This is a genomic window from Streptomyces sp. NPDC043876 (assembly GCF_056435825.1).
In genome coordinates, this window is record NZ_JBWKDV010000013.1 from 1 (window position 1) to 54545 (window position 54545).

The 54545-nt window shown below is 72.4% G+C and carries 60 protein-coding genes (1 of these 60 running past the window's edge); 23 read left to right on the forward strand and 37 right to left on the reverse strand.

Annotated features, from left to right (window positions below):
* On the forward strand, window positions 1–238 hold a 238-nt coding region (locus AC0693_RS32250), incomplete at its 5' end, for a hypothetical protein (RefSeq protein WP_468467227.1).
* A gap of 169 nt (window positions 239–407) precedes the next feature.
* Here the strand turns inward: AC0693_RS32250 and AC0693_RS32255 are convergent.
* The gene (locus AC0693_RS32255; RefSeq protein WP_356408992.1) at window positions 408–1049 is read right to left on the reverse strand and encodes a DNA-3-methyladenine glycosylase; all 642 of its coding nucleotides are present in this window, start codon (window positions 1047–1049) and stop codon (window positions 408–410) included.
* Between the two features lie 105 nt (window positions 1050–1154).
* Here AC0693_RS32255 and AC0693_RS32260 point away from each other — a divergent pair, with 105 nt between their 5' ends.
* The 3 genes from AC0693_RS32260 (at window position 1155) to AC0693_RS32270 (ending at window position 3179) form a co-directional block, all read left to right on the forward strand.
* Complete coding sequence (locus AC0693_RS32260; RefSeq protein ID WP_356408995.1) at window positions 1155–1937, forward strand: sporulation protein; 783 nt, start codon at window positions 1155–1157, stop codon at window positions 1935–1937.
* Window positions 1938–1994: 57 nt separating this feature from the next.
* Complete coding sequence (locus tag AC0693_RS32265) at window positions 1995–2528, forward strand: YbhB/YbcL family Raf kinase inhibitor-like protein (RefSeq protein ID WP_478803757.1); 534 nt, start codon at window positions 1995–1997, stop codon at window positions 2526–2528.
* Between the two features lie 147 nt (window positions 2529–2675).
* The gene (locus tag AC0693_RS32270) at window positions 2676–3179 is read left to right on the forward strand and encodes an HNH endonuclease (RefSeq protein ID WP_356409001.1); all 504 of its coding nucleotides are present in this window, start codon (window positions 2676–2678) and stop codon (window positions 3177–3179) included.
* A 68-nt stretch (window positions 3180–3247) separates the two neighbouring features.
* Here AC0693_RS32270 and AC0693_RS32275 read toward each other — a convergent pair whose 3' ends face one another.
* The 4 genes from AC0693_RS32275 to AC0693_RS32290 form a co-directional block, all read right to left on the reverse strand.
* Window positions 3248–4024, reverse strand: a complete 777-nt coding sequence (locus AC0693_RS32275; RefSeq protein ID WP_469320966.1) for a sulfite exporter TauE/SafE family protein — start codon at window positions 4022–4024, stop codon at window positions 3248–3250.
* Between the two features lie 78 nt (window positions 4025–4102).
* Window positions 4103–5059, reverse strand: a complete 957-nt coding sequence (locus AC0693_RS32280; protein WP_351049571.1) for an SPFH domain-containing protein — start codon at window positions 5057–5059, stop codon at window positions 4103–4105.
* Window positions 5060–5154: 95 nt separating this feature from the next.
* On the reverse strand, window positions 5155–5583 hold the full coding sequence (locus AC0693_RS32285; protein WP_469320965.1) for an NfeD family protein: 429 nt from the start codon (window positions 5581–5583) through the stop codon (window positions 5155–5157).
* A 67-nt stretch (window positions 5584–5650) separates the two neighbouring features.
* Entirely contained in the window at window positions 5651–6445 is a 795-nt protein-coding gene (locus AC0693_RS32290; protein ID WP_356409010.1) for an ABC transporter ATP-binding protein, read from the reverse strand.
* A 164-nt stretch (window positions 6446–6609) separates the two neighbouring features.
* On the opposite strand from AC0693_RS32290, the gene AC0693_RS32295 reads away from it, so the two are divergent.
* The gene (locus AC0693_RS32295) at window positions 6610–7392 is read left to right on the forward strand and encodes a hypothetical protein (RefSeq protein ID WP_478803758.1); all 783 of its coding nucleotides are present in this window, start codon (window positions 6610–6612) and stop codon (window positions 7390–7392) included.
* Between the two features lie 104 nt (window positions 7393–7496).
* Here the strand turns inward: AC0693_RS32295 and AC0693_RS32300 are convergent, their stop codons facing one another.
* The 3 genes from AC0693_RS32300 to AC0693_RS32310 all read right to left on the reverse strand — a co-directional run bounded on the left by AC0693_RS32300 (window position 7497) and on the right by AC0693_RS32310 (window position 9726).
* Window positions 7497–7742, reverse strand: coding sequence for a chaplin (locus tag AC0693_RS32300; RefSeq protein ID WP_478803820.1), 246 nt, complete (start codon window positions 7740–7742; stop codon window positions 7497–7499).
* Between the two features lie 150 nt (window positions 7743–7892).
* On the reverse strand, window positions 7893–8543 hold the full coding sequence (locus AC0693_RS32305; RefSeq protein ID WP_356409016.1) for a response regulator transcription factor: 651 nt from the start codon (window positions 8541–8543) through the stop codon (window positions 7893–7895).
* Entirely contained in the window at window positions 8536–9726 is a 1191-nt protein-coding gene (locus tag AC0693_RS32310; protein ID WP_478803759.1) for a GAF domain-containing sensor histidine kinase, read from the reverse strand. Before AC0693_RS32310 ends, AC0693_RS32305 begins: the two co-directional genes overlap by 8 nt.
* Before the next feature lie 483 nt (window positions 9727–10209).
* On the opposite strand from AC0693_RS32310, the gene AC0693_RS32315 reads away from it, so the two are divergent.
* Window positions 10210–10890 carry a transglycosylase SLT domain-containing protein gene (locus AC0693_RS32315; protein ID WP_356409021.1) on the forward strand — a complete coding sequence of 227 codons (681 nt, stop codon included), beginning with the start codon at window positions 10210–10212 and terminating at the stop codon, window positions 10888–10890.
* A 123-nt stretch (window positions 10891–11013) separates the two neighbouring features.
* On the opposite strand, the gene AC0693_RS32320 is transcribed toward AC0693_RS32315, so the two are convergent.
* On the reverse strand, window positions 11014–13527 hold the full coding sequence (locus AC0693_RS32320; protein WP_469320963.1) for an ABC transporter ATP-binding protein/permease: 2514 nt from the start codon (window positions 13525–13527) through the stop codon (window positions 11014–11016).
* A gap of 354 nt (window positions 13528–13881) precedes the next feature.
* Between AC0693_RS32320 and serB the strand changes: the two genes are divergently transcribed.
* Window positions 13882–15081 (forward strand): phosphoserine phosphatase SerB, encoded by a 1200-nt coding sequence (serB, locus tag AC0693_RS32325; protein WP_356409024.1) that lies wholly within the window; start codon window positions 13882–13884, stop codon window positions 15079–15081.
* 111 nt (window positions 15082–15192) lie between these two features.
* On the opposite strand, the gene AC0693_RS32330 is transcribed toward serB, so the two are convergent.
* From AC0693_RS32330 to AC0693_RS32345, 4 genes are all read right to left on the reverse strand, one after another.
* Window positions 15193–15714 (reverse strand): SixA phosphatase family protein, encoded by a 522-nt coding sequence (locus tag AC0693_RS32330; RefSeq protein ID WP_356409027.1) that lies wholly within the window; start codon window positions 15712–15714, stop codon window positions 15193–15195.
* A 122-nt stretch (window positions 15715–15836) separates the two neighbouring features.
* Window positions 15837–16064: a hypothetical protein gene (locus AC0693_RS32335; protein ID WP_356409030.1), complete on the reverse strand. Its 228-nt coding sequence runs from the start codon at window positions 16062–16064 to the stop codon at window positions 15837–15839.
* Window positions 16065–16239: 175 nt separating this feature from the next.
* Window positions 16240–16356: an SGM_5486 family transporter-associated protein gene (locus tag AC0693_RS32340; protein WP_356409033.1), complete on the reverse strand. Its 117-nt coding sequence runs from the start codon at window positions 16354–16356 to the stop codon at window positions 16240–16242.
* 5 nt (window positions 16357–16361) lie between these two features.
* Complete coding sequence (locus AC0693_RS32345; RefSeq protein WP_469320961.1) at window positions 16362–17690, reverse strand: CynX/NimT family MFS transporter; 1329 nt, start codon at window positions 17688–17690, stop codon at window positions 16362–16364.
* A 101-nt stretch (window positions 17691–17791) separates the two neighbouring features.
* On the opposite strand from AC0693_RS32345, the gene AC0693_RS32350 reads away from it, so the two are divergent.
* Window positions 17792–18463, forward strand: a complete 672-nt coding sequence (locus AC0693_RS32350; RefSeq protein WP_356409038.1) for a FadR/GntR family transcriptional regulator — start codon at window positions 17792–17794, stop codon at window positions 18461–18463.
* A gap of 18 nt (window positions 18464–18481) precedes the next feature.
* On the opposite strand, the gene AC0693_RS32355 is transcribed toward AC0693_RS32350, so the two are convergent.
* From AC0693_RS32355 to fabG, 3 genes are all read right to left on the reverse strand, one after another.
* Window positions 18482–18760, reverse strand: a complete 279-nt coding sequence (locus tag AC0693_RS32355; RefSeq protein WP_469320968.1) for a hypothetical protein — start codon at window positions 18758–18760, stop codon at window positions 18482–18484.
* Between the two features lie 476 nt (window positions 18761–19236).
* Window positions 19237–20007: an enoyl-ACP reductase FabI gene (gene fabI / locus AC0693_RS32360; protein ID WP_356409041.1), complete on the reverse strand. Its 771-nt coding sequence runs from the start codon at window positions 20005–20007 to the stop codon at window positions 19237–19239.
* Window positions 20008–20012: 5 nt separating this feature from the next.
* Window positions 20013–20732: a 3-oxoacyl-[acyl-carrier-protein] reductase gene (fabG, locus tag AC0693_RS32365; RefSeq protein ID WP_356409044.1), complete on the reverse strand. Its 720-nt coding sequence runs from the start codon at window positions 20730–20732 to the stop codon at window positions 20013–20015.
* A gap of 146 nt (window positions 20733–20878) precedes the next feature.
* Here fabG and AC0693_RS32370 point away from each other — a divergent pair, with 146 nt between their 5' ends.
* Genes AC0693_RS32370 through tyrS form a run of 3 tightly spaced genes read left to right on the forward strand, consistent with a single transcriptional unit; the run spans window position 20879 to window position 25150 of the window.
* Window positions 20879–22441 (forward strand): TldD/PmbA family protein, encoded by a 1563-nt coding sequence (locus AC0693_RS32370; protein WP_478803760.1) that lies wholly within the window; start codon window positions 20879–20881, stop codon window positions 22439–22441.
* Window positions 22441–23832 (forward strand): metallopeptidase TldD-related protein, encoded by a 1392-nt coding sequence (locus tag AC0693_RS32375; protein ID WP_469319305.1) that lies wholly within the window; start codon window positions 22441–22443, stop codon window positions 23830–23832. Before AC0693_RS32370 ends, AC0693_RS32375 begins: the two co-directional genes overlap by 1 nt.
* Before the next feature lie 52 nt (window positions 23833–23884).
* Entirely contained in the window at window positions 23885–25150 is a 1266-nt protein-coding gene (gene tyrS / locus AC0693_RS32380; RefSeq protein WP_356409052.1) for a tyrosine--tRNA ligase, read from the forward strand.
* Between the two features lie 128 nt (window positions 25151–25278).
* On the opposite strand, the gene AC0693_RS32385 is transcribed toward tyrS, so the two are convergent.
* A complete protein-coding gene (locus tag AC0693_RS32385) occupies window positions 25279–25557 on the reverse strand; it encodes a GlsB/YeaQ/YmgE family stress response membrane protein (RefSeq protein ID WP_356409054.1) in 279 nt (92 codons plus the stop codon).
* A 175-nt stretch (window positions 25558–25732) separates the two neighbouring features.
* Between AC0693_RS32385 and AC0693_RS32390 the strand changes: the two genes are divergently transcribed.
* Together AC0693_RS32390 and AC0693_RS32395 are read left to right on the forward strand one after the other, a co-directional pair.
* The gene (locus AC0693_RS32390) at window positions 25733–26065 is read left to right on the forward strand and encodes a DUF3099 domain-containing protein (RefSeq protein ID WP_469319304.1); all 333 of its coding nucleotides are present in this window, start codon (window positions 25733–25735) and stop codon (window positions 26063–26065) included.
* Window positions 26066–26212: 147 nt separating this feature from the next.
* Entirely contained in the window at window positions 26213–26473 is a 261-nt protein-coding gene (locus AC0693_RS32395; protein ID WP_469319303.1) for a hypothetical protein, read from the forward strand.
* A 41-nt stretch (window positions 26474–26514) separates the two neighbouring features.
* On the opposite strand, the gene moaA is transcribed toward AC0693_RS32395, so the two are convergent.
* From moaA to AC0693_RS32410, 3 genes are all read right to left on the reverse strand, one after another.
* Window positions 26515–27504 carry a GTP 3',8-cyclase MoaA gene (gene moaA / locus AC0693_RS32400; protein WP_469337764.1) on the reverse strand — a complete coding sequence of 330 codons (990 nt, stop codon included), beginning with the start codon at window positions 27502–27504 and terminating at the stop codon, window positions 26515–26517.
* Window positions 27505–27697: 193 nt separating this feature from the next.
* A complete protein-coding gene (locus AC0693_RS32405) occupies window positions 27698–29320 on the reverse strand; it encodes a solute symporter family protein (RefSeq protein ID WP_469319302.1) in 1623 nt (540 codons plus the stop codon).
* Window positions 29317–29700 (reverse strand): DUF485 domain-containing protein, encoded by a 384-nt coding sequence (locus AC0693_RS32410; protein ID WP_356409065.1) that lies wholly within the window; start codon window positions 29698–29700, stop codon window positions 29317–29319. The genes AC0693_RS32405 and AC0693_RS32410 overlap by 4 nt, the downstream gene beginning before the upstream one ends.
* Before the next feature lie 314 nt (window positions 29701–30014).
* Between AC0693_RS32410 and AC0693_RS32415 the strand changes: the two genes are divergently transcribed.
* Window positions 30015–31550, forward strand: a complete 1536-nt coding sequence (locus AC0693_RS32415) for a S8 family peptidase (RefSeq protein ID WP_478742230.1) — start codon at window positions 30015–30017, stop codon at window positions 31548–31550.
* Window positions 31551–31632: 82 nt separating this feature from the next.
* Here the strand turns inward: AC0693_RS32415 and AC0693_RS32420 are convergent, their stop codons facing one another.
* The 7 genes from AC0693_RS32420 to AC0693_RS32450 form a co-directional block, all read right to left on the reverse strand.
* Window positions 31633–32676, reverse strand: a complete 1044-nt coding sequence (locus tag AC0693_RS32420) for a zinc-dependent alcohol dehydrogenase family protein (protein ID WP_469337677.1) — start codon at window positions 32674–32676, stop codon at window positions 31633–31635.
* A 43-nt stretch (window positions 32677–32719) separates the two neighbouring features.
* Window positions 32720–33376 (reverse strand): lysoplasmalogenase, encoded by a 657-nt coding sequence (locus tag AC0693_RS32425; RefSeq protein WP_469319300.1) that lies wholly within the window; start codon window positions 33374–33376, stop codon window positions 32720–32722.
* Window positions 33373–34293 carry a sterol desaturase family protein gene (locus AC0693_RS32430; RefSeq protein ID WP_478803761.1) on the reverse strand — a complete coding sequence of 307 codons (921 nt, stop codon included), beginning with the start codon at window positions 34291–34293 and terminating at the stop codon, window positions 33373–33375. The genes AC0693_RS32425 and AC0693_RS32430 overlap by 4 nt, the downstream gene beginning before the upstream one ends.
* Before the next feature lie 135 nt (window positions 34294–34428).
* Complete coding sequence (locus AC0693_RS32435) at window positions 34429–35664, reverse strand: amidohydrolase family protein (RefSeq protein ID WP_478803762.1); 1236 nt, start codon at window positions 35662–35664, stop codon at window positions 34429–34431.
* On the reverse strand, window positions 35661–36971 hold the full coding sequence (locus AC0693_RS32440; protein WP_469337685.1) for an amidohydrolase family protein: 1311 nt from the start codon (window positions 36969–36971) through the stop codon (window positions 35661–35663). The genes AC0693_RS32435 and AC0693_RS32440 overlap by 4 nt, the downstream gene beginning before the upstream one ends.
* Window positions 36972–36982: 11 nt before the next feature.
* Window positions 36983–37867 carry an SDR family NAD(P)-dependent oxidoreductase gene (locus AC0693_RS32445; protein WP_469337688.1) on the reverse strand — a complete coding sequence of 295 codons (885 nt, stop codon included), beginning with the start codon at window positions 37865–37867 and terminating at the stop codon, window positions 36983–36985.
* Window position 37868: 1 nt separating this feature from the next.
* A complete protein-coding gene (locus AC0693_RS32450) occupies window positions 37869–38678 on the reverse strand; it encodes an acetoacetate decarboxylase family protein (protein ID WP_469337690.1) in 810 nt (269 codons plus the stop codon).
* Between the two features lie 158 nt (window positions 38679–38836).
* On the opposite strand from AC0693_RS32450, the gene AC0693_RS32455 reads away from it, so the two are divergent.
* The 5 genes from AC0693_RS32455 (at window position 38837) to AC0693_RS32475 (ending at window position 42571) form a co-directional block, all read left to right on the forward strand.
* Complete coding sequence (locus tag AC0693_RS32455) at window positions 38837–39496, forward strand: TetR/AcrR family transcriptional regulator (protein ID WP_478803763.1); 660 nt, start codon at window positions 38837–38839, stop codon at window positions 39494–39496.
* An 83-nt stretch (window positions 39497–39579) separates the two neighbouring features.
* A complete protein-coding gene (locus tag AC0693_RS32460; RefSeq protein WP_469337694.1) occupies window positions 39580–40572 on the forward strand; it encodes a DEDDh family exonuclease in 993 nt (330 codons plus the stop codon).
* Between the two features lie 64 nt (window positions 40573–40636).
* Entirely contained in the window at window positions 40637–40870 is a 234-nt protein-coding gene (locus AC0693_RS32465) for a hypothetical protein (RefSeq protein WP_354382262.1), read from the forward strand.
* A gap of 102 nt (window positions 40871–40972) precedes the next feature.
* Window positions 40973–41806, forward strand: a complete 834-nt coding sequence (locus AC0693_RS32470; RefSeq protein ID WP_478803764.1) for an SURF1 family cytochrome oxidase biogenesis protein — start codon at window positions 40973–40975, stop codon at window positions 41804–41806.
* Window positions 41807–41815: 9 nt separating this feature from the next.
* Window positions 41816–42571: an SDR family oxidoreductase gene (locus tag AC0693_RS32475; RefSeq protein ID WP_469319292.1), complete on the forward strand. Its 756-nt coding sequence runs from the start codon at window positions 41816–41818 to the stop codon at window positions 42569–42571.
* Between the two features lie 14 nt (window positions 42572–42585).
* Here AC0693_RS32475 and amaP read toward each other — a convergent pair whose 3' ends face one another.
* From amaP to AC0693_RS32500, 5 genes are all read right to left on the reverse strand, one after another.
* Entirely contained in the window at window positions 42586–43140 is a 555-nt protein-coding gene (amaP, locus tag AC0693_RS32480; RefSeq protein WP_469337699.1) for an alkaline shock response membrane anchor protein AmaP, read from the reverse strand.
* 7 nt (window positions 43141–43147) lie between these two features.
* Window positions 43148–43762: a DUF6286 domain-containing protein gene (locus AC0693_RS32485; protein ID WP_478803765.1), complete on the reverse strand. Its 615-nt coding sequence runs from the start codon at window positions 43760–43762 to the stop codon at window positions 43148–43150.
* On the reverse strand, window positions 43759–44157 hold the full coding sequence (locus AC0693_RS32490; protein WP_478803766.1) for a hypothetical protein: 399 nt from the start codon (window positions 44155–44157) through the stop codon (window positions 43759–43761). The genes AC0693_RS32485 and AC0693_RS32490 overlap by 4 nt, the downstream gene beginning before the upstream one ends.
* Window positions 44158–44164: 7 nt before the next feature.
* The gene (locus AC0693_RS32495) at window positions 44165–44380 is read right to left on the reverse strand and encodes a hypothetical protein (RefSeq protein ID WP_356409110.1); all 216 of its coding nucleotides are present in this window, start codon (window positions 44378–44380) and stop codon (window positions 44165–44167) included.
* A 119-nt stretch (window positions 44381–44499) separates the two neighbouring features.
* The gene (locus AC0693_RS32500; protein ID WP_356409113.1) at window positions 44500–44949 is read right to left on the reverse strand and encodes an Asp23/Gls24 family envelope stress response protein; all 450 of its coding nucleotides are present in this window, start codon (window positions 44947–44949) and stop codon (window positions 44500–44502) included.
* A gap of 176 nt (window positions 44950–45125) precedes the next feature.
* Here AC0693_RS32500 and AC0693_RS32505 point away from each other — a divergent pair, with 176 nt between their 5' ends.
* On the forward strand, window positions 45126–46079 hold the full coding sequence (locus AC0693_RS32505) for a zinc-binding dehydrogenase (RefSeq protein WP_478803767.1): 954 nt from the start codon (window positions 45126–45128) through the stop codon (window positions 46077–46079).
* 372 nt (window positions 46080–46451) lie between these two features.
* Here AC0693_RS32505 and AC0693_RS32510 read toward each other — a convergent pair whose 3' ends face one another.
* From AC0693_RS32510 to AC0693_RS32520, 3 genes are all read right to left on the reverse strand, one after another.
* Window positions 46452–47231 carry an enoyl-CoA hydratase/isomerase family protein gene (locus AC0693_RS32510; RefSeq protein ID WP_469337708.1) on the reverse strand — a complete coding sequence of 260 codons (780 nt, stop codon included), beginning with the start codon at window positions 47229–47231 and terminating at the stop codon, window positions 46452–46454.
* Window positions 47232–47395: 164 nt separating this feature from the next.
* Window positions 47396–47617, reverse strand: a complete 222-nt coding sequence (locus AC0693_RS32515) for a helix-turn-helix domain-containing protein (protein ID WP_329115282.1) — start codon at window positions 47615–47617, stop codon at window positions 47396–47398.
* Window positions 47618–48010: 393 nt separating this feature from the next.
* The gene (locus AC0693_RS32520; RefSeq protein ID WP_356409122.1) at window positions 48011–49609 is read right to left on the reverse strand and encodes an ABC-F family ATP-binding cassette domain-containing protein; all 1599 of its coding nucleotides are present in this window, start codon (window positions 49607–49609) and stop codon (window positions 48011–48013) included.
* 274 nt (window positions 49610–49883) lie between these two features.
* On the opposite strand from AC0693_RS32520, the gene ypfJ reads away from it, so the two are divergent.
* Both ypfJ and AC0693_RS32530 read left to right on the forward strand, forming a co-directional pair.
* Window positions 49884–50774, forward strand: coding sequence for a KPN_02809 family neutral zinc metallopeptidase (gene ypfJ / locus AC0693_RS32525; RefSeq protein ID WP_478803768.1), 891 nt, complete (start codon window positions 49884–49886; stop codon window positions 50772–50774).
* Window positions 50775–50835: 61 nt separating this feature from the next.
* Window positions 50836–51231 carry a VOC family protein gene (locus AC0693_RS32530; protein ID WP_356409128.1) on the forward strand — a complete coding sequence of 132 codons (396 nt, stop codon included), beginning with the start codon at window positions 50836–50838 and terminating at the stop codon, window positions 51229–51231.
* An 80-nt stretch (window positions 51232–51311) separates the two neighbouring features.
* Here AC0693_RS32530 and AC0693_RS32535 read toward each other — a convergent pair whose 3' ends face one another.
* On the reverse strand, window positions 51312–52757 hold the full coding sequence (locus tag AC0693_RS32535) for a hypothetical protein (protein WP_478803769.1): 1446 nt from the start codon (window positions 52755–52757) through the stop codon (window positions 51312–51314).
* Between the two features lie 106 nt (window positions 52758–52863).
* On the reverse strand, window positions 52864–54012 hold the full coding sequence (locus AC0693_RS32540) for an alpha/beta hydrolase family protein (RefSeq protein WP_478803770.1): 1149 nt from the start codon (window positions 54010–54012) through the stop codon (window positions 52864–52866).
* Window positions 54013–54333: 321 nt separating this feature from the next.
* Here AC0693_RS32540 and AC0693_RS32545 point away from each other — a divergent pair, with 321 nt between their 5' ends.
* Window positions 54334–54545: the 5' portion of an inorganic phosphate transporter gene (locus AC0693_RS32545; RefSeq protein ID WP_356409134.1), read on the forward strand. 1060 nt of this gene lie beyond the right edge of the window; only the first 212 of its 1272 coding nucleotides appear in the window; its start codon is at window positions 54334–54336; its stop codon lies beyond the right edge, outside the window.

Here is a 54545-nt window from a genome sequence, read left to right on the forward strand (position 1 = left end):
TCATCCACCGAAATGGACGGGGTATCAACTTCTGGCGTTGATTTTTGGCACGCTGTTGAGTTCTCAAGGAACGGACGCTTCCTTTGTACTCACCCGCAGTATCACTACTGGGGTTTTCCTCCGGGCTTCGTTCTTCGTTTCCAACTCTACCACGCTCATTCCGTTCCGTTTAACCGGAGTGGAATTCGCATTTGGTGGCCGTTGGGGGCCTTGCCTTTCGGCGTGTTCACTACGTTAGCGGTTTTCCCTTGCGGCTCATAATCGGGCCGCCGGCGCTGAATTCGGACATGCCGAATTCATCCCCGTCAGGGTGATCGCAGTAGTGGGTTGGCCGCCTCCGGAGGGTCTGCAGAAGCAGTGCTCCGTTCTAGCGGCTCGGACTACGTTAGGCGTCTGCCAGGGGCGAGTCAAGTTGAGCGCCGGCGCGGCACGTGGGCCCGGTACGGGCTCACCGTGGGGTCCCGGGTGATCCAGAACCGGTACGGATGGTCCGCGCCCGCGCCGCCGACTCCGGTGCGGGGGCCCGTACTGACCAGGGCGGAATCGGCGGGGATGCCCGTAAGGACGGACAAGGGGGCATCCGGGCCCGCGCAGAGGTCGGCGCCGTCGAGGGAGCGGTCGATGGCGAGGGCGGTCGCGAGGCGGGCCGGACCTTTGGCCAGTTCCTTGTCCGCTTTGGCGGAAAGTCGACGTTTGCGGGCCAGCTCGGCGCCCGCGGTGATCTCGCCCGCCCGGAGCAGCACCCCGCTCGCGTGGTCCGGGGGGCCGCAGACGAGGTTCAGGCTGAACCACATGCCGTAGATGAAGTAGACGTACGCGTGTCCGGGCGGACCGAACATCGACGCGTTGCGCGCCGTGCGGCCGCGGAAGGCGTGGGAGCCCGGGTCGGCCTCCCCCTCGTACGCCTCCACCTCGGTGATGCGCAGTTCCATCGGCCCGTCGGGGCCGCGCCGCACCAGGGTGCGGCCGAGCAGGTCGGGGGCCACGGTCAGGGCCGGGCGGTCGAAGAAACCCCGGGTCAGGGGCGTACGGTCGGGTCGCGCGCTCATTCGGTCGAGCGTAGTGGAACGCCCGGTGTTGCAACCGGGGGTCAGGGTTCCGCGTTTGTAGTAGAGGTACGTCCGTAGTGCACGTCGTCAAGGGGAGTCTGGAACATGGGGTTCAGGAAGCTGTTCGCGAGCCTGGGTGCCGGTGGTGCTTCGGTGGACACCGTCATCACCGAGCCGAACGTGGTGCCCGGCGGGATCGTCCAGGGCGAGGTCCGGATCCAGGGCGGGTCCGTGGAGCAGCAGATCGAGGGCCTGAACGTCGGGCTCCAGGCGCGGGTCGAGGTGGAGAGCGGCGACCAGGAGCTGAAGCAGGACATCGTCTTCACCAAGCAGCGGCTCGGCGGTGCCTTCCAGGTCCAGGCCGGCGCGCTGCACGTGGTGCCGTTCAGCCTGGAGATCCCGTGGGAGACGCCCGTCACCCACTTCGGGGGTCAGCACCTGCACGGGATGAACATCGGGGTGAGCACCGAGCTGGAGATCGCGCGGGCGGTCGACGCGGGTGACCTGGACCCGATCAACGTGCACCCGCTGCCGGCGCAGCAGGCGCTGCTGGACGCCTTCGGGCAGCTGGGGTTCCGGTTCCGCAGCGCGGACATGGAGCGCGGGCACATCCGGGGGACGCGGCAGACGCTGCCCTTTTACCAGGAGATCGAGTTCGTGCCGCCGTCGCAGTACCGGGGGCTGAACCAGGTCGAGCTGACCTTCGTGGCCGACGGGCGCGAGATGGACGTCGTCCTGGAGATGGACAAGAAGCCGGGGCTGTTCTCCGAGGGCAGCGACACCTACCGCTGCTTCCAGGTCGGGCTGCAGTCCTACCAGGGGACCGACTGGGCGGCGTACCTGAACCAGTGGATCGCCTCCGTGGGTTCGCAGCGCAACTGGTTCTAGGCTCCTGCCGTACGAGACGTACGAGACGTACGGGTTCCCGTCAACGGAGGTTGAGCAGTGACCGACCAGAGCAGAGCGCCCCTTCCGCACACCTTCCACCCCGAGGTGCCGTCCTTCACGGTCGAGAGCGCCGATCTCGCGCCGGGGGCGGACCTGGGCGACGCGCAGGTGAAGTCGGGCGGGAACCGTTCGCCGCAGCTGCGGTGGGAGGGGTTCCCCGCGGGGACGAAGAGCTTCGCGGTGACCTGCTTCGACCCCGACGCGCCGACGGGCAGCGGCTTCTGGCACTGGGTGCTCTTCGATCTGCCCGCTTCGGTCACGGAGCTACCGGCCGGGGCGGGCACCGGATCGATGCCCGGCCTCCCGGAGGGTGCGGTGCACGCACGGAACGACTACGGCACCCGTGACTTCGGCGGGGCGGCGCCGCCGGCCGGGGAACGGCACCGGTACGTGTTCACCGTCTACGCGGTGGACACGGAGAAGCTGGGTCCGGACGCGGACGCTTCCCCCGCGGTGGTCGGGTTCAACCTGCGCTTCCACACGCTGGGGCGGGCGCAGTTGATCGGCGAGTTCGAGGCTCCGGCGGGCTGAGTTCTCCGAGCGTTTGCCCGGTCCTGGTCTAAAGACGGCCAGGACCGGGCATTTTTATTGCGTTGTCCCCGGTGGCGGGCGCGGCCAGAGTGGTTGCGGGCCTCGCCGCCAGGGTGGTCGCGGGCCTGCACACGGGAGGTGGGCGAGATGCGGGACACGCTGGTGCTGAATGCGAGCTTCGAGCCGCTGTCGACGGTGACGTTGAACCGGGCGGTGGTCCTGGTGCTCCAGGACAAGGCCGTGGTCGAGCAGTCGCATCCCGAACTCCGTGTGCGCGGGGCCACCATGGACCTGCCGATGCCGCGGGTGATCCGCCTGTGCAGGTACGTCCGGGTGCCCTTCCGAAGACATGCTCCCTGGTCACGGCGGGGGGTGCTGGCGCGTGACCAGCACCGGTGCGCGTACTGCGGCAAGCGCGCGACCACCGTGGACCACGTCGTGCCGCGGGCCCAGGGCGGCGGGGACACGTGGTTGAACACGGTGGCGTCGTGTGCCGTGGACAACCACCGCAAGGCGGCGCGGACTCCGGAGGAGGCGGGGATGCCGTTGCTCCGGAAGCCCTTCGTGCCGTCTCCTGCGGACGCGATGCTGCTGGCCATGGGGGCGGGGGTACGGGAGGAGCTGCCCGAGTGGCTGGAGCGGATCGCGTGACCGGCCGGGTTCCGCCGCTCTTCTGACGTACGGGGGGTACGTCAGGAGGCGTAGTTCTGCTACGTCGCTCAGCGGAGCAGGAGCTGGGCGATGGCCACGAGGCCGACCACGACGATGAGCGCGCGCAGGGCGGTCGGCGGGAGCCGTCGGCCGACCTTGGCGCCGATCTGCCCGCCGAGGGTGGAGCCGACGGCGATGAGCAGGACGGCCGTCCAGTCGAAGTCGGCGACGAAGAGGAAGAACACCGCCGCGATGCCGTTGACCAGGGCCGCGACGATGTTCTTGACGGCGTTGACGCGCTGCATGTCCTCGTGGAGCAGCGAGCCCATCAGCCCGAGGTAGAGCACGCCCTGGGCGGCCCCGAAGTAGCCGCCGTAGGCGCTGGAGAGCAGCATGCCGGTCAGCAGGACCGGGCCGCCGTCGGGGTGCGGGCCCTCGCCCCCGGCGGCTTCCTGGCGTCGGCGCACGGCCCGGGCGATGCGCGGCTGGAGGACGACGAGCACGAGGGCGAGGCCGATCAGGACGGGCACGATCGTGTCGAAGGAGTCGGACGGCAGGGTGAGCAGCAGGACGGCACCCGCGAGGCCGCCGACCAGGGAGACGGCGCCGAGACGCAGGATCCGGCCGCCCTGGCCCTTCAGCTCCTTGCGGTAGCCGATGGCCCCGCTGACCGAACCGGGCACCAGGCCCAGCGTGTTGGAGACGTTGGCGGTGACCGGGGGCAGGCCGGTGGCCAGGAGCACCGGGAAGGTGATCAGGGTGCCGGATCCGACGATGGTGTTGATGGTGCCGGCGCCGACGCCGGCGGCGAAGACCGCGAGTGCTTCCCAGATGGACAAGGCCATCCTCCTTGCATGAGTGGGTCGCCTCCCCGCCGTGAAGGTCGAGGGGCCGCACCGATCATGCACGAAGGCGGCCGGGGACTAGTCGATCGGGGGCTGCTCGCGGCGGTCCGGGGCGGCCGGCTGCTCGTCCTTGCGGTGCAGGCCGTTGGAACCGCCGCCCATGGGGCCGAAGTTGCCGATGGCTCCGCTGAGGCCCTTGAGGGCGTCGCCGATCTCGCTGGGGACGATCCAGAGCTTGTTCGCGTCGCCCTCGGCGATCTTCGGGAGCATCTGGAGGTACTGGTAGGCGAGGAGCTTCTGGTCCGGGTCCCCGGCGTGGATGGACTCGAAGACCGTACGGATCGCCTGGGCCTCGCCCTCGGCGCGCAGCGCGGCGGCCTTGGCGTCACCTTCGGCGCGCAGGATGGAGGACTGCTTCTCGCCCTCGGCGCGCAGGATCTCGGACTGGCGGACACCCTCGGCCTGGAGGATCGCGGCGCGCTTGTCGCGGTCGGCGCGCATCTGCTTCTCCATCGAGTCCTGGATGGAGGTCGGCGGCTCGATCGCCTTCAGCTCGACGCGGTTGACGCGGATGCCCCACTTGCCGGTGGCCTCGTCGAGGACGCCGCGCAGGGCCGCGTTGATCTCCTCGCGGGAGGTGAGGGTCCGTTCCAGGTCCATGCCGCCGATGATGTTGCGCAGGGTGGTGACGGTGAGCTGTTCGATGGCCTGGATGTAGCTGGCCACCTCGTACGTCGCGGCCCGGGCGTCGGTCACCTGGTAGTAGATGACCGTGTCGATGTTGACGACCAGGTTGTCCTGGGTGATCACTGGCTGCGGCGGGAAGGGGACGACCTGCTCGCGGAGGTCGATCCGGTTGCGGATCGAGTCGATGAACGGGACGACGATGTTCAGGCCCGCGTTGAGGGTGCGGGTGTAGCGCCCGAACCTTTCGACGATGGCCGCGCTGGCTTGCGGGATCACCTGGATCGTCTTGACCAGTGCGATGAAGACGAGGATCACCAGAATGATCAGAACGATGATGATCGGTTGCATGCGGTTCCCCGTGCCCTTCCGGCTGTCTGTGCTGCCCCGTTGAGCGGAGTCTCGCAGACCGGGGGCCCGCGAGTCGGGTGCTTGGTCACATGACGTCACATGACGACGGCGGTCGCTCCGTCGATCTCTACGACGTCGACCTGCTGACCCGGTTCGAAACTGCTGTCCGCGTCGAGCGCGCGGGCGGACCAGATCTCCCCGGCGAGCTTGATCCGGCCGCCGCTGCCGTCGACCCGCTCGGTGACGACGGCGCTCCTGCCCCGCAACGCGTCGATGCCGCTGCGGTGTTGGGGCCGCTGGTCGCGGTGTCTGTTGGCGATCGGGCGGATCACGGCGATCAGCGCCACGGAGACGACGGCGAAGACCAGGATCTGCGCGGCCACTCCCCCGCCGAGTGCGGCGGTGACGGCGGCGGCGATCGCGCCGACGGCGAACATGCCGAACTCCGGCATGGCGGTGACGACCAGGGGGATCCCCAGTCCGACCGCGCCGATGAGCCACCACACCCATGCGTCGATGTTCATCACATGGTCATGGTAGGTCGGCCGGGCGCGGTCCGGACAGGGTGCGCGGGGCTCCGCGCACGGGGGTTCAGCGGAGCGGCAGGCCCTGGGCGGTCCAGCGCTCGTGGTCGCTGCGCTCGACGACGAGCGGGAGGCCGAAGCAGAGGGAGAGGTTGCGGGAGGTCAGTTCCAGCTCGATGGGACCGGCGGTGACGACCTTGCCCTGGCGGATCATGAGGACGTGGGTGAAGCCGGGGGCGATCTCCTCGACGTGGTGCGTGACCATGATCATCGAGGGCGCCAGCGGGTCGCGCGCGAGGCGGCCGAGGCGGCGGACGAGGTCCTCGCGGCCGCCGAGGTCGAGGCCGGCGGCCGGCTCGTCGAGCAGCAGCAGCTCGGGGTCGGTCATCAGGGCGCGGGCGATCAGGGTGCGCTTGCGCTCGCCCTCGGAGAGGGTGCCGAACTTCCGGTCGAGGTAGTCCGTCATGCCGAGGCGGTCGAGGAAGGCGCGGGCGCGCTGCTCGTCGATCTCCTCGTACTCCTCCTGCCAGGTCGCGGTCATGCCGTAGGCGGCGGTGAGCACGGTCTCCAGGACGGTCTGGCGCTTCGGGAGCTTGTCGGCCATGGCGATGCCGGCGACGCCGATGCGGGGGCGCAGGTCGAAGACGTTGACCCGGCCCAGCGTGCTGCCGAGGATGGTGGCGCTGCCGCTGCTCGGGAAGAGGTAGCTGGAGGCGACATTGAGCAGGGTGGTCTTCCCGGCGCCGTTGGGGCCGAGGATGACCCAGCGCTCCCCCTCCTTGACCGACCAGGAGACCTGGTCCACCAGAGCGCGGCCCTCGCGGACCACGGATACGTCCTCCAGCTCCAGAACGTCGCTCATGAGCGTGTTGTCTCCCCTTGCAGGTGTGTGCGGTGACGGTTCTCTGGGCGCCTGTGGGCGCAGCCCCAGGGGAAAACCTACGCCACTCGGCGGGGGCCGCGGTCGCCAGGCCGTGCGGGGCGGGCCGCGGGGGCGGGTCACCGACCGGTCACTAAGGTGGGGGAATGCTTGTGGAACCACGTTCGGGGCGGCTGGCCGCCTGGGGGAACGCGTTGCTGGCCGGTCTCGTCTCGCCCGACGACGCCGCCGTGTCGATCGTCGGGGCGGACGCCGTGCACCGGGTGGCGGAGCTGCCGGGCGAGAGCGGGCCGGTCGGGCTGACGCTCGGGCTCGGGCGGCTGCGGGCGCTGGGGGTCACCGGTCTGCGGGTGGCGCTGCCCGCGCCGGGGCATCCGCTGGGCCTGAGCGGTCCGCCGGAGTTCAACGCGCGGGCGCTGGACGCCGAGGAGGCCGTGGTCGCCGTCGGTGCGGCGCTGGGGCTCGTACCGCGGGTGACGGAGGCGGGGCCGACGGGTGACGTGCACGTCGAGGTGGTGTGGCACTGCCTGCCGGTACGGGAGGCCCCGCCCGCCGACGTGCCCTCGCTCGGTGAGGCGGAGCGCGAGCTGGCGGAGGCGCTGCGGGAGGCGACGGCCGTACTGACCCGGCTGGACGTGGCGGCCTCGGGGCCGGTGGCCCAGGCGGCGATGTCCGCGTACCGGGCGCGGGCGGAGGCGGGGCGGGAGGTACTGGCCCCGGGGTATCCGCCGCGGGCGGTGCGGGTGCTGTCACTGGCGCAGCGGGTGGGGCTGCTGGTGTCCCTGGCGTACGAACGGGGCCACGGCGGCGCGGTGGCCGCCTCCGAGATGGCGGCCCGCGCGGAGGCCCTGCGCCCGGTCGAACGGGTGGCCCGGCGGGCCCAGGTGGCGGCGTACAACGCGTACGTGGAGGAACGGGAGCGGGGGTAGGGGCGGGACCGGCGGCGACCCCCGGGCCAGCAGTGCCCGGTGGGCGCGGCGCGGCCCCGCTTCCGGGGAGAGGGGGGAAGCGGGGCCGCGGGGGTGGGGTGGCGTCAGTGGTTGATGCCGGTGTTGCCGAAGGCGGGGTTGAGCAGGCCGATCACGTTGACCGCGTTGCCGACCGCGTTCACGGGGACGTGCACGGGGACCTGGAGCAGGTTCCCGGAGGCCACGCCGGGCGAGCCCACGGCTTCGCCGTCCGCGGACGCACCGCCGTGCGCCGAGGAGACACCGGCGCCGGCGGCGACGAGGCCGCCCGCGATCAGGGTGGCGGCAGCGGCCTTCTTGAAGTTCTTCACGTTCTCGTCCTCCAGTACGTCTGCCGCGGCCAGCCGCCGCGGCACGTCCTGAAGAACGGCCGGAGGGGCGCCCGGGATACGCCATGTGGGCTACATACACCCGACCGTATGAATCTCATCCCGGACAGCAGGCGGTCGGATTCGGTCCCGTCAGTCGGCGATTGCGTGCCTGACCGCCCACAATGCGGCCTGCGTGCGGTCGGAGAGGTCCAGTTTCATCAGGATGTTCGAGACGTGCGTCTTGACCGTCTTCTCCGAGAGGACGAGGGCCCGCGCGATCTCGCGGTTCGAGCGGCCGTCCGCGATGTGGCCGAGGACTTCCCGCTCGCGGTCGGTCAGCGACCCGCCGCGCCCCGGGGCCGGACCCTGCTCGTCCTGGGAGAGCAGCGCCTCGGCGACCTCGGGCTGGAGCAGGACGTGCCCGGCGCGGACGGAGCGGATGGCCGCGGCGAGCGCGTCGGGGTCGATGTCCTTGTAGACGTATCCGGCGGCGCCCGCGCGCAGGGCGGGGACCACGGTGCGCTGCTCGGTGAAGCTGGTGACGATCAGCACCCGGGCGGGGTTCGCCAGCTCGCGCAGCCGGCGCAGGGCGTCGAGACCGTCGGTGCCCGGCATCTTGATGTCCATCAGGATCACGTCGGGCCGCAGCTCCTCTGCGCGCGCGGCGCCCTCGGCGCCGTCGGACGCCTCCCCGACCACCTCGATGTCGTCCTGTACTTCGAGGAACGTGCGCAGCCCGCGCCGCACGACCTGGTGGTCGTCGACGAGCAGGACCCTGATCCGGGCCGGAGTGTCAGCCACCGGGGACCTCCATCTCGATCGTGGTGCCCGCGCCGGGCGCCGAGTGCACGGTGAGGCGGCCGCCGGCCCCGCTCGCCCGGTCCCGCATGGAGACGAGTCCGAGGTGCCGGCCGGCCTTGCGGACGCCCTGGGGGTCGAAGCCGCTGCCGGAGTCGACGACCTTGAGCAGCGCTCCCCCGGCGGGAGTGCGGCTCAGGGTGACCTCGACGCGGTCGGCGCCGGAGTGGCGCAGGGCGTTGTGGAGGGCCTCCTGGGAGACACGCAGGAGGGCTTCCTCCTGGGAGGCGGGCAGGGCGCGCACGCCGTCGCAGCGGAAGGTGACGTGGGCGCCGTGCGCACGGTCCAGGACGTTGATCTGGTGGCGCAGGGTCGCGACGAGGCCGTCCTCGTCGAGGGCGCTGGGGCGCAGCTCCACGACGGCGGCCCGCAGCTCGTCGGCGGCTTCCGCGGCGAGGGCGGCGACCTGGTGCAGTTCGCCCTTGGCCCGGGCGGGGTCGCGGTCCACGAGGGCGGCGGCGGCCTGGGCGGTGAGCCGCAGCGAGAAGAGCTTCTGGCTGACGGCGTCGTGCAGCTCGTGGGCGAGCCGGGAGCGTTCCTCGGCGATGGTCAGCTCGCGGCTGCGCTCGTATAGGCGGGCGTTGGTCAGGGCGATGGCGGCGTGCTGGGCGAGGATGCCGAGGAGGGCCTCGTCCTCTTCCGTGAAGCCGCCGCGGGGGCCGGTCCCGCCGTCACCGGGCTCGGTACCCGGCTCCCGGGCGGGGCCGCGCTTGTTGGCGAGGAAGAGGGCGCCGAGGGTCTCCTCGCCGTCCCGGATCGGCAGGCCGAGGAAGTCGGACATCTCCGGGTGGGCGGCGGGCCAGCCGCCGAAGCGCGGGTCCTGCCGTACGTCGGCCAGCCGCTCGGGGGTGTCCTGGTGCAGCATCGCGGCGAGGATGCCGTGCTGGCGGGGCAGCGGGCCGATGCGGCGCCACTGGTCCTCGTCGATGCCGTCCACCACGAACTGGGCGAAGCCGCCGTGGTCGTCCGGGACGCCGAGGGCGGCGTACTCGGCGCCGAGCAGTTCGCGGGCCGAGACGACGATGGTCTTCAGTACGTCGCGGACCTCCAGGTGCCGGCTCATGGCGAGCAGCGCGGTGCTCACCGCGGCCAGACCGGTACGGGTTCCGTCGGGTCCGTTGCGCATGGGGTCACCGTACTCGCGGCCGTGACCTGCGGAATCGGGCCTGCGACCTAGGTCCGCGGGCCCCGTTCGGGTGGGCCCCGGCAAGGGCGGCGTACGCCGGAGGGAGGGGCACGTCTGCCTTTCGTACGAGGCCGCGGGGCCGGAATGTACGCCTTGAGGACGAGAACGCTCACCCTGTGGATTGCTACCGCAACGCACGGTGAAACCGTTACGTCCCCGATGTGAGCCCGCACATAGGACGCACATCACTTACGAAGCTGCTTAGTGGACGGATAAAGGCCCTGTCAGGGCTACGGGGAGGGGCCGGGGGGTCCGGCGGTGGGCCGCAGCCGGGGCCCTTGATCCACTATCGGGCTTCGTACGTCACACCTTTGCCACAGGATTTTGCCGCCGCTAACAATGGCTCCCGTCGCACAGCGCCGCGGCTCAACACCACCGCGGCGCTTTCCTGCGGCTCCCGCTACCCGAAGAGGTTGACCACGCATGTCCGAGACCAGCACCCCCGGCCACAGTCGTCTGACCAAGGGCCACAAGATGTCGATCGCCGGAGTCGCCACCCTCGGCGCCGCCGCCCTCGCCTTCTCCCTCGTTCCGGCCGGCACGGGCGAAGCTGCCGAGACCGTCGTGGCCGCTCCCGTGGCCTGGACCCAGGCCGTGGACGGTGCGCAGGCGAAGAACCTGCAGCAGCACCTCACCGTGCAGCAGGTCGTCGCGGACAAGCAGGCCAAGGCCGCTCAGGCCGCGGCGAAGGCCAAGGCGAAGGCCAAGGCGGAGGCCGCCGCGAAGAAGGACCGCGCGGACAAGGAAGCCGCCAGCCGCTCGGTCCCGCGCAAGCCCCTGTACGCGAACAACCTTGACGGATGGATCAAGGAGTCGCTCGCGATCATGAAGGCGCACAAGATTCCGGGCTCCTACAACGGGCTCTACAAGAACATCATGCGCGAGTCCAGCGGCAACCCGCGGGCGATCAACAACTGGGACATCAACGCCCGCAACGGCATCCCCTCGATGGGCCTGCTCCAGGTCATCCGCCCGACCTTCCTGGCCTACCACGTGGCCGGCACCCCCCTCGACCAGTACCACCCGGTCGCCAACATCGTCGCCGCGGCCAATTACGCCGCCGACCGTTACGGCTCGATCGACAACGTCAACAGCGCCTACTGAGCCCTGCGGCTCGGCCATTGACGTCACCTCCAGCCCCCATGCGCCACAGGGCGGCCCCCGGAGTTCCGGGTGCCGCCCTGTGGCGTATCCGCGTACCGGCGCCCGTACCGACGGGCGCGCGGGTCACTTGCGCATGACCTCCGGCTCGTGGCGGCGCAGCAGGCGCGCCACCGCGAAGCCGCAGACGATGCCGAGGAGCAGCAGGACCGTGATGTCCAGGCTCCACTGGCCGATCGTGTGGTCCCACAGCGGGTCGGTGTTGGTGGGGTTGTCGCGGTCCCACGGCGGCATGAGCTTGCCGAGGTTCAGCGTGGTGCCCGCGGCTCCGACGGCCCAGCGCGACGGCATCAGCCAGGCGAACTGCTCCAGGCCGATCGAGTCGTAGATCTGGAAGAGGATGCCGGTGAACACGACCTGGACGATCGCGAACATGACGAGCAGCGGCATGGTCTTCTCGGCGGTCTTCACCAGGGCCGAGATCACCAGGCCGAACATCATCGACGTGAAGCCGAGCGCGATGACGGACAGGCACAGCTCGACGGCCGGGGGCATCATCAGGCCCTCGGCGGGCAGGTCGCGCGGGAAGAAGCCGATCCCGCAGATGATCACGCCCTGGATGGCGGTGATGAAGCCGAGGACGATGACCTTGGACATGAGGTACGCCGACCGGGACAGCCCGGTGGCGCGCTCGCGCTCGTAGATCACGCGTTCCTTGATCAGCTCACGGACCGAGTTCGCGGCGCCGGAGAAGCACATGCCGACCGCGAGGATCAGCATGATCGTGCCCGCGTCGCCGTTGAACTGCGAGGGCGGGGTCGGCGGGGCCAGGCCGAAGGTCGCCGGGATGACCGTGGAGACCACGCCCAGGACCGCCGGGAGGATCACCATCAGGCCCATGAAGCCCTTGTCGGACGCGATGACGGAGACGTAGCGGCGCATCAGCGTGAAGAGCTGCGAGCCCCAGCCCTGGGGCTTGGGCGGACGCATCTGCTGCGCGGGCGGCATGGTGACCGACTGCGGGGCGACCGCGTCGATGTCGGCGGCGTAGAGCTGGTAGTGCTGCGAGCCCTTCCAGCGGCCGGCCCAGTCGTACTCCCGGTAGTTCTCGAAGGCGGAGAAGACGTCGGCCCAGGTCTGGTAGCCGAAGAAGTTCAGCGCCTCGTCCGGCGGGCCGAAGTACGCGACCGCGCCGCCCGGGGCCATGACCAGCAGCTTGTCGCAGATGGCCAGCTCGGCCACGGAGTGGGTGACGACGAGGACCGTACGGCCGTCGTCGGCGAGCCCGCGCAGCAGCTGCATGACGTCGCGGTCCATGCCCGGGTCGAGGCCGGAGGTCGGCTCGTCCAGGAAGATCAGCGACGGCTTGGTGAGGAGCTCCAGGGCCACGGACACGCGCTTGCGCTGACCGCCCGAGAGCGAGGTGATCTTCTTGTCCTTGTGGATGTCGAGCTTCAGCTCGCGCAGGACCTCGTCGATGCGGGCCGCGCGCTCGGACTCCGCGGTGTCACCGGGGAAGCGGAGCTTGGCGGCGAACTTGAGGGCCGTCCGGACGGTCAGCTCCTTGTGCAGGATGTCGTCCTGCGGGACCAGACCGATGCGCTGGCGCAGCTCCGCGAACTGCTTGTACAGGTTGCGGTTGTCGTAGAGGACGTCGCCCTGGTTGGCGGGGCGGTAGCCGGTCAGCGCCTTGAGCAGCGTCGACTTGCCGGAACCGGAGGGGCCGATGACGCCGACGAGCGACTTCTCCGGGACGCCGAAGGAGACGTCCTTGAGGATCTGCTTGCCGCCGTCGACCGTGACCGTGAGGTGGCGGGCCGAGAAGGAGACGGCGCCGGTGTCGACGAACTCCTCCAGCCGGTCGCCGACGATCCGGAAGGTGGAGTGGCCGACGCCGACGATGTCGTTGGGGCCGAGCAGCGCGGTGCCGGACTTCGGCAGCGGCTGGCCGTTGACGTAGGTGCCGTTGTGGCTGCCGAGGTCGTGGATCTCGAAGCGGCCGCCCGGCATCGAGCGGAACTCCGCGTGCAGGCGCGAGACCTGGAGGTCGGAGACGACCAGCTCGTTCTCCAGGGCGCGGCCGATGCGCATGACGTGGCCGAGTTCGAGGTGGTGGAACGTGGTCGGGCTGCGGTCGCTGTACCCGGGGCCCGACGGCGGCTGCTGCGCGACGCCCTGCTGGTGCGGGACGTGCGGCTGCGGCTGCGGCTGCTGGTACGCCGGCGCCGCCTGGTGCTGCGGGTACCCGTGCTGCGGCTGCTGCTGGTGCTGCTGGTGCGGCGGCTGCTCCTGCCAGTTGGCCGGCGGCTGGTGGGCCGGGGCCTGCACGGGCGTGACCGACACCGGGGCGGCGACGGTCAGATTCAGCCGCGGGCCGTCCTGCGCGTTGCCGAGGTGCACCGGCGTACCGGGCACCAGTTCGGTCTGCTGGACCCTGGCACCGTGCACGTAGGTGCCGTTGGTGCTGCCGTGGTCCTCGATCCCCCAACCCCGCCCGTTCCAGCTGATGGTGGCATGGCGCCACGACACCCGGGCGTCATCGATCGCCACGTCACCCTGGGGGTCGCGCCCCAGGGAGTACGACCTGGACGGATCGAGCGTCCAGGTCCTGCCATTCAATTCCAGTACGTGTTCCGGCACTCCAGCCCCACTTTTTGTCCCCCGAGGATCCCCCTGACGTCAGGGAGTCTAGGGATGGCGAACATCCGGGGGAACTATTTCAGGCCCGGGGCCGCCAGGGGAATCCGGGCTGCCCGGGAAACCGCCCCGAGCCCGGCAAGATGTCCCATAGAGGACAAGATTGCCGACCTGTGCACCGCTCCCGGCAGCGGTGGCACGTACAGGAGCCGCCCCGGCCCGGGCGCCCCCACCGGCCCCGGCCCCGCCGGACCCCGCCCCCCGGCCCGGCCGCCCCCGGCTCCCGGCCCCCGGAGGCCGTCCGCAGGGTGGGACGGGAGGTGCCGCCGGGACCGGGGAAGATACGGTGAGGGGACCATGAGCGCTTCGCAGACGTCCGACGTCCCCACCCTCCTCGTCAAGATCTTCGGCAAGGACCGTCCCGGGATCACCGCCGGGCTGTTCGACACCCTCGCCGCCTACTCCGTCGATGTCGTCGACATCGAGCAGGTCGTCACCCGTGGCCGCATCGTGCTGTGCGCCCTCGTCACCCGCCCCGAGGTGGGCGGCGAGGGCGAGCTGCGGGCCACCGTGCACAGCTGGGCGGAGTCGCTCAGACTCCAGGCCGAGATCATCTCCGGTACGGGCGACAACCGGCCGCGCGGCAGTGGCCGTTCCCACGTCACCGTCCTCGGCAACCCGCTGACCTCGGAGTCCACGGCGGCCATCGCCGCCCGGATCACCGCGATCGGCGGCAACATCGACCGTATCTTCCGGCTCGCGAAGTATCCCGTGACGGCGGTCGAATTCGCCGTCTCCGGCACCGAGACGGAACCGCTGCGCACCTCGCTGGCGCTGGCCGCGAAGCACATCGGGGTGGACGTGGCCGTCGTATCGGCCGGTCTGCACCGCCGGGCACAGCGCCTCGTCGTCATGGACGTGGACTCGACCCTCATCCAGGACGAGGTGATCGAGCTCTTCGCCGCGCACGCGGGCTGCGAGGACAAGGTCGCCGCCGTCACCGAGCAGGCGATGCGGGGCGAGCTGGACTTCGAGCAGTCGCTGCACGCCCGGGTGGCGCTGCTGGCCGGGCTCGACGCCTCGGTCGTGGACAAGGTCCGCACCGAGGTCCGGCTGACGCCGGGCGCCCGGACCCTGATCCGCACGCTGAAGCGGCTGGGCTACCAGGTGGGCGTCGTCTCGGGCGGCTTCACCCAGGTCACCGACGACCTGCGGGAGCGGCTCGGCCTGGACTTCGCCGCCGCCAACACGCTGGAGATCGAGAACGGCAAGCTGACCGGCCGCGTCACCGGCGAGATCGTGGACCGCGCGGGCAAGGCGCGGCTGCTGCGCCGGTTCGCCGCGGAGGCCGGGGTGCCGCTGGCCCAGACGGTGGCCATCGGCGACGGCGCGAACGACCTGGACATGCTGAACGCGGCCGGGCTGGGCGTGGCCTTCTGCGCCAAGCCGATGGTCCGGGAGGCGGCGGACACGGCGGTGAACGTGCCGTTCCTCGACGCGGTGCTGTACCTGCTCGGGATCACCCGGGAAGAGGTCGAGGCCGCCGACCTGGCGTGAGGGCGTCCGTACGACGCGCGGCGGGCGCCGTCCGTACGCGCGGCGCGCGCCCCCGGACGGCGACGGGCCCCGGCACACACCGTGCCGGGGCCCGTCGCCGCAGGTGCGCGGTCAGTGGTCCTTGGGGGTCCAGAAGTCCAGCAGCGTGCCGGTGCCCAGCTCCAGGGACTTCCACGGGCCGGTGAAGGAGACCACGGCCAGGGCGGCGGTCGGGAAGCCGGTGCGGGTCATCCGGGTACGGGTGTCCCCCTCGGCGCGGCCGGCGAGGCCGTCGGCGAGGGCGTGCATGCCGGGGTTGTGCCCGATGACGAGGAGGTCGGCGATGTCGTCGGGGGTCTCGTTGAGGAGGGCGATCAGCTCGCCGAGGGAGGCGTCGTACAGCCGGTCCTCGTAGAGGGTCCGGGGGCGGTGCGGCAGCGCGTGGACGGCCAGCTTCCAGGTCTCGCGGGTCCGGGCGGCGGTGGAACAGAGGGCCAGGTCGAAGTCGATGCCGGTCTCGGCCAGCTTCAGGCCGACGGCGGGTGCGTCGCCCCGGCCGCGCTCGGCCAGCGGACGGTCGTGGTCGGTGCCGTCCGACCACTCGGCCTTGGCGTGCCGGAGGAGGACGATCCTGCGGGGTGATTCGGCGCTCATGACTCCCAGCTTCGCATGAAATGAGCCATGGGGCGCAGGGTGTTGGGCGCATCACCCGTGCGGGGACGGGGCGCCGCGCCGCGCGGGGACGGGGCCTGCGCGACCGGCCGTACGGCGCGTGCTCAGCCGACGACGCGCAGGATCTGCTGGGTGACCTGGGCCAGGGGCGAGGTGTGGGCGGGGGCCGGGCCGGCGGCCCGCGCCTCTCCGGATCCGGCCAGGAGCAGCAGCAGGAGCCCGAAGGCGAGGGCGGGCAGGGCCAGCACCCACCAGTGCAGACGCGCGTCCGCGACGCCGCCGGTGACACGGCGGGCGGGACGGACGGTTCGGGTGTGCAGGGTGGCCGACATGACCGCCTCCGGGATGCTGGGGTGTTCGGCCGGGAGTGGCTCGCTCCCTTCGAATCTATGGATCCGACGGCGCGCTTCCCATCCGGGGCACACCCCACTTCACCCTGAGCCTGGCCCCCTAGGGGGTGGTGGGGTTAACCCCACCCCCGCCCGGGGACCGGCGCGCGGGGCGGTGTCAGGGGGAGACGGAGCTCGCGAGGACGGCGATGATCACGGTCACGAGGAGCATCGCGCCGAGGACGAGGCCGAGCTTCTTGTGGCCGTTCGGGGGGTTCGGTTCGAGGACTGGCATGCCGGTCAGTCTCCCATGCCGCATTCGTCCTCGATCGTGCGGTCCCGTCCCGCCAGGACGCCGAGCACGAGCTGCGGGACGATCAGGCAGGCCATCAGCGCGAGGGGCAGGTCCCAGCCGCCGCTGTGCTGGTAGAGGGTGCCGATGAGGAGCGGTCCGGGGATGGAGATGAGGTAGCCGGTGCTCTGGGCGAAGGCGGAGAGCTTGACGACTCCGGCCGGGGACTTGGCGCGCAGCCCGATCATGGTGATGACGAGGGGGAAGGCGCAGTTCGAGACGCCGAGCAGGAGGGCCCAGGCCCAGGCTCCGGCGGCGGGGGCGAGGGCGAGCCCGAGGTATCCGGCGAGGCCGAAGAGGCCCAGGGTGACGGCGATGGGGCCTTGGTTCCTCATCCGTCCGGCGAGGCGCGGGATGACGAAGGCGAGCGGTACGCCCATGACCATGGTGACCGCGAGCAGGACGCCCGCGGTGCCGGCCGAGACCCCGGCGTCGCGGAAGATCTGCGGGAGCCAGCCCATGGTGACGTAGGCGCCGGTGGCCTGGAGGCCGAAGTAGCAGCCCAGGGCCCAGGCGGTACGGCTGCGCAGGACGCCGGGGCCGGCGTCGGGCCGGGGGGCCGGGGCGGCTTCGGCGGTGGCGGCGAGGGCGGTCCGCAGGGCGCGCTTCTCGCGGCGGGCGGCCGCGGCGATGGCCAGCCAGGGCAGTACGGCGAGGACCGCGAGCAGGGCCCAGACCAGCAGCCCGGTGCGCCAGCTGCCGCCGAGGGCGGCGGTCATCGGCACGGTCGCGGCGGCGGCCAGCGAGGTGCCGGCGGCCAGGGCCATGGAGTACAGGCCCGTCATGGTGCCCACCCGGTCGGGGAAGTACCGCTTGACGATGACGGGGAGCAGCACGTTGGTGAGCGCTATGCCCGCCAGCGAGAGGGCGCTGGCGGCGAGGAAGCCGGCGGCGCCGTCGGCGAAGGGGCGGATCAGCAGGCCGGCGGCGACGGCTGCCATGCCCGCGCAGACGACGGCGGCGGGGCCGAAGCGGCGGGAGAGCCGGGGGGCCGTGACGCCGAAGACGGCGAAGCAGAGGGCGGGGACGGAGGTGATGAGTCCGGCGACCGTGCCGCTCATGCCGAGGCCGGTGCGGGTCTCCTCGAAGAGGGCGCCGAGGCTGGTGATGGCGGGCCGCAGGTTCAGGGCGGCCAGCACGATTCCGACGAGGAGCACCGGGCCGAGCCAGGTGGGGGTGGGGGCGACGGCGGGCTCCGGGGCCGTCGGGCGGAGCTGTTCGGGTGCCGTGCGGGCGGCCGTGGGCCGGTTCAGGGTCTGGATTTCTTCGTCGGACATTGAACCATCATAGAATCATGGGATGATTGGTTGTCCACCCCCGAAGCCTTGACCGAGGGTTTTCGGCCACTCGTGCAGTCGCTCTCCCTGGAGAAGGCCCCATGCCGCTGACGTCCCCCCGCCGCTCCGCCCTCGTCGATCAGGTGATCGCCCAGCTCCGCAACCAGATCACCTCCGGCGAGTGGCCGGTGGGCTCCCGCATCCCCACCGAGCCGGAGCTGGTGGAGCTGCTGGGCGTGGCGCGCAACACGGTCCGCGAGGCCGTCCGGGCGCTCGCGCACAACGGGCTGCTGGACATCCGCCAGGGTTCGGGCACCTACGTCCTCGCGACGAGCGAGCTGGCCGGGGTGATGCACCGGCGCTTCGCGGGGGCCGATCCCCGGCACATCGCGGAGCTGCGCTCGACCCTGGAGTCCTCGGCGGCCCGGCTGGCGGCGGAGCGGCGGACCGAGCGGGACCTGGTCCAGCTGGACGCGCTGCTGGCGCGCCGCGAGCAGGCATGGGCGAGCGGGGACGCGGAGCTGTTCGTGGCGGCGGACGTCGGCCTGCACATGGCGGTGGTGACGGCCTCGCACAACGAGGTGCTGATCGGGCTGTACGCCGACCTGGGCGACCTGGTGGCGGACTGGCTGCGCGGCGACGTGGGCCCCGAGCTGGCTCCGGAAGCGCACCTGGACCACTCTCGGCTGATCGAGGCGATCCGGCGGGGGGACGCGGACACGGCGGCGTCGGAGGCGGCGGGGTACCCGTTCGTCTGCCTGGGGCGCGCCTAGGGCGTGGCCGCCGCGCCGCTACTGGCGCCCGTGGCTGACCCAGGCCGAGCGGACTTCCTTCCAGCAGCGGCCGGTCAGCTCCAGCCGGGCCGCCGGTCCCACGGCGACCGGGGCACTGTCCCCGTCCACGTCCCACCAGCGGTCGCACTCGACGTGCAGCCGGACGAAGTCGGTCGCCGGGAAGCGGTTGTGGCAGGAGGCCTTGACCTGGGAGCCCTCGATCCGGGTGGCGCAGTCGGCGCCGAAGAGTTCCTCGGGGCCGCTGCGGGCGCCGCGCACCGGGGGTTCGACCGGCAGGTCGGCGACGTGCACGGTGGCCGTGTCGGGCGCCCCCGGGTCCGGGGGTCCGAGCGGGAGTCCCGCGATGCCCGGGCCCTCCGCCCCGGCTCCGGGATCGGCGGCTCCGGATCTCAGGGCTCCGCCGAGGCCCGCCGCCGTGACGGGGTCGGCCGAACCGGTCCGCGATCCTGCCGTGGCCGGGAGCAGCAGGCCGGTCACGAGGACCGAGGTGAAGAGCAGCGATACCGCCCGCTTGCGCCTCGTACGCACTCCGCACCTCCTCCCCGACGCACGCCGGAACCACCCCGACTCGGTCAGTTTGCAGGCATATGTCCGCCTTTTCGACTCGGGAAGATCCCATCGGGCGGTGTACATCTGATCGAGGAACCCCTGCGGAGCACGGCCCGGCCACGGAAAACGGCGGCGGCCGCGCTCCCCGGAAAGGGGAAGCGCGGCCGCCGCCGTACGGACGCAGGGGCGCGTGCGACGAGGGGTCAGGCACCCATCGCGTGCAGGCCGCCGTCCACGTGGACGATCTCGCCGGTGGTCTTCGGGAACCAGTCGGACAGCAGGGCCACGATGGCCTTGCCCGCCGGCTCCGGGTCGCTCATGTCCCACGTCAGCATGGAGCGGGAGTTCCAGACGTCCGCCAGCTCGGAGAAGCCCGGGATGGACTTGGCGGCCATCGAGCCGATCGGACCCGCCGAAACCAGGTTGCAGCGGATGTTCTCCTTGCCCAGGTCACGGGCGAGGTAGCGGCTGGTGGCCTCCAGCGCGGCCTTGGCCGGGCCCATCCAGTCGTACTGCGGCCAGGCGAACTGCGCGTCGAAGGTCAGGCCGACGACGGCCGCGCCCTCCGCCGGGAACAGCGGCTTGCACGCCATGGTCAGCGACTTCAGCGAGAACGCCGAGACGTGCATGGCGGTCGCGACCGACTCGAACGGCGTGTTCAGGAAGTTGCCACCCAGGGCGTCCTGCGGGGCGAAGCCGATGGAGTGGAGGACTCCGTCGAGGCTGCCGAGCTCCTCGCGGACGAGGCCCTCCAGACGGGCCAGGTGCTCGTCGTTGGTGACGTCGAGTTCGATCACCTTGACCGGCTTCGGCAGCTTCTTGGCGATGCGCTCGGTCAGCGTCGGGCGCGGCCACGCCGTGAGGATGACCTCGGCGCCCTGCTCCTGGGCCAGCCGTGCAGCGTGGAAGGCGATGGACGACTCCATCAGCACCCCGGTGATGAGGATGCGCTTGCCGTCGAGGATTCCACTCATGGTGATCAGTGACCCATGCCCAATCCGCCGTCAACGGGAATGACGGCTCCAGTGATGTACGCGGCGGCGTCGGACGCCAGGAAGCTCACGGCAGCCGCGATCTCCTCGGGCTGCGCGTAGCGGCCCAGGGGGACCTGCCCGACGATCCCGGCGCGCTGTTCGTCGGTGAGCACCTTCGTCATGTCGGTGTCCACGAAGCCCGGGGCCACCACGTTGAAGGTGATGTTGCGGGAGCCCAGCTCGCGGGCGAGGGAACGGGCGAAGCCGACCAGGGCCGCCTTGGAGGCGGCGTAGTTGGCCTGGCCCGCCGAACCCAGCAGGCCGACGACCGAGGAGATCAGGACCACGCGGCCCTTCTTGGCGCGCAGCATGCCGCGGTTGGCCCGCTTGACGACGCGGAAGGTGCCGGTGAGGTTGGTGTCGACGACGGAGGCGAAGTCCTCCTCGGACATGCGCATCAGCAGCGTGTCCTTGGTGATGCCCGCGTTGGCCACGAGCACCTCGACCGCGCCGTGCTTGTCCTCGATCTCCTTGTAGGCCTGCTCCACCTGCTCCGAGTCGGTGATGTCGCAGCGCACCGCCAGCACGCCCAGCTCGGCCAGGACCTCCGGCGGCTCGCCGGAGCGGTAGGTGATGGCCACCTTGTCGCCGGCCTCGGCGAAGGCTCGGGCGATGGCGAGGCCGATGCCCCGGTTTCCTCCGGTGACGAGAACCGAGCGGCTCAACGGATCACCCTTTCGCTAGCAGTCTGGATACCCGAAAACCTATCGGTCACCGACCGTTTCCAAAGAATCGGGCTCCGACAGGGCCTCGGGACGGGGTCTGTCGAGTCCCTACAGAAAGCGGTAGGCAGTGCGGGCCCCGGCGCGACATGATCGGGGCAACCGATCCGCACCACGGGAGGACGTCCGTGCCCCATTCCATCGACGCGGCATTCGCCGCGCTGCCCTTGCGGGCGCTGGCCGACGCGGCCCTCGCCCGGGCCCGCGCGCTGGGCTCCGACCACGCCGACTTCCGGCTGGAGCGGATCCGCAGCGCCTCCTGGCGCCAGCGGGACGCCAAGCCGTCGGGCAGTTCCGACACCACCGACCTCGGCTACGCGGTCCGCGTGGTGCACGGCGGGAGCTGGGGCTTCGCCTCCGGCGTGGACCTCACGATGGACGGCGCCGCCAAGGTGGCCTCGCAGGCCGTGGCGATGGCGCAGCTCTCGGCGAAGGTGATCAAGGCCGCCGGTTCCGACGAGCGGGTGGAGCTCGCCGACGAGCCGGTGCACGCGGACCGGACCTGGGTCTCGGCCTACGAGGTGAACCCCTTCGAGGTGGCGGACGAGGAGAAGGCGGCGCTGCTCGCCGACTTCAGCGCCCGTCTGCTGCGGGCCGGGGGCGTGGCGCACGTGGACGCCTCGCTGCTCGCCGTGCACGAGAACAAGTTCTACGCGGACACGGCCGGGACGGTCACGACGCAGCAGCGGGTCCGGATCCATCCGCAGCTCACGGCGGTCGCGGTGGACGGCGAGACCGGCGAGTTCGACTCGATGCGGACCATCGCCCCGCCCGCCGGACGCGGCTGGGAGTACCTGACGGGCACCGGCTGGGACTGGGACTGCGAACTGGAGCAGATCCCGGAGCTGCTGGCCGAGAAGATGCGCGCGCCGAGCGTGCGCGCCGGGCGCTACGACCTGGTGGTCGACCCGTCGAACCTGTGGCTCACCATCCACGAGTCCATCGGGCACGCCACCGAGCTGGACCGGGCGCTGGGGTACGAGGCGGCGTACGCGGGGACCTCCTTCGCCACCTTCGACCAGCTGAACAAGCTGACGTACGGCTCCTCGATCATGAACGTGACGGGGGACCGCACCGCGCCCCACGGGCTGGCCACGGTCGGCTACGACGACGAGGGCGTCGAGGCGCAGAGCTGGGACCTGGTCAAGGACGGCACCCTGGTCGGCTACCAGCTGGACCGGCGGATCGCGAAGCTGACCGGGCTCGGCCGCTCCAACGGCTGCGCCTACGCGGACTCCCCCGGCCACGTGCCGGTGCAGCGGATGGCGAACGTGTCGCTCCAGCCGGATCCGGGCGGGCTCTCCACCGAGGACCTGATCGGCGGGGTCGAGCGCGGGATCTACGTGGTGGGCGACCGTTCCTGGTCGATCGACATGCAGCGCTACAACTTCCAGTTCACCGGGCAGCGGTTCTTCCGGATCGAGAACGGCCGGCTGGCCGGGCAGCTGCGCGACGTCGCCTACCAGGCCACCACCACCGACTTCTGGGGTTCGATGGAGAAGGTCGGCGGCCCGCAGACCTACGTCCTGGGCGGCGCCTTCAACTGCGGCAAGGCCCAGCCCGGGCAGGTCGCGGCCGTCTCGCACGGCTGCCCCTCCGCGCTGTTCCGCAACGTGAACATCCTCAACACCACGCAGGAGGCCGGACGCTGATGCCGATCCGTACCAAGCCCCACGAGATCGTCGAGCGGGCACTGGAGCTGTCCACCGCCGACGGATGCGTCGTCATCGCCGACGAGGAGTCGAGCGCGAACCTGCGCTGGGCGGGCAACGCCCTGACCACGAACGGTGTCACCCGCGGCCGCACGCTCACGGTCATCGCCACGGTGGACGGCAGGGAGGGCACGGCCTCGGGGGTCGTCTCGCGCTCCGCCGTCACCGCCGAGGAGCTGGAGCCGCTGGTGCGCGCGGCCGAGGCGGCGGCCCGCGGCGCGGGCCCGGCCGAGGACGCCCAGCCCCTGGTCACCGGCACACCGGCCGCGCCCGACTTCACCGACGGGCCGGCCGAGACCTCCTCGGCGGTCTTCGGGGACTTCGCCCCGGCGCTGGGCGAGGCCTTCGCCCGGGCGCGGGCGGGCGGGCGCGAGCTGTACGGCTTCGCGCACCACACGATGGTCTCCACCTACGTCGGCACCTCCACGGGCCTGCGGCTGCGGCACGACCAGCCCACCGGCACCCTGGAGGTCAACGCGAAGTCCCCGGACCGCAGCCGGTCCGCCTGGGCCGGACGCGCCACCCGGGACTTCAAGGACGTCGACCCGACCGCGCTGGACGCGGAGCTCGCCGTACGCCTCGGCTGGGCCGAGCGGAAGGTCGAGCTGCCCGCCGGGCGGTACGAGACCCTGCTCCCGCCCACCGCCGTGGCGGACCTGCTGATCTACCAGATGTGGTCGGCGGCGGCCCGGGACGCGGTCGAGGGCCGGACCGTCTTCTCCCGGCCCGGCGGCGGCACCCGGGTCGGCGAACGGATCTCCGGTCTGCCGCTGACCCTGCGCAGCGACCCGAACGCGCCGGGCCTGGAGTCCGCGCCGTTCGTGATCGCGCACAGCTCGGGCGACGACGCGTCGGTCTTCGACAACGGCCTGCCGGTGCCCGCCACCGAGTGGATCAGCGGCGGCGAGCTGTCGCGGCTGACCACGACCCGGCACAGCGCGGCCCTCACCGGGCTGCCGACGGCGCCGGGCTTCGGGAACCTGATCCTGGAGGGCGGCGGCGAGAAGTCGCTGGAGGAGATGGTGGCGGCGACCGAACGCGGCCTGCTGCTGACCTGCCTCTGGTACATCCGCGAGGTGGACCCGGCGACGCTGCTGCTCACCGGGCTGACCCGGGACGGGGTCTACCTCGTGGAGAACGGCCAGGTCGTGGGCGAGGTCAACAACTTCCGCTTCAACGAGTCGCCGGTGGACCTGCTCTCGCGGGCCAGCGAGGCCGGGCGGACCGAGAAGACCCTGCCGCGCGAGTGGAACGACTACTTCACCCGGACCGCCATGCCCGCCCTGCGGATCCCGGACTTCAACATGAGCTCGGTCAGCCAGGGCGTCTGACCCACCTAGACTGACCACAGCATTTGTGAGACACCGAAGGAGTCGAGAGACCGTGACGGACATCGTCGACGAACTGAAGTGGCGCGGGCTGTTCGCCCAGTCCACCGACGAAGAAGCGCTGAGCAAGGCGTTCGCGGACGGTCCGGTCACCTTCTATTGCGGTTTCGACCCGACCGCGGCCTCGCTGCACGTGGGACACCTGGTACAGGTGCTGACCGTCCGCAGGCTCCAGCAGGCCGGGCACCGGCCGCTGGCGCTGGTCGGCGGGGCCACCGGTCAGATCGGTGACCCGCGCCCCACGGCCGAGCGCACCCTGAACGACCCGGAGACGGTCGCGAACTGGGTGAACCGGCTGCGCACGCAGATCGAGCCGTTCCTGTCCTTCGAGGGCGAGAACGCCGCGGTCATGGTCAACAACCTGGACTGGACGGCGGGCCTGTCCGCCATCGAGTTCCTGCGGGACATCGGCAAGCACTTCCGCGTCAACAAGATGCTGACGAAGGACTCCGTCGCCCGGCGCCTGGAGTCCGACCAGGGCATCAGCTACACCGAGTTCAGCTACCAGCTGCTCCAGGGCATGGACTTCCTGGAGCTGTACCGGCGCTACGGCTGCACCCTCCAGCAGGGCGGCTCCGACCAGTGGGGCAACCTGACGGCCGGGCTCGACCTGATCCACCGGCTGGAGCCGCAGGCGCAGGTCCACGCGCTGGCCACACCGCTGATGGTGAAGGCGGACGGCACCAAGTTCGGCAAGTCCGAGAGCGGCGCCGTCTGGCTCGATCCGGAGATGACCACGCCGTACGCGTTCTACCAGTTCTGGCTGAACGTGGACGACCGCGACATCTCCACCTACATGCGGATCCTTTCCTTCCGGTCCCGCGAGGAGCTGGAGGAGCTGGAGGCGCAGACCGCCGAGCGTCCGCAGGCGCGCGCCGCGCAGCGCGCGCTGGCGGAGGAGCTGACGACGCTGGTGCACGGCGCGGACCAGTGCGCCGGGGTGATCGCCGCGTCGAAGGCGCTGTTCGGCCAGGGCGAGCTGACGGACCTGGACGAGGCCACGCTGGCCGCGGCCCTGTCCGAGCTGCCGCGCGCCGAGGTCTCCGGTCTGGCGCCGGTCGTCGACCTGCTGGTGGAGACCGGGCTGGTCGCGAGCAAGTCGGCCGGGCGGCGCACGGTCAAGGAGGGCGGGGCCTACGTGAACAACGTCAAGGTCACCGCCGAGGACGCGGTGCCGGCCGAGGCGGACCTGCTGCACGGGCGCTGGCTCGTGCTGCGCCGCGGCAAGAAGAACCTGGCCGCGGTCGAGGTCACGGGCTGACCGCCCGTACCACTGCACGGTGACACGGCGAGGGGCCGGTACGGACGCACGGTCCGTACCGGCCCCTCCGTCGTGCCCCGGGGCCGCGCCGCCGGGTCGCCGCGCGTGCGCTCCGCGCGCGGCGTCGCTCAGGTCACCTGCCGCTTGTTGCCCCTGAGCGCCATGTAGATCATGTCGCCGAGTCCGACGACCACGACGGCGCCGGCCAGCTGGAGCAGGTGGCGGATCCAGTCGATGCCCCGGGTGTCGTGCACACCGATCCAGCCCGCGACGGCGTTGCCGAGGATGGCCCCGACGATGCCGAAGATGGTGGTCAGCCACAGCGGCTGGTGCTGCTTCCCGGGAAGGATCGCCCGGGCTATCAGGCCCAGGACGAATCCGACGATGATCGCCCACAACCAATGCATGTCGCCTCCTCGTGGCGCGGTGTGCGCATGTCAGGCCAGTCTCGGGGCGGTCCGCGCGGTCCGCACGTCGGTGGTTCCATTCGGGCGATACCCGCCCTCCCCGCCGCGAAGCGGGCCGCGTACCGTGGAAGGGTCCGGACCGGGAGGTGTCCGGCGGTGGATCGGGTGGTGGAACGTGCTGCGCAAGAAGCGGAACGGGACCGAGGTCTTCCGGATCACCGGAGCACGCAAAGGTCTCGCGGAAGACGTCCGGGGCCGTGAGCGCCGGTACGTGATCTCGATGGGGATCCGGACGCTGTCGGTGCTCCTGACCGTCATCCTGTGGAACGTGGAACGGCCCGTGGCGATCGTGACGCTGGTGCTGGGGGCGCTGCTGCCCTACGTTGCCGTGGTCATCGCCAACGCGGGGCGCGAGTCGGCGCCCTCGCTGCCCTCGCACTTCCTCCCGGCGCCCGTGCGCCCCGCACTGGAGGCGGGAAACCTCAAGAAAAGCTCAGATCAATCATGAAGTTCCGGTGCACCGCACCGGGTCGTGCGTGACATACTGCCTACGCGCTCCGCATCCCCCGTCGGAGCGACGGACCGACGCCGGGCAGCTCCCCCCGTGGCTGCTCGGCGTCGCCCTTCCGTTCGCGTGGTTTGTAGGGTTGAGGCTGTGAACTCCCCTGATGCGAACGACTCCCCTGATGCGAACGAAAAGCCCACCTGTTCCGGCAAGGGCTGCCGCGACGCCGCCGTGTGGGTCCTGGCGTGGAACAACCCGAAGCTGCACACGCCGGAGCGGCGCAAGACCTGGCTCTCCTGCGAGGAGCACCGGGAGCACCTGAGCCGGTTCCTGAGCGTGCGCGGTTTCCTCAAGGACGTCGTGAAGTTCGACGAGTGGGTACAGCCGGAGGGCTCGGAGCGGCCGTCCTGACGACCGCGCTGCGAGCCCTCCGCCGACCTGTCGGTCTCCCTCTAGCCGCCGATCGCCGACATGGGGCGGTCGGGCTGGAGGAAGGAGGGGTCGTCGAGGCCGGAACCGGCCTTCTTGCCCCACATCGCCACCTTCCACAGGCGGGCGATCTCCTCGTCCGGGACGCCCGAGCGCAGGGCGGCGCGCAGGTCGGACTCCTCGGTGGCGAACAGGCACGTACGGATCTGGCCGTCCGCGGTGAGCCGGGTGCGGTCGCAGGCGCCGCAGAACGGCCGGGTGACGGAGGCGATCACGCCGACGGTGGCCGGGCCGCCGTCGACGACCCAGCGCTCGGCCGGGGCGGAGCCGCGCTCGTCGGCACCTTCCTCGGTGAGCGTGAAGCGGGTGCGCAGCGACTGGAGGATGTCGCCGGCGGTGATCATGCCGTCGCGCTTCCAGCCGTGCTGGGCGTCGAGCGGCATCTGCTCGATGAAGCGCAGCTCGTAGGCGTTCTCCACGGCCCAGGCGAGCAGGTCGGGAGCCTCGTCGTCGTTCAGGCCGGGCATCAGGACGGCGTTGACCTTCACCGGGGTGAGGCCCGCGTCGCGCGCCGCGGCCATGCCCTCGATGACGTCCTTGTGCCGGTCGCGGCGGGTGAGGGTCTTGAAGACCTCGGGCCGCAGGGTGTCCAGCGATACGTTCACGCGGTCCAGGCCGGCGGCCTTGAGGGCCGCGGCGGTGCGCTTGAGGCCGATACCGTTGGTAGTGAGGGACATCCTGGGGCGCGGCTCCAGGGCCGCGCACCGCTCGACGATCCCGACGAGGCCGGGGCGCAGCAGCGGTTCGCCGCCGGTGAAGCGGACCTCGGTGATGCCCAGGCTGGTGACGGCGATGCGGATCAGCCGGACGATCTCGTCGTCGGTGAGCAGGTCCGGCTTGCCCAGCCACTGCAGTCCCTCTTCGGGCATGCAGTACGTGCAGCGCAGGTTGCACCGGTCGGTGAGTGAGACGCGCAGGTCAGTAGCCACGCGGCCGAAGGTGTCGATGAGCACGGTGGGCCCCCTCCCCTGTCCGGTGTTGTAGAGGTGCACGCCTGCTCCGTATGGGTGCGGGCGTTGTATTCGAGCCTACGCGACACCCGCGCCCCGTAGGGCGGCCCAAAGGAACCAGAGGTGGCGTGACCGTGTCGTAGGGAAGTACGACACGGCCACGCGGGGTGTTCGGTCCTTCGGCGGGAGCCCGAGGTCAGTGGGCGCCGGTGCCGGTCAGGGACCGGACCTCCAGTTCCGCGAACTTCTCGGCGTCGGCGGGCTCCCGGGACAGCAGGGTGCCCAGCCAGCCGAGGAGGAAGCCGAGGGGGATGGAGATCAGGCCCGGGTTCTCCAGCGGGAACCAGTAGAAGTCCGCGTTCTTGAACATGGAGGTGGGCTTGCCGGACACGACGGGCGAGAACAGCACCAGGACGACCGACGAGATCAGGCCACCGTAGATGGACCACAGCGCGCCCCCGGTGGTGAAGCGCTTCCAGAAGAGGCTGTAGAGGATCGTCGGCAGGTTGGCGGAGGCGGCGACCGCGAAGGCGAGGGCGACCAGGCCGGCCACGTTCATGTCGCGGGCGAAGGCGCCGAGCAGGATGGCGGCCGCGCCGATGAAGACGGTGGCCCAGCGCGCGGCCCGCATCTCCTCCTTCTCCGTGGCCTTCCCCTTGCGGATCACGTTCGCGTAGATGTCGTGCGCGAAGGACGAGGAGGAGGCGAGGGTGAGGCCCGCGACCACGGCGAGGATGGTGGCGAAGGCGACCGCCGAGATGACGGCGAGCATGACCGCGCCGCCGGTGGTGCCGACGCCGCCCAGGTACTCGGCGAGCTGCGGGGCGGCCGCGTTGCCGGCCGGGTTCTTCGCCTTGATCTCCTTCGGCCCGATGAGGGCCGCCGCGCCGAAGCCGAGCGCGATGGTCATCAGGTAGAAGGCGCCGATGATGCCGATGGCCCAGTTCACGGACTTACGGGCGGCCTTCGCGGTGGGCACGGTGTAGAAGCGGATCAGGATGTGCGGCAGGCCGGCGGTGCCGAGGACCAGGGCCAGGCCCAGCGAGAGGAAGTCCAGTTTGGAGGTGCCGGTCGCGCCGTACTTCAGGCCGGGCTCCAGGAAGCCGTCCTTGCCGCTCTTCTCGGCGGCCGCGCCGAGCAGGTCGGAGACGTTGAAGTGGAACTTCCACAGCACCATGACGGTCATCAGCAGGGCGCCCGCAATGAGCAGCACCGCCTTGACCATCTGCACCCACGTGGTGCCCTTCATGCCGCCGATCGTGACGTACAGGATCATCAGGACGCCGACCAGCGCGACGATGAGGATCTTGCCCGCATCGCTGGTGATGCCGAGGAGCAGCGAGACCAGGACGCCCGCGCCCGCCATCTGCGCGAGCAGGTAGAAGATCGAGACGACGATGGTGGAGGCGCCCGCGGCGGTGCGGACCGGACGCTGGCGCATCCGGAAGGCGAGCACGTCACCCATGGTGTAGCGGCCGGCGTTGCGCAGCGGTTCGGCGACCAGGAGCAGGGCCACCAGCCAGGCGACGAGGAAGCCGATGGAGTAGAGGAAGCCGTCGTAGCCGAAGAGCGCGATGGCTCCGGCGATGCCGAGGAAGGACGCGGCGGACATGTAGTCGCCCGATACCGCGAGCCCGTTCTGGAAGGCGCTGAACTGGCGGCCGCCCGCGTAGAAGTCGGAGGCGCTCTTGGTCTGGCGTCCGGCCCAGACGGTGATGGCGAGGGTCGCGGCGACGAAGACCGCGAAGAGGGTGATGATCAGCGGCCGGTGCTCGGTGGTCGAGGAGGCGGCGAGCTGGATGACGGCGGAGCTGCTCATGCGTCGTCCTCCATGCGGGACTTGATGGCCTCGGCCTTGGGGTCGAGCTTCGCCGCCGCGTGCCGCGAGTAGAACCAAGCGATGAGGAAGGTGCTGAGGAACTGGGCGAGGCCGAAGACCAGGGCGACGTTGACGTTGCCGAAGAGCTTGGTGCCCATGAAGCCGCCCGCGTAGTTCGACAGGAACACGAACAGCAGGTACCAGGCGATGAACCCGATGGTGAGCGGGAAGGCGAAGGAGCGGTGCGAACGGCGCAGAGCGGCGAACTCCGCGCTCTGCTGCACCTGGACGAAGGCGTGGGCCGTGGGGACCGCCCGGCTCGGGGAGCCGGCCGGCCCGGGGGGTGCGCCGTCGGGCGGCGGCGCTGCTTGCGTGGTCACGGGCGGCTCTCCTTGGGATGTGGGCGCGGTGGGGCCGACGGACAGGACGGCCTCCATGAGGGGGCGGCGTGACGGGCCCCCCTGTCAACGGCACGGCTCGCGCGACGGGACGGTTCAACACCCGTCGATTCTGTGGAGAGTTGGGTTCCGGATCGGTGTCCCCTGGTGCGGCGGGGCCGATTGCGCGAACGGGGGAATTGATTCCCCGAACTGATGGCGCGGACGGGAACGCGGGCGCTAGCTTCACCTGTCATGAACCCGTCGTGACGCGACCCGCGCCGCGACGGCTTTTTCACGGATGATGTGGAGAACCCATGGCTCATCTGGGAACCGCCCGCCGGCGCGCGCTCGCCGTGCCGGTCGGCCTGGTGCTCACGGCCTCGCTCGCCTTCCTCCCCTCGGTCGCGGCCTCCGCCGCGCCCCTGGGGACGACGGCCGCGGCCAAGCCCGCCACCACCACGGGACCGGAGCTGTCGTACGTGGTGAACCTGACCGCCTACGCCCCGGTGAAGGAGGCGAAGAAGGCCGTCGAGCGGGCCGGCGGCACGGTGGTGACGGCCTACGAGCAGATCGGGGTCGTGATCGCGCACTCCCAGAACCCCGACTTCGCCAAGGCCCTGCGCACCCAGCGCGGGCTCGTGGTCTCGGTGGGCGCCACCCGTACGGCCCCGCTCAAGGCGGTGCAGACCGACGAGGAGGGCACCACCCAGAAGCTCAGCGCCGCGGACGCCGCGAAGGCGGCGGCGCAGGCCGCGCCGGGCGAGGAGCCCCTGGAGCCCAACCAGTGGGACCTGCGGGCCCTCAAGGCCGACCAGGCGCACAAGATAAACGACGGCAGCCCGGACGTCACCGTGGGCGTCATCGACACGGGCGTCGACGACACGCACCCCGACCTCGCGGCCAACTTCTCCAAGGAGCAGTCGGCCAACTGCGTCGGCGGGACAGCCGACACCACCGAGGGCGCCTGGCGCCCGTACGCCGACGGCAGCGATCACGGCACCCACGTGGCCGGGACCATCGCGGCCGCCCGCAACGGCATCGGCATCAGCGGCGTGGCGCCCGGCGTGAAGGTCGCCGCCATCAAGGTGGCCGAGCCCGGCACCAACCTGTTCTACGCCGAGGCGGTGGTCTGCGGCTTCGTCTTCGCCGCCGAGCACCACATCGCGGTGACGAACAACAGCTATTACATGGACCCCTGGTACTTCAACTGCAAGACGGACGACGACCAGAAGGCCCTCGTCGAGGCGGTCACCCGGGCCGGCCGGTACGCCGAGCGCAAGGGCACCCTGACCGTGGCCGCGGCGGGCAACGAGAACTGGGACCTGGCCGCGCCCTCGATCCTGGACGAGACCAGCCCGGACGACGCGACCACCGTGCCGCGCACCGTCGACCCCAAGGCCTGCCCGTCCCTGCCCGCGCAGGTCCCGGGCGTGGTGACCGTGACGGCCACCGGTGACCAGGGGCTGCGCTCGTACTACTCCAGCTACGGGCTGGGCGTGGCCGACGTGACCGCGCCGGGCGGCGACAAGTGGCAGGTCCCGGCCACCCCGGACGCCAACGGGCGGGTCCTGTCCACGCTGCCGGGCGGCGGCTACGGCTACAAGCAGGGCACCTCGATGGCGGCTCCGCACGTCGTCGGCGTCCTGGCCCTGCTCAAGAGCACGCACCCGTGGGCCGCGCCGTCGCAGCTCCAGGCGCTGCTGAAGGCGCAGGCGGACAAGAAGGCCTGCCCGGACAAGATCTACGACGCGACGGGCGCCCTCGTGGACGCGGCCACCTGCACCAGCAAGTGGGGGCAGACGAGTTACTACGGCGCGGGCGCGGTCAACGCCCTCGCCGCGGTGAAGTAGCCGGCCCGGTCCCTGCGCGGACGACGGAGGGGCCGGACGGGGAACACCCCGTCCGGCCCCTCCCCCGTGCCGGGCGGCGCGGTCAGGCCTTGATCATGACCTTGAGCGCGCTGCGGTCGTCCATCGCGCGGTAGCCGTCCGGCACCTGGTCCAGGGCCACGGTCCGGTCGAAGACGGGCGCCGGGTCGATCGTGCCGTTCAGCACGTCGGCCAGCAGCTCGGGGATGTAGGCGCGGACCGGGGCCACCCCGCCGCGCAGGGTGATGTTCCGGTCGAACATGACGCCGAGGTCCAGACCCGTACCGCTGCCGTGCGGCACGCCGACGTAACCGACGGCCCCGCCGTCGCGGGTGATGTTCACGGCGGTGCGCATGGACTGCTCGGTGCCGACGGCCTCGATGACCGCGTGCGCGCCCTGACCGCCGGTCAGCTCGCGCACCGCCGCCTCGGCGGCCTCGCCGCGCTCGGCGACCACGTCGGTGGCCCCGAAGAGCTTGGCGATGTCGGTACGGGCGGAGTGGCGGCCCAGTGCGATGATCCGCTCGGCGCCGAGGCGCTTGGCCGCCAGGACCCCGCAGAGGCCGACCGCGCCGTCGCCCACGACGGCGACCGTGGAGCCCTGGCGGACGCCCGCGCCCAGGGCGGCGTGGTGGCCGGTGCCCATCACGTCCGACAGGGCGAGCAGCCCGGTGAGCAGGTGCTCGTCGGAGGCGGCCGCGGCGGGCAGCTTCACCAGGGTGCCGTCGGCGTACGGGACGCGGACCGCTTCGCCCTGGCCGCCGTCGAAGCCCACCGAGCCCCAGAAGCCGCCGTGCACGCAGGAGGTGTGCAGGCCCTCGACGCAGTAGTCGCAGGTGCCGTCGGACCACATGAAGGGGGCCACGACGAGGTCGCCCGCGCGCAGCCCGGAGACGGCGGAGCCGGTCTCCTCGACGATGCCGAGGAACTCGTGCCCGATGCGCTGGCCCGGCTGCCGCTTGGCCTCGCCCCGGTAGGCCCACAGGTCGCTGCCGCAGATGCAGGCGCGCAGCACGCGCACGACGGCGTCTTCGGGCCGCTGGACGGCGGCGTCGGGCACCTCCTCCACGCGGATGTCGTGCGGGGCATGGATGACGGTGGCGCGCATGGTGCGGTCCTTCGGTGACGCGGGGGCGGAGTGGCCGGAACGGTCAGACTGGTACGACTTCCCTACGGTACGCCCGGTGATCCGCCAGTGCTCCCGCAGCCAGCAGGTACTGCGCCGCCGCGTACGTCGCCATGATCCAGAAGTCGGGGCGGGGCGGCTGCGGCCACCCGGCGACCCCGGTGGCGATCAGCGTGTCGGAGAGCAGGAACAGCGCCCCGCCCAGCCCGGCCCACCGGCCCAGGGCCCCGGACCGCCAGGCCATCGCGGTCAGCAGCAGGCTGTATCCGGCGACCGGGATCCGCAGGCCGGCCGGGAGGTCACCCCACAGCAGCGAAACGGTCCCGGCGAGCGCGAGCCCGTACGCGGCCCCGGCGAGCGGGGAGGACGGCCGCCGCCCGAAGAGCACCAGGTAGCAGACGTGCCCGGCGGCGAAGGAACCCATGCCGACGAGGAAGGCGGCCTCGGCGTCGAAGAGCAGCGCGAGGTCCCCGCCCCACCCGAAGACCAGCGCGGCGACCAGCGGCCGGGGCGCGCCGCGGGTGAGCGCCCAGCCGATGAGCAGGGGCATCAGGAGCGGCTTGAAGAGCAGGTGCCCGGTGTGCCAGCCGGCGAGCAGGGACCCCAGGTCGGCGGCGGTGGCGACGGCGAAGCCGAGGAGGGCGGCGGGCCCGGGCGCCCAGCGGCCGGGGACGCCGCTCACGCGGCGGGCTCGGCGGAAGCGGGGGCGGGGGCGGAAGCAGGGGCGGGGACGGTGGCAGCGGAGGCGGCGGACGCCGGAGTTCCGGCCGCGGCCGGCTGCCAGCCCGGTCCGCGGAAGACCCGCCCCGCGCGCTCGCGCCAGCTGGTGGCGGCCCGGACGTCCCGGGCGATGGCGGCGTACTCGTGCGTGGCCACCCGCAGCGGGTTGTAGGTCGCGATGTTCTTGGTGAGGCCGAACTCGGGCCGGTCGGTCTCCCCCACCCAGGAGCCGAAGATCCGGTCCCAGACGATCAGGATCCCGGCGAAGTTGCGGTCCAGGTAGCCGCCCTGCGAGGCGTGGTGGACGCGGTGGTGGGAGGGGGTGTTGAAGACGTACTCGACCGGCCGGGGCAGCTTGCCGATGCGCTCGGTGTGGATCCAGAACTGGTAGACGAGGTTGACCGAGTAGCAGAAGGCGACGGCGGCCGGGTGCACGCCGAGGGCGATCATCGGCAGGTAGAACGGCCAGGAGGTCCAGCTGGTCCAGGGCTGGCGCAGCGCGGTGGTGAGGTTGAACTTGCGGCTGCTGTGGTGCACCACGTGGCACGCCCAGAGGATGCGGATGACGTGGTGGCCGCGGTGCTGCCAGTAGTAGAGGAAGTCCTGCACGAGCAGCATCAGCGGCACGGTCCACCACAGCACCGGGACGCGCAGCGGGGTCAGTTCGTAGACCGCCGCGTAGATCAGGGCGATCGGGATCTTCCAGAGGAAGTCGAAGGCGAGGCTGCCGATCCCCATGCCGAGACTGGTGACGGCGTCCTTGGCCTCGTACCCGGCGGCGTCCTCGTCGGGATGGAGCCGGTAGCTCACCAGCTCCACCACCGTGAGCAGCACGAAGGCAGGTATGGACCACAGCACGACATCGGGCAGGTTCGGCATGACCGCACCATAGAGGCGCCTTCCACCGGCCCGCTAGATGTTGTTACCGATCGGTATTCATCGGTGTTACCCGCGGTACCCCGGGGCGGCTCGGAGCCCTCGTGCCCGAGCCGCCCCGGGGCGGGTCTCCCCGCGCTACCAGACGCGCACCGAGGCGCCGCGGGCGAAGGCCGGGCTGGTGGCCTGGGGCGGGATCTCCGTCAGGGGCTCGGCGATCTCCGAGACGAGCGGGCCGTGCCGCGCGGCCAGCGCGTCCAGGAACGGCAGGTCGAAGCCGTACACCCGGGCGGCGTTGCCCCCGGCCATGGCCGCGACCTCGGAGCGCGGGAGGCCCGCGTAGGCGATGCGGAGGCCTTCGCGGGAGTAGGGGGTGGTGCCCTCGTCGTGGGGGTAGTCACTGCCCCACATGATCTTGTCGAGGCCGATCCGGTCCCGCAGCGGGACCTCGTGGGGGCGCATGAAGCTGGCGCCCACGAAGCAGTTGTCCCGCCAGACCTCGCTCGGACCCTTGCCCATGGAGTCGGCCAGGCCCGCGCCGAACTTGGACTCCGCGGTGGACGCCCGGGCCGCGGCGTTCACCAGCCGGCCGTGGTAGTAGTCCAGCATGTCCAGGACGCCCGGGATCCAGCCGGAACCCTGCTCCGTCAGGACCAGCTTGAGGCCCGGGTGGCGCCGGAAGGCCCCGCCGAAGACCAGGTGCCACAGGGCGCGGTGCGAGAACCAGGTGGTCTCCACCATGAAGACGGCGCGCGCCGCCGGTTCGTCCCCCAGCGGCGGCGAGGCGGAGCCGCCGTGGTGGTTGACCGGGACGTCCAGCTCGTCGCAGACCGCCCAGATCGGGTCGTACGCCGCCGAGTACAGCTCGGGGACCGGCGAGCCGGGCGGGACGCCCGGCAGCAGGATCCCGCCGGTCAGGCCCGCCGCCTTGGTGCGCCGGATCTCCGCGACCGCCGCGTCGACGTCGTTCAGGAGGATCTGGACCACCCCGGCCCGCCGCCCCGGCGCGTCCGCGCAGAAGTCGGCCAGCCAGCGGTTGTGCGCCTGGAGCCCGGCCCAGCGCAGCGCGTACTCCCCGGCGGTGGGCGGCTGGGCCATCAGCGAGGCCTTGGGGAAGAAGGGCGGGATGGTGTTCGGGAAGAGCACCTCCGCCACGATCCCGTCCGCCTCCAGTTCGGCCAGCCGGCGCCCGGAGTTCCAGTTCCGGTCGGCGGTGTCGGCGAGGAGGTCCTCGTAGGGGTTCACGTACGAGGCGGCCCAGGCGTCGAACTCGTCGTGGTACCGCTTCTCCAGGTACGGCTTGTAGTCGAGGAGGTCGGCGCCCGCGTGGCAGTCCGCCGAGATGACCGTGTAGCGGTCCCCGTCGGCGGTCATCCGGCCACCCCCAGGACGGGGAAGTCGTGGTCGGTCAGCCAGTGCCGGCCGACCTCGCGGGAGCGGGACCAGGAAGCGGCCACGGCCGCCTGGTCGGGGTCCTGGCCCAGCTCGGCCGGGGTCGGGCCGATCCGGCGGGCCAGCGGGGCGAGGGCGGCGGTGTCGAAGCCGAAGACCTCGGCGGCGGCCAGCCCCAGCATCCGGCGGGTCTCGTCGACCGGGATGTCGTGGAAGGTGTTCTTCAGCCAGCCGCGGGTGTTCGGCCAGGTGCCCTCGGGGTGCGGGAAGTCCGAGCCCCACAGGATGTTGTCCACCCCGATCTCGTAACGCTGCGCCAGCTCCCGGCGCTTGGTGTTGGTCGCGCAGACGAAGACCTGCCGGTCCAGGTACTCGCTGGGCGGCCGCTTCAGCTCCGCGAAGGGCGAGAGCTTCTTGCCGCCGTGCGCGCCGAGGTAGAGCCGGTCCATGAACCACAGCTGGTTGGGCAGCCACCAGCAGCCGGACTCGGCGACGCCGAACTTCAGGCCGGGGTGCCGCTCGAAGACCCCCGACCACAGCAGGAACCAGAGGGGGCGGGCGGGCCACCAGGTGACCTCGGAGACGTAGATGCCGAGGTGGTCGCCGTACTCGTGGCGCGGCGCGGCCCCCGAGTGGGTGACGACCGGCATCCCCGTCTCGGCGGCCGCCGCCCACACGGGGTCGTAACGGCGGTCGTGGTAGGGCGCCTTGTCCACCCACATGGACGGGATCATCAGGGCGCCGAGCCCCGACTCCCTGGCCCGGTGGATCTCCGCGACCACCCGGTCCGGTTCGCCCGTGATGGGGAGCAGCGCCACCCCGCAGTGGCGTTCGGGGTTCTGGGAGACGAACTCGGCCAGCCAGCGGTTGTGCGCCTGCGCGCCCGCCATGCCCAGCTCCGGGTCCTGGTCGCCGGAGAGGCCGAGGCCCACGCCGAAGGGCGCGGCGGTCTGGCTGTCGACCGCGTCGGCGTCGGGGAAGACCACCTCGGCGGCCACGCCGTCGCCGTCGAGTTCCTTGAGGCGCTGGGTGGCGTCCCAGCCGCCCTTGAGGCCTTCCTCGTGGTCGTGGAACCACTTCTCGGCGAAGGCCTCGTTGCGCACGCCGAGCCGGGTGGCCTCCTCGCGGCGGGCGCCCTGCCGGCCGAGGAACTCGTCGAACTCGCGGTGGAAGCGGGAGTCGAGGTAGGGGCGGTACCGCTCGGTGGGCAGCCCCGCGTGGCAGTCGGAGGAGATGATCAGGTACGGGTCTTCGTACGCGGTGTCGGTCCGGTCGCTCTGCTCGGTCACTGCACGACTCCTCAGTCGAGGATGAAGCTTTCCAGGTAGGCGGGGTTGGCGCGCTCCAGCATCGACTGCGACCGCGCGCGGATCTGGCGGTCGCTGTGCTCGCTGTCCGGGAGCATCCAGAAGCGGTCGGCGCGGATGCCGTCGACCACGTGCTCGGCGACCTCCTCGACCGGGGTGAACTCCACCTCGTGGCCGGCCCGTCGCATGGCCGCCTCGTACTGGTCGAGGGTGCGGTACGGCGCCTTGCGCGGGCGCTCCTTGGCATACCGGTCGGGCCGGTTGCGGTGGGACTCCCACAGTCCGGTGCGCAGCATGTGCGGACCGGGGAAGAGGACGGAGGCGCCGACGGGCGCCCCCTCGGCCTTGAGGTGGGCGTACAGCGACTCGGTCATGGTGACCACGGCCGCCTTGGTCACCGCGTAGACGGAGGCGGTGGGCAGCGGGGCGATGCCGCCGTCGCCGGAGGAGGTGTTGACGACGTGGCCGGGGGCGCCGCCGGCGATCATGCGCGGGACGAAGGCCTGGATGCCGTGGAAGACGCCCCAGACGTTGACGGAGAAGGCCCATTTCCAGTCGTTGGGCTCGTGTTCCCACATGCGGCCCTCGGCCCCGGATCCGACGCCCGCGTTGTTGCAGAGCACGTGGACCGCGCCGTAGGCGTCGTAGGCGGCGTCGGCGAGGGCGAGCACCGAGTCCCGGTCGCTGACGTCGACGATCCGGGCGAGCACCTCGGCCCCGTCGGCGGCGAGTGCGTCGGCGGCCTTGCGCAGGGCGCCCTCCTCGACGTCGGCGAGGACCACCTTCAGCCCCTCCGCGGCGAAGCGGCGGGCCATGGCGAGGCCGATGCCGCCCGCCGCGCCGGTGACGACGGCGACCTGTCCTGCTGCGAGCCGCATCTCACACGCCCCCCGCCGACGCGCCCTCGGGGGGAGCGTCGAGGATCTGCTGGGGGTCGTCGTAGCGCTGGTGGATGTAGGGGAGCAGCGCCCGGGCGCTGACCCGCTCGGCCACCCGGCCCTTCTGGTCGGTGGTCTTCTCGCCGATGGTGATCTCGACGATCCGGCACACGGGCAGGTCCGCGACCGGGTCGAACATCGACTCCCGCAGGACGATGTCCCCCGTGATGTGCTCCAGCCTGCGGACCTTCTCGCCGCGCGTGCAGTGCACGAGGACGGGATCGCCGTCGAAGCCCTCGCCGTCCACGGCGGGCAGGAACTTGAAGTAGAAGTCGGTCTTCGTGGCCGGTTCGGGCAGCGGCAGTTCGCGGTCCACCGCCCCGCGCACCTCCACGAAGGCGATCCCGTGCCGGGCGAGTGAGGCCCGTACGACGAGCCCGTCGCGTTCGACGGCGACCTCGCCCAGCTTCTTCGGTTCACCGAAGACCTCGCGGCCGCCGATCAGGGCGCGCTCGTGGGTCATCGGCATGACCAGCGGGTACCAGCCCTCGACCGCGCCGTGCCGGGCGGCGACGGCCACCGAGCCCGCGCCGAGGGGGTAGCCGGGCAGGTCGACCTTGCTGATGTTGGCCCGTACGAGGGGCCGTTCGGCGGGCTTGAGCGGCGGCGGGAGCACCGCGGCCACCACGTCCGGATCGCTCTCCCAGACGGCCACCACACCGGTGGACCAGATGTCCGGCAGTCGTGAACTCTTCTCGCGCGAGGCCGAGATCTCGGCTTCGGTCCGCGCGCCGTACCGTACGCGTGCCATGGGAAGCACCACCCTTCGGGGGGTCTCCCCAGCGGTGGCCGGGGAGGTTCTGTAACACAGTTACACCGCCGCCGATGAAGGGTAAAGAGGGCTGCACGCACAGGAACTGACGCATCGCCAGATTCATTGGAGACCCACCGGACAGACTGGGGGCCGTCATGGCCAGAAGCACGCTCACCCGCGAGGAGGTGCTGGAGGCCGCCTCGGCCCTGGTCAGACAGCACGGCCCGGCGGCCCTGACCATGCGCAAGCTGGCCGCCGAACTCGGCACCGCGGTGACCTCCATCTACTGGCACGTCGGCAACCGCGAATCGCTGCTCGACGCCCTCGTCGAGCGGACCGTCCAGGACATGGGCGCGGTCCGCCCCACCGGCCGCACCCCGGCCGACCGGATCGTCTCGGTGGCCCGGACCCTGCGCCGGGAGCTGCGCGCGCGCCCGCACCTGATCGCGATGGTGCACGAACGCGGGCTCACCGAGCGGATGTTCCTGCCCGCGCAGCAGGCGCTCGTGCACGAGGTGCACGCGGCGGGACTGCGCGGGGCCCGCGCCGCGGACGCGGTCCGCGTGGTCCAGTTCCAGATCGTCGGTTTCGTCCTCATCGAGCGCAACCGCGAACGCTCCCCCGCCCAGTCCCCCGCCGAGGGCGAGGTCTGGGACCCGGCCGCCGCCCCGGACGACCCGGCCCTCTCCCGCGCACTGGCCCGCCCGGCGGACCCGGAACGCCTGTTCCTGCTGTCGCTGCGGACGCTGGTACGGGCCCTGCTGGAGCCCCCTGCGCCGAGCCCGCCGAAGTCCCCGGACCCTTCGCCCGGATGACGGCGGGTGACGGCGGGAGTCCTCGCGCCGGGTTCGGCCGGGGGCGGACGGGCCACGGCTGTCGGTCCGGGCCGATATCCTCTGTGACCATGCTCGACGACCGTACGACCGCAGAGACGATCTGGCCGACCGCGTACCCCCAGGGGTACGCGGTCGTCGACGTGGAGACCACCGGGCTCGCGCGCGACGACCGGATCATCTCCGCCGCCGTCTACCGGCTGGACGCGCAGGGCAATGTGGAGGACCACTGGTACACCCTGGTCAACCCGCAGCGCGACCCCGGGCCCGTCTGGATCCACGGACTGACCAGCGACGTCCTGCGGGACGCGCCGCTCTTCGGCGACATCGCCGAGGAGTTCGCGGGACGCCTCGCCGACCGGGTCCTCGTCGCGCACAACGCCATCTTCGACTGGCAGATGATCGCCCGGGAGTACGCGCGGGCCTCGGCCAGCGCGCCGGTCCGCCAGCGGCTGTGCACCATCGCCCTGTCGAAGGAACTGAACCTCCCGCTGCCCAACCACAAGCTGGAGTCGCTCGCCGCGCACTTCGGCGTGGTCCAGCAGCGCGCGCACCACGCCCTCGACGACGCCCGGGTCCTCGCGGAGGCCTTCCGGCCCTCCCTGCACGCGGCCGCGCGGGACGGCGTCCGCCTTCCGCTGCTCGAATGCCGCCCGCTGACCGAGTGGTCGGACACCCCGGCCACCCCGCGCATCGGCCACCAGGCGTCCTACCGCGGCGCCGGTCCGGGCGCCGGAAGCTGGCGCCAGTCGCGCAAGCGGCCGCCGTGCCCGCACCCGAACCCGGGGCGGTACGAGGACGGCAAACCGCTCAAACAGGGCATGCGCATCGCCTTCTCCGGCGACACCTCCGTGGACCGGGAGCTGCTGGAGGACCGGGCGGTCGAGGCGGGGCTGCACGTCGCGACGAGCGTGTCGCGGCTCACCAGCCTGCTCGTCACGAACGACCCGGACTCCTCGACCTCGAAGACGGTCAAGGCGAAGTCCTTCGGGACCCCGGTCCTCGACGAGGCCGCCTTCACCCAGCTCCTGCGGGACGTGGCTGCGGCAGACGGGTGAGCGTCGGGCGACTCGCCCGGCGACCGCTTTCCCGTCCGCCCCGTCCGGTCCCACGCTGTGGCCCATGGCACGTTGCGAGGTTTGCGGAAACGACTACGGCATGTCCTTCGAGGTGCACGCGCAGGGCGCGGTGCACGTCTTCGACTGCTTCTCCTGCGCCATCCACCGGATGGCGCCCATCTGCGAACACTGCCGGGTCCAGATCATCGGCCAGGGCGTCGAGGTGGACCGGCAGTGGTTCTGCGGGGCGCACTGCGCCCGCGCGGAGGGGAAGGTGGGCGTCGTCGACCGCACCTGACCGGCCGCCGCGCGCGGGCGGCCACCGCAGCCGGCCGGCGGCTCCCCCCGAGTGGGTCACCCGGCCGCCGGAGCCCGCACGCGGAGGGGTACCGTCGTGGGCGTGTACCGCTTTGTACTGACCCGGCAGTGGCTGGGCCTGCACCTCCTGGCCCTCGTCCTGATCCCCTCGATGATCCAGCTGGGGTTCTGGCAGTTCCACCGCCACGAGCACCGGGTCGCCCAGAACGAGCTGATCGCGGCGAACCTGGCCGCGGAGCCGGCCCCGATGACCGCGCTGACCTCGCCCGGTCACGTGGTTCCGCGCGCCGATTTCTGGCGCGCGGTCACCGCCACCGGCACCTACGACCCCGCCCACGAGGTCGTCGTGCGGATGCGGACCTCCAACGACGGCAAGGTCGGCTTCCAGGTGGTCACCCCGCTGGTGCTGGGCGACGGCCGGGTGGTCCTGGTCAACCGCGGCTGGGTACCGGGCGGCGGGGATCCGCGCGCCTATCCCGCGGTGCCCGCCGCGCCTGCGGGCCAGGTCACCGTCACCGGGCGGCTGAAGGCCGACGAGGTCGAGGGCGACGGCGGCATCACGGACCGCAAGGGCCTGCCGGACCGTCAGGTGATGCTCGTCAACAGCGCCCAGCAGGCGCGGTACCTGGGCAAGCCGGTGCTCGGCGGCTACCTGGAGCTGACCGGTCCGGTCCCGCCGGACGGCAGCCCCCAGCCGGTCGGCGAGCCCGACCACGACTCGATCGGCCCGCACATGGCCTACGCCGTGCAGTGGTGGCTGTTCACCGCCGCCGTGCCGGTGGGCTGGGTGATCCTGGTGCGGCGCGAGAAGCGCGACCGCGAGGAGGCGGCCGCGAAGGCTGCCACGGGCGCGGAAGGCGACGGCGGCGGCGCCGGACCCGGGGGTTCCGCCGAGCCCGAGCACGCGACGGCGTAGCGTACCCGCATGGATCTTGGACTGAAGGACCGCGTCTACGTCGTCACCGGGGCCACGCGCGGCCTCGGCTTCGCCAGTGCCCGCGAACTGACCGCCGACGGCGCGCGCGTCGTCATCACGGGCCGGGACGAGAAGCGGGTCGCCGACGCCGCCGCCGCGCTCGGCCCGAACGCCGTGGGCGCCGTCGCCGACAACGCCGACCCGGACGCCGCCGCCCGCCTCGTCGCCACCGCCCGCGAGCGCTTCGGCCGCTTCGACGGCATCCTGATCAGCGTCGGCGGTCCGGCCCCCGGCTCCGGCGCCGACAACACCGACGAGCAGTGGCGGGATGCCTTCGAGTCGGTCTTCCTCGGCGCGGTGCGCCTGGCCCGCACGGCCGCCGCCGAGCTGGGCGAGGGCGGGGTCATCGGCTTCGTGCTCTCCGGGTCGGTCCACGAACCGATCCCGGGACTCACCATCTCCAACGGACTGCGCCCCGGCCTCGCCGGTTTCGCCAAGTCCCTCTCCGACGACCTCGGCCCGCGCGGGATCCGGGTCGTCGGCCTGCTGCCCGCCCGGATCGACACCGACCGGGTGCGGGAGCTGGACGCCCTCTCGGGGGACGCGGCCGCCGCCCGGGCCGCCAACGAGTCCCGCATCCCGCTGCGCCGCTACGGCACGGACCGGGAGTTCGGCCGCGCCGCCGCCTTCCTGCTCTCCCCGGCGGCCTCGTACCTGACGGGCGTCATGCTCCCCGTCGACGGCGGCGCCCGCCACGGGTTCTGACGCCCCGCAGGGCGTCAGCTGACCCGGTGGGCGCGGTGGTCCGCGACCTGGAAGCGGATCTCCGTGGGAAGCTCGGCCAGGCCCGCCGAGGCGCGGGCGTGGTCGAGGACCGGACCGGCCAGCGCGCCGAGGACGTCCGCGGGGACGGCGTGCGGCTCCAGGCGCAGGACCAGCCGCAGGGCGGGGGCCGTACGGCGCCCGCGCAGGACGGCCCGGCAGTGGGCCACCCCGTCCAGCGCGCCCGCCTCGGCGGCCACCGCCTCCTCCAGGGCGCGGCCGCGCAGCTGCGCGAAGGCGCCGTCCCCGGTGTCGACCACGACGGCCGGGAGCCGGGAGCGGCGCAGCTGGGCGAGCAGCCACCACAGCGCGAGCAGCACGCACAGCGCGAGGACCGCGACGGCCGCCCACCACCACCAGCCCTCGGTGTGCCAGTGCCGGCGCCGGGCGGCGCTCAGCAGGGGCGCGTGGCGGCCGTCGAGCGGCCGGTAGCCGGTCAGGACGGCGGCGCCGCCCGCCAGCAGCACCAGCCCGACGAGGGCGAGCAGGATCCGGTTGACCACCCCGAGCATGTGCGGGTCACCCCTTTCCGGCCGGGCTGACCCGGACGCGCGGCTGCGGCTGGTGGGCCAGGCCCAGTTCGGCGAGCCCGACGGCGAGGACCGCCTCCAGGTCCGCCCGTACGTCGTCCAGTGCGCGGAAGTGCGACGCCGCGCGCACGGTGACCCGGGACCGGGACACCGCGACCCGGGCCGAGCGGACCCCGGACACCTCCATGGCCCGGTCCCGCAGCACCAGCGCAGCGGCCTTGCGCCCGATCCCGGCACGCACCTCCGCGCCCCGGCCGGTGGACCGTCCGGTCGCCGGGGAGCGCAGCGGCAGCACCGAGCGCAGGCCCGGGGCCAGAGCGAGGAACAGCAGGGCCGCTCCGGCCAGCACCAGCACCGCGGCGGCGACGATCACCCAGGTGTCGGCGGGGGCGTGCCGCTCCAGCAGCCGGGCCAGTTCGCGGCGCCAGCGCATGCCGGGGCGGTGGGCCCGTACGGCGGCGAGGTCGTAGAGGAAGATCCCGGCGGCGCCCAGCACCACGAGGGCGGTGAGCGCGGCGGGGATCCGGCGGGCCGAGCGGAAGCGGGGGGCCGGGGCCGCTTCCGGCCCGGCCGGGTCCTTGCCGGGGCCGACGGGGGCGGTCACTGCAGCCGGTCCCGCCGGGCGGGGCCGACCTGGGCGGGGTGCAGCCGTTCGACGTCGATGGCGACTTCCGGGACGGACATGCCGGCGCAGTCCTCGACCCGGAGGGCGACCCGGCTCCGTACGGCGGCGCACTGGGCGGCGAGGTCGGCGGGGTAGCCGAGTTCCAGGCTGATCCGGACCCGGGCGATGTCGTGGTGCACGGTGACGGTGGCGTGCGGGGGCGCGGCGTCGGCGGGCGGCCCGGCGGGCAGCGCGGCCAGGGCCTCCCGGGCCGCCTGCGCGGCGATCTTGGCCACGACCCGGTCGGCGATCCGGGTGGCGCCCCGGTCGGCCGGGGGCACCTTCGTCGGGGTACTGCGCGGGGCGCCGGGGCGGGCGTCGCGGGGGCTGGTCATCGGGGCCTCACCGGCGCCGGCCGTCGCGGTCCCCGTCGCGCGGGGAGCCCCGGTCGCGGGGACGGAAGAAGTCCCCGGGGTCGAGGTCCCCGTCCAGGAACCGGCCCACGAAGAAGCCGACGGCGCCGAGCGCCGCCACCAGCACGAAGGCGCCGAACCCGCCGAAGTACCCGGCGAACCCCAGTGCCATGCCGGCCAACAGGCCGACGACCGCCATGCTCATGCGGGATCCTCTCGGCGCGCGCACCACGTGGTCCACGGGTGCGGTGTGCGGGGGTGGATGGATGCGGGTGTGGATGGGTGCGGGTGTGGATGGGTGCGGGGGTGGATGGGTGCGGGGGCCTACTGGAGCCGGGACTCCGGCTCTTCGTCCTCTTCGTCGGGCAGCTTGACGTCGCTGACCGCGATGTTGACCTCGACGACCTCCAGGCCGGTCATCCGCTCCACGGCCGCGATCACGTTCTCCCGCACCGCCTGGGCCACCTCGCGGATCGCCACGCCGTAGTCCACGACGATCTCCAGGTCGAGGGCGGTCTGCACCTCGCCGACCTCGGCCTTCACGCCCCGGCTGACCGAGGCCCGGGCCCCGCCCGGGACCCGGTCGCGGACCGCGCCGAAGGTGCGGGAGAGGCCGCTGCCGCTGCCCATCGCGTGGACGCCGACCACCTCGCGGGCGGCCAGGCCCGCGATCTTCTCGACCACGCCGTCGGCGATGGTGGTGCGGCCCCGGTCGGCCGGGGGCCGGGCGAGCCCTCCCGAGGCGGATCCGGATCCGGATGCCGATTCGCTCATCGCCGTGTCCTTTCGCGCGTGCGGACTTTCTCCCACCGTAAGCGCGTCCCGCCGCCGATGCGCCGGGACTACGCCGGACGGCGGGCAGAGCGTGTCGATCGCGCTTGACCTCAACCATGATCGAGGTTCGAGACTGGACGCACGGAACCGGAAGGCACGACGACGGGGGATGTGCGATGCGAGCGGTACGCGTGGACGGGTACGGCGGTCCGGAGGTCCTGGTCCCGGTCGAGGCACCGGACCCGGAGCCGGGTGCGGGTGAAGTGGTGGTGCGGGCCGGGGCCATCGACACCCTGTACGTCGAGACCCAGATCCGGGGCGGCTGGGGCGAGGCCTTCGGGGTGCGCCCGCCGTACGTCCCGGGCGGCGCGGCCGCCGGGCACGTGAGCGCGGTGGGCGAGGGGGTCGACCCCGGCCTGCTCGGCCGCCGGGTGCTGGCGGCCCCCGGCACGAAGGGCACGTACGCCGAGCTGATCCGGGTCCCGCTCGACCTCCTGGTCCCGGTACCGGACGGACTCGGCATCCCCGAGGCGGCGGCCCTGGCGCACGACGGGGTGACGGCCACGGGGATCACCGAGGCGATCGCGGTCCGGCCGGGCGAGCGGGTCCTGATCCTGGGTGCGGCGGGCGGCATGGGCACCCTGCTGGTGCAGCTGGCCAGGGCCGCGGGGGCCCGGGTGGTGGGCGCGGCCCGGGGGGCGGCGAAGCTGGCGCTGGTCCGGGAACTGGGCGCCGACGTGGTGGTCGACTACACGGACCCGGGCTGGACCGAAGGGGTCGGGGGGCCGGTGGACGTGCTGCTCGACGGGGTCGGCGGGGAGCTGGGCCTGGCGGGCTTCGGCCTGGTCCGGGACGGGGGCCGGGTCTCCGCGCACGGGGCGCCGAGCGGGGGCTTCGCGACCTTGGACCCGGCGGAGGTGGCGGCGCGGGGGATCGCGCTGCGGGGGATCGCGGAGGTGCGGTTCGGGGCGGCGGAGACCGTGCGGTTGGCCGGGGCGGCGATGGCGGGGGCCGTGGCGGGGCGGCTGCGGCCGGTGATCGGGCGGACCTTCCCGCTGGCCGCGGCGGCCGATGCGCACCGGGCCATCGAATCCCGCGCCATCCCGGGCAAGGCCCTCCTCCTCCCGTAGCGGACCCCTCCCCTGCCCTCAAACGCCGGTCGGGCTGGGGTGGCCTCCGGCGGGCCCCCAAACGCCGGGCGGGCTGGGAAGGGTCGCGACCCTCGGACGCAGGGCGGCTGAAAATGGCTTGCTGACCCGGGGCTACAGGGGTACCCCGGGCAGCCAAATCCAGCCGCCCGGCGATTGAGTGGCCACCGGAGGCGTGTCAGCCTGCCCGGCGATTGAGGGCCGCCGGAGGCACGTCAGCCTGCCCGGCGTTTGAGGGCCCGCCGGAGGCAGGTCAGCCCGGCCGGCGATTGAGGCCGCATGGGGCACGTCAGGCCGGCCGGCGGTTGAGGCCGGGCTGAGGCGGGGGCGGCCGCGGCTTCGGAGCGGCGGGGGTCAGTCCGCGAGGCCGGCCAGGTCTCGGAGGCGGCGGGCCTGGGCGGCACGCTCGGCGGCACGCTGGTCGTCGTACGCACGGCCCGACGCCCCCCGCAGCAGCGCCTTCGTCTCGATCACCGCATCCCGCGGCGGCGCCACCAGCGCGGCCACCAGGTCCTGCACGGCGGCGTCCAGCTCGGACCCGGGCACGACGAGGTTGGCCAGGCCGATCCGCTCGGCCTCCTCCGCGTGCACGAAGCGCCCGGTGGCGCAGATCTCCAGGGCACGGGCGTAGCCGACCAGGTCGGTCAGCGGCCGCGTACCAGCCAGGTCCGGCACCAGCCCCAGGCTGGTCTCGCGCATGGCGAACTGCACGTCGTCCGCGACGACGCGCAGGTCACAGCCGAGCGCGAGCTGGAAGCCGGCGCCGATGGCATGACCTTGCACCGCGGCGACGGAGATGATGTCGTTGCGCCTCCACCAGGTGAAGGCCTCCTGGTACTCGGCGATGGTGGCGTCCAGCAGTGCGTCGGAGCCACGCGCCAGGTCCAGGAAGGACGGCTCGCCCTCGAAGCCTTCGGGCGTGAACGCCTGCCGGTCGAGTCCGGCGGAGAAGGACTTGCCCTCGCCGCGCAGCACGACGACCCGGACGGTGCCCGGCAACGACCGGCCGGCCTCCGCCAACGCCCGCCAGAGCGCGGGGGACTGGGCGTTTCGCTTGGCCGGGTTGGTCAGTGTCACCGAGGCGACCGTGTCGTCGACGGTGAGCCGTACGCCGTCCTTGTCGAGCAGAGCCATCTGTATGCCTCCGGTGTGCAGTCGGCCGCGGACTCGGCCTCAAGTGACTGCACAGTAACCACCCGGTCGGCCGGAAAGCCGACCGGGGGGCACCGAAGGACTCTAGGAGCGATGTCGAACCCGGCCGGATGGCCCGGATCGGACCGAAGCCTGCGGCCGGGGCCTCAGGCCGAAGCCGCCTTCTTTCCGCGCGTCGCGCCACCGCGTCCGCGCAGCGTGACTCCGGACTCGCTGAGCATCCGGTGAACGAATCCGTAGGACCGGCCGGTTGATTCGGCCAGCGCCCGGATGCTCGCGCCGGAGTCGTACTGTTTCTTCAGGTCTGCCGCGAGCTTGTCGCGCGCGGCGCCGGTTACCCGGCTGCCCTTCTTCAGAGTCTCGGCCACCCGTGCCTCCTCATGGGAAGTGCGCTCTGGACTTCTCATGATCACCCCTCCCGGCGTTCCTGGCCACCCATTCGGCAAGGTCGGCGCGAGCGCTTTTCTCGCGGAGTGGACACCCGAGCAGAACGGAATCTTCGCCTCCACTCCTCGCCCTCCGTCACGACCGGCCACCCACCGTGGGAATCGCCAGGTCAGGGGGTACGCCACAAGAACAGCCGGCCCCGGCCGCGCACGGTGAGTGCGCGACCGGGGCCGTTGTACAGGGTGCGGGGGTACGAGACGTTCTCACTCAGATGATGGATCACTCGTGGGCCGAATGATCCATAAGCAACTGGATCAACGCGCCCGAGCGGACGGAGACCGGCCCCCACCGGCCCCGACCAGGCGCGGGCCGGGTCAGGCCAGGGCCACCAGGTCCCGGTAGTCCGGGCCCCACAGGTCCTCGACGCCGTCGGGCAGCAGGATGATCCGCTCCGGCTCCAGCGCCTCGACCGCGCCCTCGTCGTGCGTCACGAGGATGACGGCGCCCTTGTACGTGCGCAGCGCGCCGAGGATCTCCTCGCGGCTGGCCGGGTCGAGGTTGTTGGTGGGCTCGTCGAGGAGCAGCACGTTCGCCGAGGACACGACCAGCGTGGCCAGGGCGAGGCGGGTCTTCTCGCCGCCGGAGAGGACCCCGGCGGGCTTGTCGACGTCGTCACCGGAGAAGAGGAAGGAGCCGAGCGTCTTGCGGACGGCGACCAGGTCCAGGTCCGGCGCCGAGGAGCGCATGTTCTCCAGGACCGAGCGCTCCGGGTCCAGGGTCTCGTGCTCCTGGGCGTAGTAGCCGAGCTTGAGGCCGTGGCCGGGGACGACCGAGCCGGTGTCCGGCTTCTCCGTGCCGGACAGCAGGCGCAGCAGGGTGGTCTTCCCGGCGCCGTTGAGGCCGAGGATGACCACGCGCGAGCCCTTGTCGATGGCCAGGTCGACGTCGGTGAAGATCTCCAGCGAGCCGTACGACTTGGACAGGCCCTCGGCGGTCAGCGGGGTCTTGCCGCAGGGCGCCGGGTCGGGGAAGCGCAGCTTGGCGACCTTGTCGGAGACGCGCACGGCCTCCAGGCCGGCGAGCAGCCGGTCGGCGCGCTTGGCCATGTTCTGGGCGGCGACGGTCTTGGTCGCCTTGGCGCGCATCTTGTCGGCCTGGGAGTTGAGGGCCGCGGCCTTCTTCTCGGCGTTCTGGCGCTCGCGCTTGCGGCGCTTCTCGTCGGCCTCGCGCTGCTGCTGGTAGAGCTTCCAGCCCATGTTGTAGACGTCGATCTGGGCGCGGTTCGCGTCCAGGTAGAAGACCTTGTTGACGACGGTCTCGACCAGGTCGACGTCGTGGGAGATGACGATGAAGCCGCCGCGGTAGTTCTTGAGGTAGTCGCGGAGCCAGACGATGGAGTCGGCGTCGAGGTGGTTGGTCGGCTCGTCGAGGAGCAGGGTGTCGGCGTCCGAGAAGAGGATCCGGGCCAGCTCGACGCGGCGGCGCTGACCACCGGAGAGGGTGTGCAGGGGCTGGCCGAGCACGCGGTCGGGCAGGCCGAGGGCGGCCGAGATGGTCGCGGCCTCGGACTCGGCGGCGTACCCGCCCTTGGTGAGGAACTCCGTCTCCTGGCGCTCGTACTGCCGCATCGCCTTCTCGCGGGTGGCGCCCGAGCCGGAGGAGATGCGCTCCTCGTTCATGCGCATCTTCTTGAGCAGGACGTCGAGGCCGCGCGCCGAGAGGATCCGGTCGCTGGCCAGGACGTCGAGGTCGCCCGTGCGCGGGTCCTGCGGAAGGTAGCCGACCTCGCCGGAGCGGGTGATGGAACCCGCGGCGGGCTGTCCCTCGCCCGCGAGGCACTTGGTGAGGGTGGTCTTGCCCGCTCCGTTGCGGCCGACCAGGCCGATGCGGTCGCCCTTGGCGATGCGGAACGAGGCGGACTCGATGAGGACGCGGGCGCCGGCGCGCAGCTCGACGCCGGTGGCGGTGATCACGGAAATACTCCAGGGCGGTGGGGACGGCGGAAGGGGGGCAGGGACGCGAGTCTTCGGCGCCGCTAATCCGCGAGGAGATTTGCCATGGAGCCATTCTACCGGGGGCGCGCAACTACTTTTCGGGGCGCCCGCCCCCGGCCGGGCACCGACCCGCGTCCCCCGTTCGGCCCCTATACGGCGCCGGTTCCGGGGCATGCGTACCAGGATGAGGGGGCCGGCACTCGCCGCAGGGGGCGGGATGTGACCTCCCCCACTTGATGAGAGGGCGTGCGGGATGCAGTTCGACGACGACGCCGATCTGGATACTTCCGAGGTCCAGGACGTCCGGAGCAGTCGCATTCCGGGCGGGCGAGCCACCGTCGGCGGCGGCATCGTGGGCCTCATCGCACTGGTCCTGGGGCTGCTCCTCGGGGTGGGCCCCGACCAGCTGGGGCTGTCCGACGGCAGCCCCGAGCCGGCCGCCACGTCCTCCTCCGCCGCGCAGGTGCAGCAGACCTGCCGCAAGGGGCGGGACGCGAACGCGCGCGAGGACTGCCGGCTGGTCGCCGTGGTCAACAGCACGCAGGACTACTGGCGGCAGGAGTTCGCCCGGCGCGGCGGCAGCTACACCGCGGCGCCGACGGTCTTCTTCACGGGCCGGGTGGGCACCGCCTGCGGGACGGCCACCTCCGCGGTGGGCCCGTTCTACTGCCCGGGTGACCGGAAGGTCTACCTGGACCTGGGGTTCTTCAACGAGCTGCGGACGAAGTTCGGCGCGACCGGCGGCCCCTTCGCGCAGGCGTACGTGGTCGCCCACGAGTACGGGCACCACATCCAGAACCTGACCGGCACCCTCCAGAAGGCCCAGGACGGGCAGCAGGGCGCCAACAGCAACGCGGTCAAGGTGGAGCTGCAGGCCGACTGCTACGCGGGGGTGTGGGCGCACAACGCCACCCGGACCCCGGACGAGAGCACCGGGCGGCCGCTGATCACCAGCCTGACCGACCAGGACATCAAGGACGGCCTCGACGCAGCGGCGGCGGTCGGGGACGACCGCATCCAGGAGAAGTTCCAGGGCCGGGTGACCCCGGAGTCCTGGACGCACGGCAGTGCCGAGCAGCGCCAGCAGTGGTTCTACCAGGGGTACCGGACGGGCGACATGGCCCAGTGCAACACCTTCCGCTGACTGTCACACCCGCCTGCGAGACTTGTGGTCCGGGTCACACGCACGAGAGGGAGTGATCGTCATGGCAGGCGTTCCGACCATCTTTCCGACACTGCTCTACCGCGATGCCCAGGCCGCCATCAAGCTGCTGACCGAGGCCTTCGGCTTCACGCAGGCCGCGGTGTACGAGGGTGAGGACGGCGCGGTCATGCATGCCGAACTGGCCTACGGGAACGGCATGGTGATGCTGGGCAGCAAGGGCCGGGGCGGGGTCTTCGACAAGGCCATGGCCGAGGGCGGCCCGGCCGGGGTCTACATCGTGGTCGAGGACGTGGACGCGCACCACCGCCGGGCCGAGGAGCACGGGGTGGAGATCCTGATGCCGCCGACCGACCAGGACTACGGGTCGCGGGACTACATGGCGCGCGACGCCGAGGGCAACATCTGGAGCTTCGGGACGTACGCGCCGCAGGTCTGACCCGCGGCGCGGGTCCGGCGGGGTCCGGGCGCGAAGGGCCGGGCCCCTCGCGCCGGGACTGCGCCGGGACCGCGCCGGTTTCAGACGCCGCCGGTGTGGACCTGGAAGGCGGCGCGGCGCATCGCCTTGGCCAGGGCGGGGTCGGGGTGGGCGGCGGCGAGGGCCACGAGCACCTGCACGGTGCGCGGGTGCCCGACGGCGCGGACCTCGTCCAGCAGCCGGGGCACGGTGGTGCGCACGGCCGAGTCGAGGTGGCGGGCCAGCAGCTCCGCCTCGCCGTGGTCGGCGATGGCGGCCGCGGTGTCGACCCACAGCCAGGTCGACTCCTCCCGGGTGAGCACTTCCTGGGCCTCGTCCGGGTCGACCCCGTCGTGCTCGGCGAGCCAGAGCAGGGCGTAGGGGCGCAGCGCGGGCTCGCGGACCGCGGCGCGGACCTCGGGCTCGGCGGGGGCGCCGACCACGCGCAGCGCCTCGAAGGCCAGGCCGCGCAGCAGCGCGTCCTCGCCGCGGGCGGCGTGCAGCAGCTCGCTGACGGCGTGTCCGACGGGCCGGGCGGCGAGCCAGGCCTGGTATTCGGCGCGGGCCGGGCCGGGCGTGAGCCGGGCACAGCCGTGCAGCATGGCCGCGGCGGACTGCTCGATGTTCCCGGCGGTGCTCTGGGCGGCCACGCAGATCTGTTCCAGCTTGACCCAGACCGCCCAGCTGCCGAGCGGGGTGAGCGCGGCCATCGCGGGGCCCAGCGTGACGGCGTCCACGGCGGCCAGGCCGCCCAGCGCCCAGCGCAGCAGGCGGGCGAGCGGGACGGGCCGGTCGGCGGCGCGCGCGGGGGCGGCGGCGCTCGGGCCGCCGAGGCCGGCGGCGCCCGCCCCGGAGGCGGCGTCGTAGGGCACTTCGCAGCGCTCGTCGCGCAGTTCGACGACGCGCTGGCCGAGCAGGTCCAGCAGGGCGGGGACGGTCACGGGTCCGGCGGAGAGCTGGAGGAGGGAGAGGACCTGGGGCATCGACTCGACCACTTCGGCGACGGCCGAGGGGGCGATGTCGGCCGGGGCCGGGTGGACGAGCGACCAGGCGTCGAAGAGGGCGACCCAGCCGCGCAGGACGGCCGTGTCGTCGCGGTCCCAGGCGCGCAGGCGCCAGCCGGGGCGGGCGTGTCCGCCGTGCACCTCGACGAGTCCGGCGAGCCGGGCGCGGTCCCAGCCCACCTGGATCTGGCCGTGCGTCAGACCCAGCTGCCGGGCGGCCCGTTCGACGTCGGCGGCGGGCAGTGCGCCCGCCGGGGCGGGCCGGGACCCGTCCGCGACGCCGAGGTGGTGCTCGGCCCAGCGGGCCAGGCGCACGGCGTCCGCCAGGGAGGCGCGGGCCCGGTTCGCGAGGTCGGGCGCGGCGGGGGTACCGGCGGGCGGGCGGGGGGCCGGCCGGGTGCTCCGGTCCGTCACCGCCTTGCGGGCCGTGGCGACGGAGCGCGGAGAGACGAGTCGGAGTCTGGAGTCGCGAGCCAACTGCTCATCAGGCTTTCGGGACGTCACGGAAGCAGTCTCGCCCGTCACGGCCCGAAAGCCCAAACGGAACCGGCCGTTACCGCCGGACACCGAGGGGTCATACCGGGGCAAAGCCGCCTTCGCGCCACGGTGGCTACATCAGCGGGGTCAGGAACCGGCGCAGGCCCTCCTCGTACTCCGCGGGATCCGCGTTCCACATCGCGCCGTGCGGGGCGTCCCGGACGGTCCGCAGGGTGACGAGGTCCGGGCGCGCGGCGGCGAGGCGGCGCGAGGGCTCCCAGGGCGCGAGGGTGTCCTCGGGCCCGTGGAAGATCAGTACGGGCATCCGCAGTGCCGCCGGGTCGGCGCCCGGCGGCCGCCGGCCGGCCCGCAGCCCGGTGCGCCCCTCGGCGGCCCGCACGGCGAGCGGGAGGACCGCGGCCGGGGTCCCGCGGGCGGCGGCGAGGCGCTCCAGGGTGGTGCGCCAGTCCAGCACCGGGGAGTCCAGGATCAGCCCGGAGATCCGGTCGGCGAGGGCGGAGCGCTCGGCCGCGAGCAGGGCCATGGTGGCGCCGGTGGACCACCCGTACAGGACGACCCGGCGGGCGCCGAAGCGCAGGGCGTAGCGGATCGCCGCGTCCAGGTCGCGCCACTCCGACGCGCCGAGGTGGCCGACGCCGTCCGGCGGGACGGGGGCTCCGAGGTCGCCGCGGTAGGCGAGGTCGAGGACCGGCAGCCGGTGGCGGTGCAGGAAGGGCATGACCACCATGGGGTGTTCGCGGGTGCCGCCGAGCCCGTGCGCGGTGATCACCCAGGTGTCGCGGGCGCCGGGCACGAACCAGGCGGGCAGGGCGCCCAGCTCCCCGGGGACGTCCACGTCGGCGTGGTCGAGGCCGAGGGCGGCGCGCGGGTTGCCGGCGTGGATCTGCGGGGTGAGCAGGACCCGGGTGCCGGGGGCGAGGGAGCCGTGGGTGACCCCGACCAGGCGCCGGACGACGGTGTCCGGGTCGTGCGGGGCGTCGGGCAGGACGGCCCCGACGACCGCGTGCACACCGGGCGCGGCCAGGCCGTACGTACCGGGCCACAGGGAGGCGAGGGACCGGGTCAGGGCGACGCGGTCCGCGGTGGCGGAGTGGACGACGAGCTTCGGTCCGCCGGGCAGCGGGCGGCCGGGTTCGGTCCGCAGGGCGGCGTCGGCGGCGTACCGGCCGGCGGCGACGGCGGCCACCCCGGCGGCAGCGGCCAGTCCGGCGGCGGTGAGGGCGGCGGTGACGGCCGCTGCCGTCGTGGTTGCGGGGGGCACCGCTCCAGTGTCGGCCGGGGCGGCGGGCCCGGCCAGTGGAGGCGGTCGTTCCGGTGACCGGGGACGCGCGCCGGGCGGGCGTGATCCGGGTCTCACCCGGGGTCCCGGACGCACGCGACGGCGGGGTGGGAGACCCCCGGTCGGCCGGGGGTCCATCCAGCCCCTGACGTGCGTAAACAGGTGCATCAGCGGTCCAATGGGGACGAGCGCGGCGAACCGTCCCCGGATCGGTACACCGCTCCGCCCGGTCCAGTTCATCTTCCGTTCACTCAGGTTGCCTACGGTCGGCGAGCCACTGACGTCAAACAGAAGCCTGGGTAAATGGAGCACATAACGCTTCTCCTCGGGATCGTGATCATTACCGCTCTCGTGTTCGACTTCACGAACGGTTTCCACGACACGGCCAACGCGATGGCCACCACCATCTCGACCGGCGCACTCAAGCCCAAGACGGCGGTGGCCATGTCCGCCGTGCTGAACCTCGTCGGCGCGTTCATGTCCGTGGAGGTCGCCAAGACGATCTCCAAGGGCCT

Bases quoted from the DNA above. Each gene is read 5' to 3' on its own strand.
- AC0693_RS32450 (WP_469337690.1), bottom strand. From the start codon at position 38,678: ATGGCACGCGTACGGTACGGCGCGCGGACCGAAGCCGAGATCTCGGCC.
- AC0693_RS32495 (WP_356409110.1), bottom strand. From the start codon at position 44,380: ATGAGCATGGCGGTCGTCGGCCTGTTGGCCGGCATGGCACTGGGGTTC.
- AC0693_RS32445 (WP_469337688.1), bottom strand. From the start codon at position 37,867: ATGCGGCTCGCAGCAGGACAGGTCGCCGTCGTCACCGGCGCGGCGGGC.
- AC0693_RS32270 (WP_356409001.1), top strand. From the start codon at position 2,676: ATGCGGGACACGCTGGTGCTGAATGCGAGCTTCGAGCCGCTGTCGACG.
- AC0693_RS32370 (WP_478803760.1), top strand. From the start codon at position 20,879: ATGATCGGGGCAACCGATCCGCACCACGGGAGGACGTCCGTGCCCCAT.
- AC0693_RS32290 (WP_356409010.1), bottom strand. From the start codon at position 6,445: ATGAGCGACGTTCTGGAGCTGGAGGACGTATCCGTGGTCCGCGAGGGC.
- AC0693_RS32455 (WP_478803763.1), top strand. From the start codon at position 38,837: ATGGCCAGAAGCACGCTCACCCGCGAGGAGGTGCTGGAGGCCGCCTCG.
- AC0693_RS32295 (WP_478803758.1), top strand. From the start codon at position 6,610: ATGCTTGTGGAACCACGTTCGGGGCGGCTGGCCGCCTGGGGGAACGCG.
- AC0693_RS32500 (WP_356409113.1), bottom strand. From the start codon at position 44,949: ATGAGCGAATCGGCATCCGGATCCGGATCCGCCTCGGGAGGGCTCGCC.
- AC0693_RS32345 (WP_469320961.1), bottom strand. From the start codon at position 17,690: ATGTCCGACGAAGAAATCCAGACCCTGAACCGGCCCACGGCCGCCCGC.
- AC0693_RS32310 (WP_478803759.1), bottom strand. From the start codon at position 9,726: ATGCGCAACGGACCCGACGGAACCCGTACCGGTCTGGCCGCGGTGAGC.
- amaP (WP_469337699.1), bottom strand. From the start codon at position 43,140: ATGCTCGGGGTGGTCAACCGGATCCTGCTCGCCCTCGTCGGGCTGGTG.
- AC0693_RS32435 (WP_478803762.1), bottom strand. From the start codon at position 35,664: ATGACCGCCGACGGGGACCGCTACACGGTCATCTCGGCGGACTGCCAC.
- AC0693_RS32285 (WP_469320965.1), bottom strand. From the start codon at position 5,583: ATGAACATCGACGCATGGGTGTGGTGGCTCATCGGCGCGGTCGGACTG.
- AC0693_RS32340 (WP_356409033.1), bottom strand. From the start codon at position 16,356: ATGCCAGTCCTCGAACCGAACCCCCCGAACGGCCACAAGAAGCTCGGC.
- AC0693_RS32465 (WP_354382262.1), top strand. From the start codon at position 40,637: ATGGCACGTTGCGAGGTTTGCGGAAACGACTACGGCATGTCCTTCGAG.
- ypfJ (WP_478803768.1), top strand. From the start codon at position 49,884: ATGCAGTTCGACGACGACGCCGATCTGGATACTTCCGAGGTCCAGGAC.
- AC0693_RS32415 (WP_478742230.1), top strand. From the start codon at position 30,015: ATGGCTCATCTGGGAACCGCCCGCCGGCGCGCGCTCGCCGTGCCGGTC.
- AC0693_RS32475 (WP_469319292.1), top strand. From the start codon at position 41,816: ATGGATCTTGGACTGAAGGACCGCGTCTACGTCGTCACCGGGGCCACG.
- AC0693_RS32260 (WP_356408995.1), top strand. From the start codon at position 1,155: ATGGGGTTCAGGAAGCTGTTCGCGAGCCTGGGTGCCGGTGGTGCTTCG.
- AC0693_RS32330 (WP_356409027.1), bottom strand. From the start codon at position 15,714: ATGAGCGCCGAATCACCCCGCAGGATCGTCCTCCTCCGGCACGCCAAG.
- AC0693_RS32430 (WP_478803761.1), bottom strand. From the start codon at position 34,293: ATGCCGAACCTGCCCGATGTCGTGCTGTGGTCCATACCTGCCTTCGTG.
- AC0693_RS32405 (WP_469319302.1), bottom strand. From the start codon at position 29,320: ATGAGCAGCTCCGCCGTCATCCAGCTCGCCGCCTCCTCGACCACCGAG.
- serB (WP_356409024.1), top strand. From the start codon at position 13,882: ATGAGCGCTTCGCAGACGTCCGACGTCCCCACCCTCCTCGTCAAGATC.
- AC0693_RS32375 (WP_469319305.1), top strand. From the start codon at position 22,441: ATGCCGATCCGTACCAAGCCCCACGAGATCGTCGAGCGGGCACTGGAG.
- AC0693_RS32280 (WP_351049571.1), bottom strand. From the start codon at position 5,059: ATGCAACCGATCATCATCGTTCTGATCATTCTGGTGATCCTCGTCTTC.
- AC0693_RS32350 (WP_356409038.1), top strand. From the start codon at position 17,792: ATGCCGCTGACGTCCCCCCGCCGCTCCGCCCTCGTCGATCAGGTGATC.
- AC0693_RS32335 (WP_356409030.1), bottom strand. From the start codon at position 16,064: ATGTCGGCCACCCTGCACACCCGAACCGTCCGTCCCGCCCGCCGTGTC.
- AC0693_RS32275 (WP_469320966.1), bottom strand. From the start codon at position 4,024: ATGGCCTTGTCCATCTGGGAAGCACTCGCGGTCTTCGCCGCCGGCGTC.
- AC0693_RS32420 (WP_469337677.1), bottom strand. From the start codon at position 32,676: ATGCGCGCCACCGTCATCCATGCCCCGCACGACATCCGCGTGGAGGAG.
- AC0693_RS32255 (WP_356408992.1), bottom strand. From the start codon at position 1,049: ATGAGCGCGCGACCCGACCGTACGCCCCTGACCCGGGGTTTCTTCGAC.
- AC0693_RS32385 (WP_356409054.1), bottom strand. From the start codon at position 25,557: ATGCATTGGTTGTGGGCGATCATCGTCGGATTCGTCCTGGGCCTGATA.
- AC0693_RS32505 (WP_478803767.1), top strand. From the start codon at position 45,126: ATGCGAGCGGTACGCGTGGACGGGTACGGCGGTCCGGAGGTCCTGGTC.
- AC0693_RS32510 (WP_469337708.1), bottom strand. From the start codon at position 47,231: ATGGCTCTGCTCGACAAGGACGGCGTACGGCTCACCGTCGACGACACG.
- AC0693_RS32530 (WP_356409128.1), top strand. From the start codon at position 50,836: ATGGCAGGCGTTCCGACCATCTTTCCGACACTGCTCTACCGCGATGCC.
- AC0693_RS32315 (WP_356409021.1), top strand. From the start codon at position 10,210: ATGTCCGAGACCAGCACCCCCGGCCACAGTCGTCTGACCAAGGGCCAC.
- fabI (WP_356409041.1), bottom strand. From the start codon at position 20,007: ATGAGTGGAATCCTCGACGGCAAGCGCATCCTCATCACCGGGGTGCTG.
- AC0693_RS32490 (WP_478803766.1), bottom strand. From the start codon at position 44,157: ATGACCAGCCCCCGCGACGCCCGCCCCGGCGCCCCGCGCAGTACCCCG.